Here is a 56551-nt window from a genome sequence, read left to right as displayed (position 1 = left end):
CTCGGGCAGGCCGGCCAGGCGTTCGGGGGTGTCGTCCGGCGCGCTGGGGTCGAACGGCTTGACCGAGATGAACGCGGTCAGCGCCAGGTCGACGGCGTCGGGGTCGATGATCGCGGTGTAGCCGCGGATCACCCCGCGCTGTTCGAGGCGGCGCACGCGCTGGTGCACCGCCGAGGTGGACAGGCCGGTGGCCTTGCCCAGGTCCGTGTAGCTCATCCGGCCGTCCTCGAGGAGCAGCTGGACGATGCGTTGGTCGAGATCCTCCACAGTCCGCAAACCTACCCGGTCGGGAGCACGGGGGGCGCACGAGGTGGCACGGAGAGGGATTGCAGGTGCCACGCGGGCACGTGCCGGGCGCATGTGGCAGCCGGTGTGGCCAAGGACACACCCGGTGCATCACGGTGCACACCACCGCAGGATTATGAGTCCGGATCACAGGGAAGTGCTGGTTGTGGCCCTGGATGACCACGCCGGGCCCGATCCTAGGGGGATCCTCATGCCTGCTACTGACCAGCGCGTGCTGGGCGCCGACGAGACCGACGATATGACCGGCCGCGACGACCTCGCGGTCGACCACGCGCCGGGCACCGACCCCGGCGAGGCCGAGACCTGGGAGATCTTCCGGGTCAACTGCCCCGAGTGCCGCCGCCCGATCGGCCTGGTGTCGGACGAGGAGCGGCTGCCGCAGCACGCCCTGCTGCCGACCGCCTGGAACCCCTTCGCCCCCGCGATCTGCCCCGGTTCGGGCGCGCCCACCGACGACCTGGCCGAGGTGGAGGCTCCCGAGGACACCGAACCGGCCGGGTTCGACGCGCTGTTCAAGCTCCCGAACGAACTGGACTGGCGCACCCAGCCGTTCTCGCACGCGGTGGCGCACCGTCCGGTGCGGATCGCGGCGGTCGACCCGGCGGTGCCCCCCATCCCCTCGACCCCGACCGTCGCCGCACTCTGCTCCATCCCGGAGCAGCGCCGCCGGCTCGTCCGACGCTGACCATCCGCCCCGAGCACGCGAGTTGACGATCCGTCAGGAACGCCTCCGGCCGTCACTCCGCACCCTGGAGTGACGGCCGGAGGCCGTTGGGGGGAAGGCTCGGGCCTTCGGCGGCGGTTTTCGGCGATCACCGGGCCTTCGGCGGCCACCAGGCCTTCGGCGGGCGTCAGCCCTTCGTGAGGTGGCGGCCGATCACCAGGCGCTGGATCTGGTTGGTGCCCTCGACGATCTGCAGCACCTTGGCCTCGCGCATGAAGCGCTCGGCCGGGAAGTCCTGGGTGTAGCCGTAGCCGCCGAGCACCTGGACGGCGTCGGTGGCCACCCGCATCGCCGCGTCGGTGCAGAACAGCTTGGCCATCGCCGCCTCCTTGGAGAACGACCGGCCCGCGTCCTTCAGGCGCGCGGCGGACAGGTAGAGCGAGCGGCCGGCCTCGATCTGGGTGGCCATGTCGGCGAGCATGAAGGACAGGCCCTGGAACTCGGCGATCGGGCGGCCGAACTGGCGCCGGGTGCGCGCGTAGTCGACCGCGAGGTCGAGCGCGGCCTGGGCGACGCCGATCGCGCAGGCGGCGATGCCGAGGCGGCCGGAGTCCAGCGCGGCGAGCGCGATCTGGAAGCCCTGGCCCTCCTCGCCGACCAGCCGCTCGCGGGGAACCCGGGCGCCGTCGAAGTGCAGCTGGGCGGTCGGCGAGGAGCGCATGCCCATCTTGTGCTCCGGCGGGGCCGCCGACAGGCCCTGCTGGGTGCCGGGGACCAGCAGGCAGCTGATGCCCTTGGCGCCCGCGCCGCCAGTGCGCACCATGGCGCTGTAGAAGTCCGCCTGCCCGCCGTGGGTGATCCACGCCTTGGTGCCGTTCACCACGTACGCCTCGCCGTCGAGGTCGGCGCGGGTGCGCAGCGCGGCCGCGTCCGAGCCGGACTGCGGCTCGGAGAGGCAGTAGGCGCCGAGCTGCTCACCGGAGAGCATGCCGGGCAGCCACGTGTCGCGCTGCTCGTCGGTGCCGAAGGTGGCCAGCGCGTGGCAGGACAGGGTGTGCACGCTGACACCGAGGCCGATGGCCAGCCAGCCGGCCGCCAGCTCCTCCAGCACCTGCAGGTACACCTCGTAGGGCTGCTCGCCGCCGCCGTACTTCTCGTCGTACGGGAGGGAGAGCAGGCCGGCCTCGCCGAGGGTGCGGAAGACCTCCCGCGGGAAGCGGCCGGCGGACTCGTCCTCCGCGGCACGCGGCTGCAGCTCGCGCTGCACCAGGTCCCGGGTGAGGCTCAGCAGCTCGCGGGCCTCCTCGCTGGGCAGCTGGCGCTCCACGGCTTTCACAGGGGAGGGGGTCATGGCGGCGGTCGCCTCCTCGATTGGGCGCCGGGCCGAGGTGTTGGCGGGTGCGGCGCAGATGGGGCACGACCGACCGACCGGCACCGGGTTGCGGTGAACGGCCGTTCACAGTCGTGGCGAAGCGAGTATGCCCGAAACCCGCGCTGCCGTCACGACCTGCACAGATGAACTGTCCGCAGTGGTGGGATACGGCACCGTAGGGTTGACGATGTGGCTGCTTCCGGTACCTCCTCCCCCGCTCGGCCCTCCTCCGCCGCACGGCACACTCCCGGCGACGGGCTGAGCGCCCTCGCGGCCGAGCTGCGCGCGCTGCCGCCGTCCTGCGGTCCGGTGCGGCTGGTCGCGGTGGACGGGCACGCCGGCTCCGGCAAGACGACCTTCGCCGGCCGGCTGGCGGCGGCGCTCGGCGGGGCGCCGGTGGTCCACCTGGACGACCTGGCCACGCACGAGGAGCTCTTCGAGTGGACCGGGCGGCTGCGCGAGCAGGTGCTGGAGCCGCTGTCGGCCGGGCGGGACGCCGCGTACCGGGTGTACGACTGGTCGCTGCGCCGCTTCGCGGGCACGGCCGAGGTGCCGGTCGCCCCGGTGGTGCTGGTGGAGGGGGTCGGCGCCGGGCGGCGGGCGGTGCGGCCGTGGCTGGCCCGGGTGGTCTGGATGGAGCTGGACGCCGACGCGGCCCGTCGGCGCGGCGAGGAGCGGGACGGTCCGGATCTGGCCGAGTTCTGGGCGGGCTGGGCCCGGGCCGAATCGGCGCATTTCGCCGCCGACCCGAGTCGTCCGTACGCCGCGACGCACGTCGACGGGGTGACCGGCCGGATCGTGCCGGGCACCGTCGGTGAACCTTCAACAGTGCCTTGACCTGCGACATCACCAGGACTTAGGTTCTCCTCAGCCGCCGGAACGAAAGCTTCCGGCCGCATCGGACCCGGCGTCCCCGGCTTGTTCCCCCGTGAGCCGGGGGCGCCGTTCGGTCCCCTTCCGAATCTCGCTCCCCCGCCGCTCGTTCCGGTGCCCGGCTGCTCAACAGCCGCTCGCGCGATCGCATTTGACCCTGTGCGGCACCCTTCCGGATCAGCCCCGCGCCGGTACGATTCCTGGCAGGCGCACATGCGCCGCAGGGGGCTCGACGACCACCGGCCAGGCTGGACACAGACGACTCGCCGGCCGAGCCCCGGGCCACACCGCGGGGGGCGTGAGTGACGACGGTGGACAGTTCCGACAACACGGCGGGCAGCCCGGACCGACTCGCCGACCGGGCCTGGATGCGCGCCATGGACGCCTACACGGCCGGCGCCTACGCCCGGGCCGAGGAGGAGTTCCGGGCCGCCGTCCGACTGGACCCTGGCATGGCCGACGCCTGGCTCGGCCTGCACGCGCTGCGCAGCGACACCTCGGCGGCGCTGCTGGCGATGTACCGCAACCAGAAGCGGTTCGGCGAGCAACGGCGGCTGCACCGACGGCCGCTCAGCTCCTGGTACTGGCTGGGCTGGTGGGTGCAGCCCGTCCTCGAGGACGCCCGCGACCTCGCCCTGGCACACGCCTCGCACTGGCTGGACGGCCGCCATCTGGCCGAGCTGGACCGGGCGTTGGAGCAGTGCCCGGCACCCAGCGAGGACCCGGCCGCCCGGTTCCTGTACGCCTGCCGCTCCTATCTGCTCAAGGACTGGGAGCAGCTGATCCGGGACACCGACCGGCTGCTGGACGACCCGCTGCTCGGCATCGAGGCCGGGCTGTTCGCCGGCATGGCACGGGTGCGCCTCGACATGTGCGCGCAGGCCCAGGTGCCGCTGGCCGCCTCACTGGCCCGCTGCCGCTCCGAGCAACCGCAGCGCAAGGAACTGCGGTACTGGCTGGCGCGGGCGTACGAGGGCGCCGGGCGCAGCGCGGCGGCCCTGCCGCTCTACCGGGCGGTGCACCGGGCGGACCCGGCGTTCATGGACACCGCGACGCGGCTGGCCGCCATCTCGGCCGAGGACGCGCTCACGGACGGACTGCTGGCGGACGGACAACCGGCGGACGGGCCGGCGCCAGGCGGGCTGTCGGCGGGCGGGCGTTCGGACGCGGGCGGGGTCGAGAACGACGCACCGGGCGGGCCGGGCGTCGAGGCGGGCTTCCTGGACGACATCGGGTACGTCGCCGGTCCGGGCTACGACGAGGACTTCGGGGACGGGGCCCGGCTGGACGGCGCGACCGTCTCCGGCGACGGCGTGCTGAGCGGCGGGCCCTCGACGGACGCCGGCCTGGTCGGCGGGGGCCCGGCGGCGGAGGTCCTGCCCGACGGGGCGTTGATCGACGGCGTCCTGACCGACGGGGCTCTGCCGGACGGCGCCCTGCCCGGCGGGGCTCTGCCGGACGGCGCCCCACTGGCCACCGGGGAGCGCTCCGGTTCGGGCGCCCCCGTCGGCCCGCTCGGCCCCGCCGCGCCGCCGCCGCTGCCCGTGCGCGGCCAGGCCCAGCCCCGTTCGGCCGCCGCGCCCGCGCCGCGGCCGAACGGTGACGAGCGCGAGTTGGACGCCGCTCTGGCCGAGCTCTCGCTGATGGTCGGCATGGAGCCGGTCAAGCGCCAAGTGCGCGCACTGTCGGCCCAGTTGAGGATGTCGCGACTGCGGGCCGAACAGGGCCTGCCGGTCCAGCCGCCCAAGCGCCACTTCGTCTTCTCCGGCCCCTCCGGCACCGGCAAGACCACCGTGGCCCGCATCCTCGGCCGGGTCTTCCACGCCCTCGGCCTGCTCTCCGGCGACCACCTGGTGGAGGCCCAACGTGCCGATCTGGTGGGCGAGTTCCTCGGACAGACCGCGGTCAAGGCGAACGAGCTGATCGACTCCGCACTGGACGGCGTGCTGTTCATCGACGAGGCGTACAGCCTCTCCAACTCCGGCTACACCAAGGGCGACGCGTACGGCGACGAGGCACTCCAGGTGCTGCTCAAGCGCGCCGAGGACAACCGGGACCGGCTGGTGGTGATCCTGGCCGGCTACCCGGAGGGCATGAACCGGCTGCTCGCCACCAACCCCGGCCTCAACTCCCGCTTCACCACGAGGGTCGACTTCCCGAGCTACCGCCCCGGCGAGCTGACCGCGATCGGAGCCGCGCTGGCCGGCCGGGACGGCGACGGCTGGGACGAGGACGCCGCCGAGGAACTGGCCAGCATCTGCACCCACGTCGTCCGCGAGGGCTGGATCGACGAGCTGGGCAACGGCCGGTTCATCCGCACCCTGTACGAGAAGTCCTGCGCCTACCGGGACCTGCGGCTGTCGCTGCTGCGCGAGCCGCCGGGCCGCGAGGACCTGGCCACGCTGCGGCTGCCGGACCTCGTCCAGGCGTACGGGGAGCTGATCGACGGCCGGGGCTGAGCCCCGCCCCCGGACCGGCCCTGGGTCCCCGGCCGCCCGGCTCAGGCCTTGAGCAACGCGCGCTCAGCCCTTGAGCAGCGCGGCCTCCCGCTCGGGGTCGAGCCCGACCGCGACCCGGTCGGCGCGCTGCGGGGCGGTGCCGCCGATCCCCTGCAGCCAGGCCCAGGTGTCCTCGACCGTCTCCGCCACCGGGCGGCAGCGCAGCCCGGCGCCGACCGCGCGCTCGACCGAGCCGGTGTGCAGGAACTCGTACAGCTCGCCCGGCGCCAGCCAGATCGGCAGCTCGGTCCACGGCTCGACGCCCGCCGCCAGGATCCGCTCGGCGTCGGTCCAGCGCAGTTCGGCGTCCGAGCCGGTGACCCGTACGCCGGCCTCCAGCAGCTCCGCCATGGTGGCGTGCCCGGACGGGCTGACCACGTTGTACGGGCCGCCGAGGCGGGCAGCCGTCGCGTCCAGGGTCCAGGCCGCGAGGTCGCGGGCGTCGATGTACTGCAGGGCCAGCTCGCGCGGCCCGGGGGCGAGCACCGGCCCGCCCTTGGCGATCCGGTTCAGCCACCAGGGCAGCCGGCCGATGTTCTCGTGCGGGCCGAGGATCAGTCCGGCGCGGGCCAGCAGCGCCTGTCCGCCGTACTCCGCCTCCAGAGCCAGCTCGGCGCCGCGCTTGGCCTCGGCGTAGGGCACCTCGCCGGTGAGGTCCGGCGAGGAGGCCACCACCGGCGCCGATTCGGCGGCGTCGGCCACCAGCGGGTAGTCGTACACCGAGCGGCTGGAGACGTACGCGTAGTGGCCGACCCGGCCCTTCAGGGCCCGGGCGCTGTCGCGCACCGCGGCCGGGGCCCAGGACCAGGTGTCCACCACGGCGTCCCACTCCCCCGTCCCGAGCGCCACGAGCCCGTCCTCGGCCGTGCGGTCGCCCTTCAGCACCCGGACGCCCTCGGGGGCGGGCTGCGTGCCGCGGTTGAGCGCCGTCACGTCCCATCCCCGGGCCAGCGCCTCCTCGGCGACGACCCGCCCGACGAACTTGGTTCCACCCAGCAGGAGAAGTCTCATGCCGGCCACTCTCCTCCGAGGACGGCCGGCAGGGAACGGCTGCATGCTCTGGGCAGAATCGCCGGGAGCGGACACGCCGTCAGCGAAACCGGGAACGCCGGGGCGCGACGACCGGCCCTCAGGCGGTGGCGCGGTGGTCCGGGTCGTGCATCTCGCCGATCAGCTCCTCCAGGACGTCCTCCAGCATGACCACGCCGAGCGTGCGCCCGTCCTGGTCCAGCACGGCGGCCAGGTGGCAGGCCGCGCGGCGCATCGCGCCGAGGGCGTCGTCCAGCGGGAGGCCGCCGCGCAGCACCGTGATCGGCCGCCACAGGCGGGCCGGGATCGGCGCCGAGGGGTCCTCCACGTCGAGGATGTCCTTGAGGTGCAGGTAGCCGAGGTAGCCGTGCCCGGCCGGGTCGCCGTCGGTGACCGGGAAGCGCGAGAAGCCGGTGCGCAGGGCGAGCTCCTCGACCGCGGCGGCGGTCGCCTTGGTGTCCACGGTGACCAGTTGCTCGGGCTTGAGCAGCACCTCGGTGACCGGGCGGCGGCCGAGCTCCAGCGCGTCCTCCAGGCGCTCCTGGCGCTCCTCGTCGAGCAGGCCGGCGTCCCGGGAGTCGGCCAGCAGGTACATCAGCTGCTCGGTGGTGAAGACCGACTCGACCTCGTCCTTGGAGTCGACCCGGAACAGCTTCAGCACGCCGTTGGCGAAGGCGTTCAGCAGCCTGATCACCGGGGCGAGCCAGCGGGCCAGCCGGTCCAGCGGCGGGCCCAGCCAGAGCGCGGCCTTCTCCGGACCGGCCATCGCCATGTTCTTCGGCACCATCTCGCCCATCACCATGTGCAGGAACACCACGACGGCGAGCGAGATCCCGTACGAGAGCGGGTGCATCAGGCCGGGCGGGACGCCGATCGCGTGGAACGGCCCCTCCAGCAGGGAGGCGATGGTCGGCTCGGCGAGCGCACCGAGGCCCAGCGAGCAGACGGTGATGCCGAGCTGGGCGGCGGCCAGCATCGCGGAGACGTTGGACAGCGCGTGCAGCACGGTGCGGGCACGCTTGTGCCCGGCCTGCGCGAGCGGCTCGATCTGGCTGCGGCGCACCGACACGACGGCGAACTCGGCGCCGACGAAGAAGGCGTTGCCGAGTAGGAGCAGGAGCGCGACGGCCAGTTGGAGCGCGGTCATCGGGCGTCCTCCCCGTCCTCGCCGAACGACGCGGGCGCGGTGGTCCGGGCCACCCGGACCCGGCTGGTGCGGTGGCGGTCGACACCGGTCACGGTGAGCCGCCAGCCGGGCAGCTCGGCCTGCTCGCCCACCTCGGGGAGCTTGCCGAGCAGGTCGGCGACCAGGCCGGCCAGCGTCTCGTACGGGCCGTCCGGGGCGTTCAGGCCGATGCCCTCCAACTGGTCGATCCGGGCGCGGCCGTCGGCCTCCCAGACCGGCAGGCCGTTGACCGGCGGCAGCGGGAACAGTTCGGGGTGGTCGTCGGGGTCGTGCTCGTCCTGCACCTCGCCGACGATCTCCTCGACGATGTCCTCGACGGTCACGACGCCGGCGGTGCCGCCGTACTCGTCGACCACGATGGCCATCGGCTGGAGCCGGCGCAGCCGTTCGAGCAGCACCTCGGCGGGCAGGGTCTCGGGCACCAGCAGCGGCGGCGAGGACAGCTCGACGACCCGTACCAGGCCGCGTCGGGCGGCCGGGACGGCGAGGGCGTCCTTGAGCGTCACGATGCCGGTGACCTCGTCCAGGCTGTCGGTGTAGACCGGGAAGCGGGACAGGCCGGTGGCCCGGGTCAGGTTGAGGACGTCGGAGGCGGTGGCATCGCGCTGGAGCGCGGCCACGTCGACCCGCGGGGTCATCACGGACTCGGCGGTCAGCTCGCCCAGGCCCAGGGTGCGGACGAACAGGGTCGCCGACTCCTCGTCTATCGCGCCGGCCTTGGCCGAGTGCCGGGCCAGCGAGACCAGCTCGGCCGGGGTCCGGGCGTGGCCCAGCTCCTCCTGCGGCTCGATGCCGAAGGCCCGGACCGTACGGTCGGCGGCGCCGTTGAGGAAGCTGATCAGCGGGCGGCAGACGAAGGAGAAGGCCATGTGCGGGGCGACGACCGCGCGGGCCACCTGCAGCGGGCGGGAGATCGCCCAGTTCTTCGGGACCAGCTCGCCGATCACCATCTGGACGACGGTGGCCAGCACCATGCCGACGACCACGGCGACACCGCGGGCCGCCGAATCGGGCACGCCGAGGCCGGACATGACGGGCGCGAGCAGCGTCGACAGGGCCGGCTCGGCGAGCATGCCGACCACCAGCGAGGTGACGGTGATGCCGAGCTGGGCCCCGGAGAGCTCGAAGGAGAGGTGTCGCAGGGCCCTGGCGACGCGGCCGGACTGGGCGTCGCCCGACTTGGCGGAACGTTCCACCGCCCCGCGCTCGACCGTCACGAAGGCGAACTCGGCGGCCACGAACAGGCCGTTGGCGAGGATCAGGAGAACGGCTGCGAACAACAGCAGCCAGGCGGTGATCACAGTGCCGCCTGCCTTCCGCGGGGCGGAAGTGAGGCGGCGCAGGTACTACCGGACGGATCGTCCATCGAGGGGGAGTGTCACTCCTCAGGTCGGTGCGGTCGGTCGCTTCGGCGGGCGCTGTGGAGGGTCGCTCAGCGCACCCGCTTGGGCGCTCGCTTCAGGGCAGGGCGAACTTTGCCCTGCTTTTACCAGCGTAGACCATAGCCGGACGGACGCTGGAAGCGTGTTCGGGCCCCTCTGGCCCCCGGAACCGCAGGTCGGGGGCCTGCCCGTGCCGGGCTCAGGCCTCGGCGTGGTGCTCGACGAGGTCGCGCAGCGCGCGGGCGTCCGCGATCGCCTGCGCCTTGCCGACGCCGGACTGGATGCCGACCACGGCGAGCGAGGTGCCGTCGGCGAGGTCGAGGGTCGCCCACGGATCGCCCTGGCGGAAGTTGACCCGGACGATCTCGGCCCAGGCGAGCCGGCGGCTGCGCACGAAGTTGACCACCGTCACGCCGTCCGCGTCGGCGCTCACCCGGGGGCGGGCCAGCATCAGGCCGACGGCGGCGAACAGGACGCCGCTGGCCGTCATCATGATCCGGTCGTTGAGCTGCCAGTTCGCCGGGAGCAGCACGGCCAGCACGGCGAACAGCACCACCAGCACGACGCAGACCGGCAGCAGCACGACGCGGGTGCGGCGCGGCGCCCAGGTGACGGGGAACTCGACGGGCGGCGTGGACACGTGGGGTCTCCGGGGTGGTTCTGGTGGCGGCAGCACGATGGGGCGGGGACGCCGACCGGCTTCCCCGCCCCATTGAACCGTTCTTTACTCGCGGGCGTGCGAGCAGGTCAGAGGCGGCAGGCGTGGATGTTGGTGACCAGGATGGCCCGGGCGCCGATGCCCCACAGGTCGTCCATGATCCGCTGGGCCTCCTTGCGGAGCACCATCGCGCGCACCGCGACCCAGCCCTCGGTGTGCAGCGGCGAGACGGTCGGCGACTCCAGACCGGGGGTGAGCCCCACGGCCGCGCTGACGCTCTCGGCGCGGATGTCGTAGTCCATCAGCACGTAGCGGCGGGCCACCAGCACACCCTGGAGGCGGCGCAGGAACTGCTCCACCCGCGGGTCCTCGCCCGCGCCCTTGGGGCGGATCACCACGGAGTCCGAGACCAGGATCGGCTCGCCGAACACCTCCAGGCCCGCGTTGCGCAGGCTGGTGCCGGTCTCCACCACGTCGGCGATCACGTCGGCGACGCCGAGCTGCACCGCGGTCTCGACCGCGCCGTCCAGCTTGGTGACCGTCGCCTTCACCCCGTGGTCCGCCAGGTGCTGCTCGACCAGGCCGGTGTAGGAGGTCGCGATCCGCAGGCCCTCCAGGCCCTTGACGTCCTCGACCGCCACGCCCTCGGGGCGCGCGAAGCGGAAGGTCGACCCGGCGAAGCCGAGGGCGAGCACCTCCTCGGCGTTGGAGTGCGAGTCCAGCAGCAGGTCGCGGCCGGTGATGCCGACGTCCAGGCGGCCGGAGCCGACGTAGACGGCGATGTCGCGCGGGCGCAGGAAGAAGAACTCGACCTCGTTGTTCGGGTCGACGAGAACGAGCTCCTTCGGGTCCTTCCGCTGCCGGTAGCCGGCCTCATGGAGCATCTCCGCCGCGGGACCCGAGAGAGAACCCTTGTTGGGGACGGCGATGCGCAGCATGGGAGGTCGCTTCCTTACCTGGGGGGAGGGGTGTGCTCCACGGAGCGGGAGCTGTTCGGGATGCTCGGGGTACTCGAGGGTGTTCGGGGTACTCGACGGGTTCGGGTACTCGGGTACTCGGGTACTCGGGTACTCGGGTACTCGGGTACTCGGGTCAGAGGTACTTGTAGACGTCGTCGAGCGTCAGCCCACGGGCGATCATCATCACCTGAAGGTGGTAGAGGAGCTGCGAGATCTCCTCCGCCGTCTGCTCGTCCGACTGGAACTCGGCGGCCATCCAAACCTCGGCGGCCTCCTCGACGACCTTCTTGCCGATCGCATGGACGCCCTGCTGGACGAGCTGCGCGGTACGGGAGGACGAGGGGTCGCCGGTGGCGGCCTTCTGCTGGAGCTCGGCGAAGAGCTCCTCGAATGTCTTCGAAGCCATGATGGGCCCACCTTACGGCGTGCGGGCGGACGGACGGTAAACGGTCCCGGACCGTGGACAGTCCGGTGGACGTCCGCGGTCCGGGACCGTACGGGCTGCCGTCAGAGCGCGGCGCGCAGCACCGCGGCGGTGGCGACGGCGGCGGTGACGGCCTCGTGGCCCTTGTCCTCGGCGGAGCCCGGCAGTCCGGCCCGGTCGATCGCCTGCTCCTCGTTGTCGCAGGTCAGTACGCCGAAGCCGACCGGGACGCCGGTGTCGACGCTGACCTGGGTGAGGCCGACGGTGGCGGCCTGGCAGACGTAGTCGAAGTGCGGGGTACCACCGCGGATCACCACGCCGAGGGCCACCACGGCGTCGTAGCCGCCGTCGGCGAGGCGCTTGGCGGCGACCGGCAGTTCGAAGGTGCCGGGGACGCGCAGCACGGTCGGCTCGGCGATACCCAGCTCCTTGAGCGCGCGGTGGGCGCCGTCCAGCAGGCCGTTCATCACCTTGTCGTGCCACTGGGCGGCGATGACGGCGACCTTGAGGTCGGCCGCGCCTTCGATGGTCAGCTCGGGGGCTCCGTGGCCGCTCATGTTGTTACCTGTCCTTCGTACGGAATGGTCGGTGGACGCAGTGGTCGGTGGACGCAGTGGTCGGTGGTGGGTCAGGAGCCGAGGCCGGGCAGGTCGTGGCCCATCCGGTCGCGCTTGGTCCGCAGGTAGCGCAGGTTGTGCTCGCCGGGCGCGATCTCGACCGCCTCGCGCCCCTTGACCTTGAGCCCGTGCTCGGTGAGCGCGGTCTGCTTCCGCGGGTTGTTGGTCAGCAGGGTGAGCGAGCGGACGCCGAGGTCCACCAGCATCTGCGCCGCGATGCTGTAGTCGCGGGCGTCGGCGGGCAGGCCGAGGTCCAGGTTGGCGTCGACGGTGTCGCGCCCCTGCTCCTGCAGCTCGTACGCGCGCAGCTTGTGGGCCAGACCGATCCCCCGCCCCTCGTGCCCGCGCAGGTACAGCACCACGCCGCGGCCGGCCTCGGCGACCCGCCGCAGCGAGGCCTCCAGCTGCGGGCCGCAGTCGCAGCGCAGCGAGCCGAGGACGTCACCGGTCAGGCACTCGGAGTGGACCCGCACCAGGACGTCCTCGCCGTCCGGCAGCTGCCCCTCGGAGTCCAGGCCGCCGGCGACCAGGGCGATGTGCTCGACACCGTCGAGGGTGCCCTGGTAGCCGACGGCGGTGAACTCGCCGTGCACGGTGGGCAGGGCGGTGACGGCGGCCCGGTCGACGTGCAGCTCGGTACGGCGGCGGTAGGCGATCAGGTCCTCGATGGAGATGATCGCGAGGCCGTGCTCGCGGGCGAAGACGACCAGCTCGGGCAGCCGGGCCATGGTGCCGTCGTCGTTGACCACCTCGGCGATCGCGCCGGCCGGCGGCAGCCCGGCGAGCCGGGCCAGGTCGACGGCGGCCTCGGTGTGGCCGGGGCGGACCAGCACGCCGCCCTCGACCGCGCGCAGCGGGAAGACGTGCCCGGGGCGGGTCAGGTCGCCGGCCTCGGTGCCGGGCGAGGACAGCAGCCGGACGGTGCGGGCGCGGTCGGCGGCGGAGATCCCGGTGTCGACCCCCTCGCGGGCGTCCACCGAGACGGTGTAGGCGGTGCCCTTGCGGTCCTCGTTGACCTGGGTCATCGGCGGGAGCTTGAGGCGGTCCAGCTCCTCGCCGGTCATCGGCGCGCAGATCACACCGGAGCTGTAGCGGATGGTGAAGGCCATCAGCTCGGGGGTGGCGGCGGAGGCGGCGAAGACGATGTCGCCCTCGTTCTCGCGGTCCTCGTCGTCGACCACGACCACCGCGCGGCCGAGGGCGATGTCGGCGATCGCCCGCTCGACCGGGTCGAGGACGAGCTCGACCTCGGCGGCGCTCTGCTCGGACTGGTTCTCGGTCATGCCGTGGCTCCCTGCGGGACGGTGGCGGAGTTGGTACGCGGCTCACGGGTGCTCAGCCACCACGAGCGCAGGCCGAGCAGCACCAGGACGAAGTAGACGGAGTAGGTGAGGCCGGAGAAGGTGTAGCCGCTGTTGAAGGCGAGCGGGACGCCGACGATGTCCACGGCGATCCAGGCGAACCAGAACTCCAGCCAGCCGCGGGCCTGGGCCACCATCGCGGCCAGCGTGCCGACGAAGATGTAGGCGTCCGACCAGGGGCTCCAGGACAGGCTGGGGAAGGAGGTGAAGAGCAGCGCGAGCGCGACCGTGCCGGCCGCAGTGCCGGCCGCCAGCGCCAGCCGCTCGGGCCAACTGGCGAACCGTACGGCGATGGTGCCGGAGTCCCGGCGGCCCCGCCGCCACTGCGCCCAGCCCCAGGCGGCGGTGGCGATCACGATCAGCTGCTTGCCGATCAGGCCGGGCACGTGGCCCCCGAGGTAGGCGGTGATCAGCACCGCGCCGGACAGCAGCTGGACCGGCCAGCTCCAGACCGAGCGGCGCCAGCCGAGCGCGAGGCCGGCGAATCCGAGCAGGTTGCCGAACATGTCGGCCCACTTCACGTGTTCACCGAAGACGGTGAACGCCTCTCCACTGAGCCAGCTCACTTGGACTCCCCCGGGGTTTCGTCGATCGACGGGTTCTGCGGGCCCTGCGGGTTCTGCGCGCCCGGCAGGTCAGGCAGGTTGGGCAGGCCCGGCAGGTTGGGCAGGGTGCGGGACTCCAGGAGGCGTTCGACGTACTTGGCGAGCACGTCCACCTCCAGGTTGACGCTCTCGCCGACGGCCTTGGCGCCGAGCGTGGTCAGCGCGAGGGTGGCCGGAATGAGGCTGACGGTGAAGCTGTCCCGGGCGGCCTCCACCACGGTGAGGCTGACGCCGTCGACCGTGATCGAGCCCTTCTCCACCAGGTAGCGGGAGATGGTGTCGGGCAGCGAGAACCGCAGCACCTCCCAGCGCAGTTCGCCGTTCGCGTCGCGCTCGCCGGGCTCACGGCTCAACAGCCGCCCGGCGGCGTCGACATGGCCCTGCACGAGGTGGCCGCCGAGCCGGGCGCCCAGCGCCATCGCGCGCTCCAGGTTGACCCGGGAACCGGGCTTCAGCTCGCCGAGGCTGGAACGGTGCAGCGTCTCGGCCATCACGTCGGCGCTGAACTCACCGGTGCCCGCGGCCAGTTCCGCCGGGGAGTCGACGACGGTCAGGCAGACGCCGTTGACCGCGATGGAGTCGCCGTGACCCGCGTCCGCACAGACCACCGGGCCGCGCAGGCGGATTCGCGAGGAGTCGCCGATCTCCTCGATCGACACGACCTCGCCGAGCTCTTCGATGATGCCGGTGAACACCCGGGTTCTCCTCGCGTTTGGGGCGCGGACTCCGGGGCGGCAGAGGGAGATGACACGGACGGGCAACGGTGCGCGAGCCGACGGCACGACCCGTCGCCGGGATGCCGAGGCCGCCGGGAGATCGCTCACCCGGCCCGGGAGACACTGCTCTCCCGTCGTTCACCTGACCGCGGTCCGGTCCGGTAACGATGGACCACGGGTACTGCTCTTCGTCCGCCCGCGCACGCCTCCCATCCGGACTTTAACCGTCGGTCCAGGAATTTCACCTGGTCAACCGGCCGCTGGCTGCGGACGGGTCGCGGACTGTAACCGCCGGTTCGGATTTTCACCGACCCCGGAGTGCGCTGAACGTCACTGCTGATGCGGTCATTCTGCCACGGTCGGCGCAAGGGCAGGGAGGGGCTTTCGCTGTGGTCTGTTTCACGAACCTGCGGGGAATGCCCGGCGGGGGGCTACGCGCTCCTTCCGGGATCCGGTCTGGTGGCGGAGGCGGTCGGCGGGGGTGAGGCTGGTAGGTGGGGCCCTGCCGGTGACGCACCGAAGCTACGGAGGCGAGGGCGATGGCGAAGTTCATGGACGTCCACCACGGGATGACCGGGATCACGGCCGAGCAGCTCAGGCAGGCCCACGCGGCCGACCTGGCGGTCGAGGGCGAGGAAGGCGTCCACTTCGAGCAGGCGTGGGCGGACCCGGAGTCGGGCACGGTGTACTGCCTCTCCGACGCGCCCACCAAGGAAGCCGTGCAGCGGGTCCACAGCCGTAGCGGGCACCCGGCCGACGAGATCCACCCGGTGCCGTTGATGGTGTGAGGCCGGCCGCCCGGAGTGGTTCGGAGCGGCCGGAGCGGTTCAGCGTGTGGCGAGCGGTTCCGGGTGTTCGGAGCGGTTCAGCGTGTCGCGCAGCGGGTTCGGAGCGGCTCAGCGTGTGGCGCAGCGGGTTCGGAGCGGTTCAGCGTGTGGCGGGTGTGGTGATCTGCAGGAAGTGGGTGACCTCCGGCGGGTGCGCGAGGTAGCGCAGCTCGCCCTCCGACCAGACCGGCCGGATCCGCCACATCGGCCCGGCGTACCCGCGCAGGGCCTCCTCGTCGCGCCAGCGGCTCACCACCAGCACCCGGTGCCCGTTCTCCTCCGACACCGAGCGCAGCAGCTCACCGCCGAGGCAGCCGTCCGTCCGCCCCAGCTGCGGGATCACCTGGGCGGCCAGGTGATCGCAGAACTCCTCGATACGACCGGCCAGCACCTGCCCGGCCCAGATTCTTACGATCACGACCACCACCTCCGGCTGGCTGGAGTCCCTGGCCCCATTATCAGCGGAAAACCGCTGGTGAGGGGTCGGCCGGGGTTCGACCGGAGGCCCCGGCACGGTCGGCCGCAGCTCGGCCGGCGGCGCCCCGGGGGCCCTCGGCTAAATTCGCGGTATGACCACCACACCGGAAGCTGTCGTTCCGTCAAGCACCCGTCCGGACCGGCCGGGCGACCTGTTCGAGGCCCTCCGCGCGGGCGCCCTCAGCGATCCCGGCCAGCTGCGCGAGATCTACGAGCAGCCCGGCGACCACGCGCGCCGCAAGCAGGTCGGCCACCTGCACGAGGTCGCGCAGCGTCTGATCGCCTGCTCCTCGCTGGTCTTCGTCGCCAGCTCCGACGCCGCCGGGCACTGCGACGTCTCCCCGCGCGGCGGACCGACCGGGCTGGTCTCGGTGCTCGACGAGTACACCCTGGCCATACCGGACGCCACCGGCAACAAGCGGTTGGACACCCTGCACAACATCCTGGAGACCGGCCGGGTCGGGCTGCTCTTCGTCGTCCCCGGCCGGGACACCACGCTGCGGGTGAACGGCCGGGCCTGTGTCTCCACCGACCCGGAGCTGCTGCGCCAGCTGACCGCCGTCGGCAAACCGCCGCGCAGCGCGATCGTGGTCGCGGTGGAGGAGGTGTACGCGCACTGCCCGAAGTCGCTCCTGCGCGCCTCGGCGTGGAAGCCGGAGAACTGGCTCGCCAAGGACGCGCAGCCGAGCTCGGCGGAGGTCACGCTCTCGCACCTGCGGGACGAGGCGCTGACCATCGAGATGATCGAGCAGAACGAGCGGGACGCGCTGCTGTACCGGTACGAGTGAGGCCACCGTGCCGGCGGGGGCGGGTGAGGCGGGGTGCACGGCGGGCCGGGTTTCGCGGTGGGCCGGGGTGCACGGCGGGCCGGGTGCCCGGCCGGCCCCCTGCAGCACGGTGCGCCCGCCGGTCGGGCGGCCGCACCCGGTCGGCGGCCGGTCGGGTGACGGCGGGCCCCCGGGGGTTTGCCGGGGTGCCGGGGCGGCCGCCGGTGGCTTGAATGGACGGATGGACTGCGTCTTCTGTGCGGTGGTGGCGGGTGCGGAACCCGCGCACCGGGTGCTGGACGACGAAGCGGCGGTGGCCTTCCTGGACCGCCGGCCGCTGTTCCCCGGCCACGTTCTGGTGGTCCCGCGCGCCCACCACCGGACGCTCGCGGACCTGCCCGCGGACGAGGTGGGGCCGTTCTTCCTGCGGGTGCAGCGGGTGGCGGCGGCCGTCGAGCAAGGGCTGGGCGCGGCGGGCAGCTTCGTGGCGGCGAACAACCGGATCAGCCAGTCGGTGCCCCACCTGCACGTCCACGTGGTGCCGCGCAATCCGAAGGACGGGCTGCGCGGGTTCTTCTGGCCCCGGGGGAAGTACCCGGACGAGGCGGGGGCGGCGGAGGTCGCGGCCCGGCTGCGGGCGGCGCTGACGCGGTGAGCTGCGCGCTGCGCCTCGAGGGGCCGGCACCGTCCGGGCCGGCACCGTCCGGGCCGGCACCGTCCGGGGCTGTGCCGTCCTGGGTCGCACCGCGGGGCCGCGCCGCGCGGGGCTGCGCCGTCCGGGGCCGTACCGTGCCGGGAGCAGCCGGGTGTACGCCTGGAGAAGCATCGGGGACGGCCGAAATCGTTTTTGGGGCTGACGATCCGGCAGGTCGGCCCGCCTAGGCTCATGCCATGAACGAACTCGCGCGCGTCGTGCAACAGACGGTCGACCGGCTCGCGGGCCAGCACGTCGGCGCGGTCGTCGCCGGGCTGGCCGGCGGTGACACGGAGATCCGCGCTGCCGGGCGGTCGGGTCCGGGCGGCGGCGTGCCCGGGCCGTCCACCATCTTCGAAATCGGCTCCGTCACCAAGGTGTTCACCTCGCTCGTGCTCGCGCGGCTGGCACTCGACGGCACGGTACGGCTCGACGAGCCGCTCGCCGAGGTGCTCACCGGCGCGCGGGGCGGCCGGGTCGTCGTCCCCGGCAGGGGCGGGCAGCAGATCACCCTGCGGCACCTGGCCACCCACACGGCGGGCCTCCCCCGCCTGCCCCGGGGCCTGCTGGCGAAGGCCCTACTCAAGCCCAACGCCCCTGATCCGTACGCCCGTTGCAGCACCGAGTACGTGCTGGACGGGCTCGCCCGGACACGGCTGCGGGCCGCGCCCGGGCGCAGCTTCCGCTACTCCAACCTCGGCGCGGGGCTGCTCGGCCTGGCCCTCGCGCACCGGGCCGGTACGGGGTACGAGGAGTTGGTGACGCGTGAGGTCTGCGAGCCGCTGGGGCTGGTGGACACGCACGTGCGGGGGAACGCGGAGCGGCCCGGGCGGCTCGCGCACGGGCACACGCAGGGTGGGCGGCCGGTGCAGTACTGGGACTTGGCGGCCGTGCCGGGCATGGGCGGGCTCCGGTCGACCGCCGCCGACCTCGCGATACTCCTGCGAGCCCAGCTGGCCGCCGACCGCGCGTCGGACGCGCCGCTGTCGCCCGCGATCATGCTCACCCGGGAGACCAGGCACCGGGTCAACCTGTTCGCCTGGATGCACCTGGGCTGGCTCGGCCACCGGCTGCACAGCCAGCAGGGCGGCCACCTGCAGATCTGGCACAACGGCGCTACGGGCGGGTTCCGTTCGTTCGTGGCCTTCGACCCCGAGAAGCAGGTGGGGGTGGTGGTGCTGTCCAACACCCGCCGGTCGGTCGATCCGGCGGGCACGGCGCTGCTGCGCAGGCTGCAGACGGACTTCGCCACGGCGGGGTGACGGCGAGGCAGGACGCGGCAGGGCCGGCGCGGACGGTCGGCTCGGGAGGCGCCCGACCCTGCCCATCGGCACCCCCGGTAGCGGCGGGCTCCGGGCCGGGGGCGATGATGGTGGCGAGGTCGTTTCGGGCCAAAAGGTGCCGATTGGCACTGTTGCCAGGTGCCGCGGACGGTCGATGCTGGGGATGGATCCGGCAGCTGCGGTTCCGATGGGTCCGCCGAGCGAAAGGGGGCCGACGTGGCGGTGGTGTGGTCGCCGACGCGGGTGCGGACGGTCCGTCCGTCCGGGCCGGTCGGTCAGGGCGGCCGGGTCGGGCCGGCTGATCGGATCGGGCCGGTGGTGCGCGTGTACCGGCGGTTCCGGCCGGTGCCCCGGCGGGCGCGGGCGTGGGTGAACGCCTGCGCGGCCGTGGTCGCGGTGGCCGCCTGTCTGGCGCTCGGCGGGTGGTGGCCCGCGCCCGTGGTGGGGGCCGTCGCGGTGGTGGCGGCGAGCGGGTTCGGGTGGCTGCGGCCGGTGCCCGGTCTTCGGTCGGTACGGATCCACGAGGGCGGGCTGGTGCTGGTCGCGGCGGACGGCGGCGAGCGCCCGCTGCCGTGGGGCGCGCTGGAGGCCACCGAGTACTCCTCCGGATACTCCCCTGACGGTCGGCGCGGGGCCTGTGAGCAGGGACGAATATGGCTGGCCGGCGTGGACGAGCCGGTGGTGCTGGAGCATCTGCACGGGCTGGCCCGACTGTTCCGGGAGCTGGAGGAACGCCTCTCCCCCGGGCTCCGAGCCGCCCTGCACGAGACGCTGCGCACCGAGGGCAGCGTCCGGTTCGCACGGGGGCGGCTGACGGTGACGGCCGGCGGGCTGGTCCACCGGCCGCCGCACCCGCTCACGGCGACGGAGGCCTACCGGTGGGCGGAGGTGGAGTCGGCCCGGGCGTCGGCGCTTGGGGAGTTGGAGATCCGGACGCGCTCGGCCGGCCTGCCGCTCGCCCTCGCGGTGCCCAACGCCCGTGCGGCGGCCGGCTTCCTGGAGGAGCTCCGGGCCACCGCCCCCTAGGGGTCGCGACAGGCTCATCCCGGAAGGGACCAGTACATCTCTGAGTGGACGTCAGTTTCACTGCCTGCGGCCTACCGTCGCTGACATGAGCCGACTTCGCACCACCGCCGTCGCCGCCGCCCTGCTGCTCGCGCTGCCGTTGTCCGTCGCCGCCGCCTCGCCGGCCCTCGCCGCGCCCTCGCCCACCGGGGCCGCCGCACCCGCCGCCCAGACCGCCGTCCGCATCGAACTCCCGCGCCCGACGGGCCGGTACGCGGTCGGGCAGGAAGTCCTGCAGCTGGTGGACCAGAACCGTCCGGACCCGTGGGTGCCGTCCGCCGGACCGCGCCGGCTGATGGTCTCGATGTACTACCCCGCGCACGCCGGGACGGGCAGCCCGGCGCCGTACATGACCGAGGGGGCGGCCCGTGCACTGCTGGACGCGAAGCTGCCGGGCACCACCATCCCGACCGAGGCGTTGACCGGCACCCGGACCTGGGCGGAGTCCGGCGCGCGCCCGCAGGGCGGCCACTACCCGCTCGTGGTGCTGTCGCCCGGCTTCACCATGCAGCGGACCTCACTGACCAGCCTCGCCGTGGACCTGACCAGCCGGGGGTACGTGGTCGCCCTGGTCGATCACACCTACGAGAACTTCGGGACCACCTTCCCGGACGGGCAGACACTGCCCTGCGTGATGTGCGGGCGGCTCCGGACCCCCGAGGCCTGGGCGGGCCTGGACGAGAACCGGGCGAAGGACGTGTCCTTCGTCATCGACCAGCTGACCGACCGCCCCCACCCTGCCTGGCGCTACGCCCGCATGATCGACCGCGACCGGATCGGCATGGCCGGGCACTCGGCCGGGGGCGCGGCCACCGTCCCGGCACTGCTCGCCGACGACCGGATCCAGGCCGGGGTGGACCTCGACGGCACCATGGACGTCCCGGTCCCGGCCTCGGGGATCGGCGGCAAGCCGTTCCTGATGATGGGCCACCCGCTGGGCAACGGCGACGAGGACGGCAGCTGGGTCACGAGCTGGTCCAACCTGGACGGCTGGAAGCGGTGGCTGACCGTCGACGGCACCATCCACCCCAGCTTCACCGACTTCCCGGTGCTCATCGACGGGCTCAGCCTCCCGCAGGGGCCCGGGGCCACCATCGCGCCCCGCCGCGCCGTCGAGCTCACCCGCCAGTACGTCGGCGCCTTCTTCGACCTGCAGCTGAAGGGCATCGAGCAGCCGCTGCTCGACGGGCCGACCGCCGCCAACCCGGAGGTGCGGTTCCACTCCTGACCATCGGCCCGTGGGCGAGGCCGCCGGCACCCCGCCGACGGCCTCGTCGGCGTACGCGGGCGGACGCGCGGACAGGTCAGGCGGGCACGGCCGCCGAGGCAATCGGTTCGAGCAGCGGGTGCGGGCCGACCAAAGCGCGGGAGACCGGGTCCTCGCGGCGACTGCCCGAGCGGGCGGGGTTGGGGCGCATGGTGATCTCGGCCGGCGGGACGGGTGAACCGCCGCAGGTCGGGCAGGCGCCGACGAGGTCGAGGTCGGTGCCGCAGGCGGCGTGCGCGAAGAGGTGGTGCGGGCCGCCCTCGGTGGCGTGCCGGCCGCCCCAGCGGCTCAACTGGTAGAGCGGCCCCCAGAGTTCGAGGCCGGTTTCGGTGAGCAGATAGCCGTGGCGCAGCGGCGCCTGCTGGTACGGCTCCTTGCTCAGCACCCCGGCCGCGACCAGGGCGTTGAGGCGCGCGGTGAGGACGGCGCGCGGGATGCCGAGGTGGGTGAGGAAGTCGTTGAACCGCTGCACCCCGTAGAACGCGTCGCGCACGATCAGCAGGCTCCAGCGCTCGCCGACCACCTCCAGGGCGCGGGCCAGTGCGCAGTCCTGCAGTTCGTAGTCGGTTCCCAGGGCCATGGGCGCCAGCCTAGTCCACGGCCCTAGTGGGTTCAATGAACAGACCAACAGTGGTAGCGTGCCACCCGAAACGAAGGTTCATTCACCAGACCTTCGGGGCGGAACGGCCGGTCCCGGGGTCCAGTCCGGAGGGAACACCCATGCCCCCCGCAGCACCCGGCTCCTCCCCGGCACCACCCACCTCCTCCCCCGCCACCCCGCCCCCGCGCGTCCGGCCCGGCGCCACGCTCGCGACCACCTCGGCGGCGACCGCGCTGACCACCGCGGCCTACACCGCCCCCACCGCCTCGCTCGCCGCCACCGCCCAAGCCGCCCACCTGGGCGCCTCCGGCCGCACCTGGATCCTCACCGGCACCCTGGTCGGCATCTCGGCGCTGCTGCTCACCGCCGGAAGCGCCGCCGACGACCACGGGCGCAAACGGGTCTTCACCTTCGGCGTGCTGCTGTTCGCGGCTGCCGAGACGCTGTCCGCCCTGGCCCCCGGCGGCGCCGTCTACCTGGCCGCCCGGGTACTCCTCGGCCTCGCCTCGGCGGCCGTCCTGGCACCGGCACTCGCCCTGATCAGCCACGCCCACCCGACCGGGCCCGAACGGATCCGGGCACTGGGCGTCTGGGGTGCGGCCGTCGGCCTCGGGATCGCGATCGGCCCGGTGTACGGCGCACTGGTCCAGCAGTGGGCCGGGTGGCGCGCGGTCAGCGGCGGCATCGCGGTGGCCTCGGCCGTCGTGGCCGCCTGCGCCGTCGCCGTCCTCACCGAGTCACGGGCCGAGCGGCCGCGCGCACTCGACCCGTACGGGGTGCTCACGCTCGCCACCGGAACGTCCTGCCTGATCGCGGGGCTGGCCGAGGGGCGCAGCGGGTGGGGGCGGCCCTCGGTGGTGGCGCTGCTGGTGGGCGGGGTGCTGCTGCTGGCGGCGTTCGCCGTGGTCGAGGCGAGGGTGCGGGAGCCGATGCTGGACCTCGCGCTGTTCCGCAGCCCCGGCTTCATCGCGGCCACCGGCGGGGCGCTGTTCACCGGGCTGTCGCTGGTCGGGTTCATGAGCTACCTGCCCACCCTGCTCCAGGGCGTACTCGGCCTGTCCGGGCCGGCGGCGGGCGGCGTGCTGGCGCTGTGGTCGGGCCTGTCGGTGGTGTCCGCGCTGCAGGCCCGACGGCTGGCGGCGCACCTGTCGGCCACCGCGCAGGTCGCCCTCGGGCTGCTGGTCTGCGGGGCGGGCGAGCTGGGCCTGTACGGGCTCACGCCCGGCTCGTCCTGGCTGCGACTGGCCCCGGGGCTCGCCGTCGCGGGCATCGGCAGCGGGGTGCTCAACGCGGCCCTCGCCCGGCTGGCGGTCGGCAGCGTCCCGGCACACCGGGCGGCGATGGGCTCCGGCGCCAACAACACCTCCCGCTACCTGGGTTCGGCCCTCGGCGTGGCGGTCACGGTCGCCGTCGCCGGCTCCGCCCGCCCGGGCGCGCCCGGCCCCGAGGCGGCGGCCCACGCCCTCGCGGCGGGCTGCGATCGGGCCGTCCTGGTCGCCGCCGCCCTCTGCCTGCTCGGCGCCCTGCCCGCCCTCGCCGCCCGCACCGCCGAAGCCCGCACGGACGCGGAGACGGACACAGCGCAGCCAGCCCGAGAACCCGCCGCCACCCGGTGACGCACAAGAAGTCGACCCGGCCGACGTCCCACGCAGCCGCCCACACGGATACGCAGACGGATGCCACGCAGCCGGCCCGAAAGCCCTCGGCCGTACGGTGACGCACAAGAACGCACAAGAAGTCGACCCCGCCGACTTCCCGCGCACCGCACCGCACCGCGCGGCGCGGCGCGGCTGGGACGGGACCGGCTCGGGGCTGTTCGTGCTGTGCCCGGAGGCGGCCGTCGGGGGGTGGACGGCCGGGGAGGCGCTGCCTGCACCCGCCGAGGAGTATGCGGCCGCGTTCCCGGTGCCCGGGCACGGTGACGCGCCGGTACTGGGCGGGGAGCCGCTGCTCGTCGGGTGGCCGGCCCAGGAGCGCCTGCTGCCACGGTGAGCGGCCGCCCGGGGCCGCGTGCGAAGATGGCAGGGCTGGTGGGAACGATCTCCGGACGCTTCTGGGACGGTTCTCTGGCCATGGTGGACCACAACACGCAGCGCGAGGAGGAGCCGCAGCAGGACGCCCTGCTGATGGTGCCGATCGCGACGGCGCTGATCGCGGCGGACGGGCGGATCCTGCACTGGAGCAGCGACGCGGAGGCACTGCTCGGTCACCGTGCGGAGGACGCGGTCGGGGCGAAGGCGGCGAAGCTGCTGACCTCCGACGTGGAGCGGCCCGAGGTGCTCCAGTTGTTCCAGCGGATCCTCGAGGGCCGGCCCTGGACCGGCGTGTTCCCGGTGCGCCACCGTGACGGGCACCTGGTGAACCTGGAGTTCCGCACCCATCCGATCCGCGGGCCCGGCGGTGAACCGCTGGTGCTGGCGGTGGCCTCCGAGGTGACGACGCTGCGCCGGATCCAGGCGGACCTGGCGGTCCTGGACGGGTTCTTCACCCAGTCCCCGGTCGGCATGGGAGTCTTCGACACCGAGCTGCGTTTCGTCCGGTTGAACGAGGCGCTGGCCCGGGCCAACGGTCTGGCCCCCGGACAGCACCTGGGCCACCGGCTCACCGAGGTACTGCCCGGGATCAACGGCGCCGAGGCCGAAGCGGTGATGCGCCAGGTGCTGGAGAGCGGCGAGCCGGTGGTGGACACCCGCTCGCACGGCCGGACCCCGGGTGACCCGCAGCACGACCACGCCTGGTCGGCCTCCTACTTCCGGCTGGAGGACCGCAGCGGTCGGGTGCTCGGGGTGAGTTCGACCGTCATCGACATCACCGAGCGGTTCCGGGCCGATGCCCGGGCGGCCCGCGCGCAGGAGCGGCTGGCCCTGCTGGTCGATGCGACCGCCTCCATCGGCACCACGCTCGACCTGCGGCAGACCGCCCGGGAGCTGGCCGACGCGATGGTGCCCCGGGTCGCGGACATCAGCGGGGTGTTCGCGCTGGAGGCACTGGTGGCCGGCCGGAACGTCGAGCCGCCCGCCCCGGACACGCCCCAGTTGGTGCGTCGCCTGGCGCTGGCGACTGCCGACCCGCTCTACCCGTCCGAGGCGCTGCCGGTGGACGCCGTGTACGAGCTGCCGCCGGACTCCCCGTACGCCCGCGCGATGAGCACCGGGCGCACGGTGGTCACCCCGTCCTGGGAGCTGCCGGTGCTGAGCGAGGGCATCAACGAGAGCCGCCGGCAGGCCTACCTCGGCGACCGGCCGCGCTCGGTGCGGATCACCCCGCTGGTGGCGCGCGGCACCACGCTCGGCATGGTGGTGTACTCGCGGCGCGGTGAGCGCGAGTCCTTCGCGGAGGCCGACATCACGCTCGGTGACGAGCTGGCCTCGCGGGCCGCCGTCGCGATCGACAACGCCCGGCTGTACCTGCGCCAGCACCAGACCGTGCTGGCCCGCCAGCAGGCGCTGCGCGAGGCCAAGGCCGCGCAGGAGCGCCTGGCGCTGGTCAACGTGGCCTCGACCCGGATCGGCACCACGCTCGATCTCGCCCAGACCGCACAGGAGTTGGCCGAGGTGGCGACGCCCAGGCTGGCCGACACGGTGGTGGTGGAGGTGCTGGAGGAGCTGGTCCGCGGCGAGCGTGAGGCCCGCGCGCCGGCGGACGGCTCGGCGCTGCTGCGGCGGATGGCCTTCCATTCGGTGCACGGCTCGACCCTGAAGCCGATCGCCCGCACCGGCAACGTGCACCGTTTCCAACCCGGTTCGCCGTACGCGTGGAGCTTGGCGCACCGCAAGCCGGTGCTGGTGCCGCGGATGGACGAACAGGGCATGGCCTGGTTCGCCGACGACCCGGTGCGCACCGCCGCCATACGGGAGCAGAACGTGCGCTCGTTCATGGTGGTCCCGCTGATCGCGCGCGGCACCCCGGTCGGCGTGGCGGGCTTCTACCGGACCCTGGTCGAGCGCCCGTACGAGGACGACGACGTGGCGCTGGCCGGGGAGTTGGCGGTGCGGGCGGCCGTCTCCATCGACAACGCGCTGCTGTTCACCCGCGAACGCGACGCGGCGGCCGCCCGGCAGCGGGCGTTGGACGAGGCCTGGGCCGCCCAGCAGCGGCTGTCGCTGTTGAACGAGGCCAGCAACCGGATCGGCACCACGCTCGATCTGCACCGCACCGCCCAGGAGTTGGTGGAGGTGGTGCTCCCGCGCTTCGCCGACTTCGTCACCGTGGACCTGCGGGAGGCGGTGCTCAGCGGCGAGGAGCCGGGGACCGTCCCGGCGGAGGGTCGGGTGCTGATGCGGGCGGTGGCGGTCGGCGAAGTGACCTCGGACGGCACCATGACGGGGGCCGCCGACCAGGTGGGCGAGACCTCGCAGTCCGCCCAGCTGTACGCGCAGAGCCTGCGCACCCGGCGCTCGATCCTGGTGTCCGAGGTGACCGAGGAGGAGCTGCGCCGGATCGTCGCCTCCCCCGACCGGGTGCAGCCGGGGCTGGACGCCGGGGTGCACTCGTACCTGATGGTGCCGCTGATGGCGCGCGGACACGTGCTGGGCGGCGCGGAGTTCGTCCGCACCCGCAACCCGGTGCCGTTCGGCCCGGCTGACCGCTCGCTGGCCGAGGAGCTGGCCGCCCGCACCGCACTCGCGATCGACAACGGCCGGCTCTACCGCCGGGAGCGGGACACCGCGCTCATGCTGCAGCGCAGTCTGCTGCCGCAGGAGGTGCACCGCACCCTCGGCCTGGAGATCGCCTACCGCTACCTGCCCAGCAGCGTGGTCAGCGAGGTCGGCGGCGACTGGTTCGACGTGGTGCCGCTCTCCTCCGGGCGGGTCGCGCTGATCGTCGGCGACGTCATGGGCCACGGCATCCGGGCCGCCGCCACGATGGGCCAACTCCGTACGGCGGCACGAACGTTGATCACCCTTGACCTGGACCCGGCGCGGGTCCTGTACCGGCTGGACGAGGCCACCACGGCCGTCGGCGAGGGCCAGTTCGCCACCTGCGTCTGCGTGGTGTACGACCCGGTGGACCGCCGCTGCACCGCGGCCAGCGCCGGGCACCTGCCGCCCGTGGTCTGCGACGCCGAGGGACGGGCCCACCTGGTCGAGCTGCCGACCGGCACACCCCTCGGCGTCGGCGGAGTCCCGTTCGAGAGCGCCGAGTTCACCCTCCCCGAGGAGGGCATCCTGACGCTCTACACGGACGGCCTGGTCGAGCGCCGGGGCCGCGACCTGGACGAGGGCCTGCAGTTGCTCTGCCGCACCGTCGCCGACCGGCGCCGCTCGCTGGAGCAGACCTGCGACGCCGTCCTGACCCGGCTCACCGGCCGCACCAGCGAGGACGACATCGCCGTCATCATGGCGCAGGTCCGCCCGCACGGCGCGGACCGGATCGCCACCCTGCCGCTCACCGGCGACCGCGCGATGGTCGCGCACTCGCGCCGCTTCACCCGCGAGACGCTGGCGGGCTGGGGTCTCGGCGCCCTGGCCGACTGGGCCGAACTGCTCACCAGCGAACTGATCACCAACGCCCTGGTGCACGCCGGATCCCCCACCCAGCTGAGGCTGTTCTGCAACCGGGTGCTCACCGTCGAGGTCGCCGACCAGGAGGCCGAGGCGCCCCGGATCCGCCGCGCCCGCACCGAGGACGAGGGCGGCCGGGGCATCCACCTGGTCAACGAGCTCGCGCACCGCTGGGGCAGCCGCCGCACCGCCGACGGCAAGGTGGTCTGGTTCGAGCTGGAGCTTCCCCCGGGGGTCTCGTCCACCACCTGAACAACGGACGCTGTCGGGCCGCCGCCACGGCTGTCGGCCCGGGCGGCCACCTCACCGACACCCGACCGGCCCGCCCGGCCGGGACCGGGCCGCGCTCAGTCCGGCAGGAGGAGGTTGACGTCGCCGAACTCGTGCCAGAGGTAGCGGTGTTGGACGGCAGCGCGGTAGCAGGTGGCGAGGAGGGGGCGGCCGGCGACAGCGGCGAGCATCAGGAGGTGGGAGGCGCGGGGTTCGTGCCAGCCGGTGAGGAGGCCGTCGACGGCGCGGACGCCGCGTTCGGGGGTGATGACCAACTCGGTCCAGCCGTCGGCTTCCTGGAGGGTGCCGTCCGGTGTGGCCGCGGACTCCAGGGCGCGGACCACGGTGGTGCCGACGGCGATCACCCGGCCGCCGTCGGCCCGGACGTGACCGGCCAGTCGGGCGGTGGCGGCCGGGACGCGGAAGCGCTCGGCGTACGGGGCCTCGTGCGCCTCGGGCGAAGCCACCCCGGTGTGCAGGGTGACCGGCGCGACGAGCACGCCCCGGCCGGCCAGCCGGGCCACCACCTCGGCGCTGAACGGGCGGGCCGCGCTGGGCATTTCGCTGCTACCGGGGACGGTCGCGAAGACCGTCTGGTAGGCCTCGATCGGCCACTCGCGGTCCACGTAGCCGTACCGGATCGCCCGGCCGTGCACCGCCAGGTACGGCAACAGCTCGCAGGGCAGGGCGAGTTCGGCGTACCAGAGGCGGGCGGTGAAAGCCCGGGTCAGCACCGCCGTACCGCCTGCGGGCAGGGCGACCCGCAGGCCCGCGCGGGCCGGGGACTCCGCCGGCGAGTAGTACGCCGCCGCTTGCCCGGGCACGACACGACGCAACTCGACCAGGTGGGCGCCGTACCGGTCCGGCTGGGCGGAGGAGACGTGCAGCGCGACGGGCGTGCCGTCGGGCAGCCGGCCGGGCAGCGCGGCCGGGAGGGTGGCCGAGTTGTTGACCACCACGAGGTCTCTCGGGCGCAGCACCTCGGGCAGGTCGGCGAACCGGCGGTGCTCGACGGCGCCGGTGTCGCGGCGGCCGACCAGCATCCGGACGCCGTCCCGGGCCGTGCCACGCGCCTCCGCCGGTGCACGGGCGGAGAGTTCGGGCGGGACGGCGAGGCCGAGGTCGAGGTCGAGGCCGAGGTCGAGGTCGAGGCCGAGGTCGAGGCCGAAGCCAAGGCCAAGGCCGGTGAATGCGGTCATCGCCCGCCCCGGTCCCCGGCCGGGACGGCCAGGTCGTCGGCCGGGGCGGCGAGGTCCTCGGCACGGTAGCGGCCGGACGGGGTGCGGTCGCGGAGCAGGCCGAGCAGGACCGGCGCCACCTGCTCGGGCAGCGGCTCGCCGGAGATGTCCTCGCCGGGGCTGGCCTCCTGGAGCATTCGGGTGCGCATGCTGCCCGGGTCGACCGCCCAGACCCTCAGCTCCGGTTCCTCCCGGGCGAGGACGGCGGTGGCCAGGTCGAGCGCGGCCTTGCTGGCGCCGTAGCCGCCCCAGCCGAGGTAGGGCACCACGGCGGCGTCGGAGCTGATGTTGAGGACGGCGCCGGCGTGACCGCGCAGTTGGGGCAGGACGAGCTGGGTGAGGGCGATCGGGGCGAGCGCGTTGACCTCGAAGGTCTCCAGCAGGTCCGGCAGCGGGTAGTCGGCCAGCCGGGGCAGCGGCTCGGATCCGGGGGCGGGGGCGCCGTTGAGCGTGCCGGCGTTGTTGACCAGCAGGCTCGCGCCGCCGAGGCGCTCGGCGGCCTCGGCGAGGTGGGCGCGGTGGTCGTCGTCGACGACGCTGCCGGGCAGCGCGACGACCTTGGTGACGGCGGACAGGTCCGCCTCGGCGGCGGCGAGTCCGGCCGCGCCCCGGGCGGTGATCACCAGCTGCCAGCCGTCGGCGGCGAGGGCGTGCGCGAGGGCCAGCCCGAGGCCCCGGGAGGCGCCGGTGACCAGGGCGACGGGGGCGGTGTGCGGTGCGGCGGTGCGCTGTGCTGCGTTCATGCCGTAACGATCCGCCGCCGGGGCGGGCGGCGGATCGGCCCTCGGAACCGGGACCGGGTCGGACCTTGGGACTAGACCGGCGGACGGACCCGGGACTCCGAGCCCGCGCCCGAGCCCTCCGAGCCCGAGCCTTCCGCCCCGCCCTCCGACCAGCCCTCGGACCAGCCCTGCGGGTCGGTCCAGGCGGCCAGGGTGCGGCGGCTCTCGAAGCGGCGTTCCCGGCCGGTCAGCGGGTCGGTGAACTCGATCGCCGAGGCGAGCAGCTGCAGCGGACGGCGGAAGTCGTCCGGGGCCGGTTCGGGCAGCACCACCGGGTACACCGGGTCGCCGAGGATCGGCAGTCCGAGGCCGCTCATGTGCAGCCGCAGCTGGTGGGTGCGTCCGCTGAGCGGGCGCAGCCGGTAGCGGGCGAGGCCGTCGCGGCGCTCCAGCAGGTCGATCCGGCTCTCGCTGTTCGGCGGCGCGTCGACCTCCTGCGCGGCGATCACCCCGCGCTCCTTGACGATGTGGCTGCGCACGGTGCGCGGCAGGCTCAGCTCCGGGTCGTACGGAGCGATCGCCCGGTACTCCTTGCGCACCAGGCGGTCGCGGAACAGCGTCTGGTAGGCACCGCGCTCCTCGGGGCGCACGACGAACATGGCGAGGCCGGCGGTGAGCCGGTCCAGGCGGTGCGCGGGGCTGAGCACGGGCAGGTCGAGGGTGTGCCGCAGCCGGGAGAGCGCGGTCTCGGTGACGTGCCTGCCGCGCGGGGTGGTGGCCAGGAAGTGCGGCTTGTCGACGACCACCAGGTGCTCGTCGCGGTACAGCACGACCAGCTCGAACGGGACCCGCGCCTCCTCCGGGAGGTCCCGGTGGAACCAGACGTGCGCGCCGGGGCGGAACGGTTCGTCCGGGGCGACCGGACCGAGCGCGCCGACGATCTCGCCGTCGCGCAGCGCCGCCTCGATCCGCTCGGCCGGGACGGTGGGCAGCCGGTCGACCAGGTGGTCCCGCAGGGTGGGCCAGGGGCCTTCGAGCGGCAGCCGGAGGTGCACCGGGTCCACGCCGTGGCGTTGCGGGAGGGGGGAGGTCGGGCGGCGGCTCTTGCGTCTCATCTCCCGGCCCAGCGTAGTGCGCGCCCCGCCCGTGCCCGCGGCCGAGGTGCTGCCGCGGCCCGCGGCCGAGGTGCCGGGCCGGGGTGGGGCGGGGAGAGTGGACCGGTGGCCCTCGCTCGGCCGGCGGCCACCGACGCTCGGTCGATCAGCTACCGGACCCCTGTCGGGCCTTCCGACGGACCACTGGACGGACCCCTGGAGGACGCGTGACCGCCGACGGCCCGGACGGGGTGCCGCCGCTGCACCTGCCCCGACGGACCCGGATGCTGCTGTACGGCTCGCTCCTGCTGCTGGTCGCCGCCGTGGTGGCCGCCCTGGCCCTCGGCCCGGGGACCACCCTGGCGCCGCTGCTCGCGGTGGCCCCCGTCCTCGCCGGGGCGACCACCCGACGGGCCCGGGTGCCGCTGCTGGTCGGCGCGGCGGCGCTGCTCGCGGTCGGGCTGCTGGAGTCGGCCAACACGCAGCTGCCGCTCTCCGTCCGGATCAGCGTGCCGGTCACGGTACTGGCCTCGACGCTGGCCAGCGCCGCCAGCGTCGTCCTGGTGGCGGCCCGCGAACGGGAGCTGTTCCAGGTCCGGACGGTGGCCGAGGCGGCGCAGCGGGCCCTGCTGCGGCCGCCGGCCGAGCGGATCGGGCCGCTGCGGGTGGCGGTGCGCTATGTCGCGGCGGCGGCCGAGGCGCGGATCGGCGGGGACCTGTACGCCGTGGTGGAGACCCGGTTCGGGGTGCGGATCCTGCTGGGCGACGTCCAGGGGCACGGGCTCCCGGCGGTGGAGACGGCGGCGGACGTCCTCGGGGTGTTCCGGGAGGCGGCGCGGACCGAGCCCGACCCCGGGCGGCTCGCGGAACGGCTGGACGCGGCGCTCACGGCCCGCCCGGACGAGGACCGGTTCGCCACCGCGCTGCTGCTCGACGTGGCGCCGGACCGGGGGCCGGTGCAGGTCGTGAACTGCGGCCACCCGGCCCCGCTGCTGCGCCGGGCGGGCCGGGTGTGCGAGCTGGAGCCCCCGTTCCCGGCGCCGCCGCTGGGGCTGCTCGGGCTGACCGGCGACGAGTACCCGGCGCGGCGGTTCGACCCGGAGCCGGGCGACCTGCTGGTCCTGCACACCGACGGCGTGTCGGAGGCCCGGGACGCCGACGGGCATTTCTACCCGCTGGCGCAGCGACTGCCCGGCCTGCACGGCGGCAGCCCGGCGGACCTGCTGGACGCGCTGCTGGCGGACGTCGGCGGCTGGGTCGGGGACTCGGGGCTGGCCGACGACGCGGCGGTGCTGGCAGTGCGCTGGGAGCCGTGACAGGCCGGCGGGGCGGGGACGGCGGGGACGGCGGGGCTCAGGGGAGCAGGCAACGATTGTCAGTGGTGGGTGCAAGGCTCGGTGCGCGGTCGGCGGGGAGCCTGCTCGGTGCCCTGCCGCCGGACCACGACCGACGATCGACGAGGGGACGCTGCCGTGGGGTTCAAGGCTGAGGGGTTCAGGGCCGAGGGATCGTTCGAGCTGACGGCGTTCGAGCCGGTGGAGACGGAGGAGCGGGAGGGCGCGTCCTTCGGGCGGATCCGGATCGCCAAGACCTTCGCGGGCGCGCTGAGCGGGACGAGCGAGGTGCGGATGCTCTCCGTCGGGGGCCCGTCCGGCGGCCCGGCGTCGTACGTCGCGGTGGAGCACGTGACGGGTGAACTGGACGGGCGCAAGGGCTCGTTCGTGCTCCAGCACACGGCCTGGGACGCCACCGGGACGACGATCCGCGTGGTGCCGGGCACGGGGGCGGGCGAGCTGGCCGGGATCACCGGGGAGTTCCACCTGGCCGTCGACGAGTCCGGCGCCCACACCTTCGTCCTGGAGTACGAGCTGGGCTGAGCATATGAGCCGGGCTGACGTCCCGGGCTGACGAGCCGTACTGACGTCCCGCACCGCCGCGCCGCCGCCGCGCGCCGCACCCGCCGAAGGCTCGGCGGCACTGTCACGATGATGCGATCAGTGCACGATCGACATCGGAGGGTGGCACATGCCCGGCACGGCGGTGGATCGTACGACGGCAGCGGTCACGACAGCGGTCACGGCAGCAGCCGCAGCAGCGGTCGTGGAGGCAGCAACGGCCACGGAGGCGGCCACGGTCGAGGAGGTGGTCGGCCGGCTGCGGGAGATCGGGGCGGGGCTGCCCCAAGCCGACGGGGTGGCGGTCTTCAACCGGCTCTACCTCGACGTCACGGAGGCGGTCCGCGAGCGGCTCGCCGACGGGTACTTCGCCGACCCTGTGGCGATGGCCGAGCTGGACGTGGTGTTCGCCGGGCGATACCTGCGGGCCGTGGCCGCCGACGCGGCCGGGCAGGAGCCGCCCGCCTGCTGGCGGGCCCTGTTCGCGCTGCGCGCCCACCCGGGCGTGCACCCGCTGCAGTTCGCGCTGGCCGGGATGAACGCCCACATCCAGCACGACCTGCCGCTGGCCGTCGTGGACACCTGCCGCCGCCGGGGCTGCGAACCGGCCGCCGTCGAGAAGGACTACCACCGGATCAACGGGGTGCTGGCCGAGGTGGAGGCGGCCGTCCGGGAGCGGCTGATGCCCGGGCCCGACCTGCTGGAGCACGCCGAGCCGCTCACCCACCGGCTCGGCGCGTGGTCGGTCGCCTCGGCCCGCGAGGGGGCGTGGACCGCCGTCGCGGCGCTCTGGGAGCTGCGGCACCTGCCGGGCGCGGCCCGGGCTTTCGCCGCCGCGCTGGACGGCTCGGTCGGGCTGCTCGGCCACGCCCTGCTGCTCCCGCTCGGGCGGGGAGACGGACACACCCCGACCGACACGGCACCGACCGACATCGCCCCGACCGACATCGCCCCGACCGACACGGCGCCGCTCGGCCGGCTCCCCGAGGCGAGGAACCGGCCGGCCGGCGCCGGGGATGCGGGCGATCAGGCCCAGCTGGAGTGCAGCGGCTTGCCCTCGGCGTAGCCGGCCGCGCTCTGGATGCCCACGATCGCCTTCTCCTGGAACTCCTCCAGGCTGTTGGCGCCCGCGTAGGTGCAGGAGCTGCGCACGCCGGCGATGATCGAGTCGATCAGGTCCTCGACTCCCGGGCGGGTCGGGTCGAGGAACATCCGGGAGTGCGAGATGCCCTCCTCGAACAGGGCCTTGCGGGCCCGGTCGTACGAGGAGTCCTGGGCGGTGCGGTTGCTCACCGCGCGGGCCGAGGCCATGCCGAAGCTCTCCTTGTACTGGCGGCCGTCGGCGGCGGTCTGCAGGTCGCCCGGGGACTCGTAGGTACCGGCGAACCAGGAGCCGATCATCACGTTGGAGGCGCCGGCGGCCAGCGCCATCGCGACGTCGCGCGGGTGCCGCACGCCGCCGTCGGCCCACACGTGCTTGCCGAGTCGGCGCGCCTCGGCGGCGCACTCCAGGACGGCGGAGAACTGCGGGCGGCCGACGCCGGTCATCATCCGGGTGGTGCACATGGCGCCCGGGCCGACACCGACCTTGAGGATGTCGGCGCCCGCCTCGACGAGGTCGCGGACACCGGCGGCGGAGACCACGTTGCCGGCCACGATCGGGATCTGCGGGTCCAGGCCGCGCACCGCGCGCAGCGCGCTGATCATGGATTCCTGGTGGCCGTGCGCGGTGTCCACCACCAGCACGTCGGCGCCGGCCTCGATGAGGGCCTTGGCCTTGCCCGCGACGTCGCCGTTGATGCCGACCGTGGCGGCGATCCGCAGCTTGCCGGCCGCGTCCACGGCCGGGGTGTAGAGGGTGGCGCGCAGCGCACCCTTGCGGGTGAGGATGCCGACCAGACGGCCCTCGCCGTCGACCACCGGGGCGAGCTTGCGGTGCCCCTCGGTGAGCTTCTCGAAGGCGGCGCGCGGCTCGATGTGCTCGTCCAGCAGCAGCAGGTCGCGGGACATGATGTCGGCGAGGCTGGTGAAGCGGTCGACGCCCTGGCAGTCGGAGTCGGCGACCACGCCGACCGGCTTGCCGTCCTCGACGACCACGAGGGCGCCGTGCGCGCGCTTGTGCAGCAGCGAGAGCGCCTCGGCGACGGTGGCGCCCGGGGCGAGGGTGATCGGGGTGTCGAACACCAGGTGGCGCTGCTTGACCCAGGAGATGACGTCGGCGATGACCTCGGTGGGGATGTCCTGCGGGATGGCGACCAGGCCGCCGCGGCGGGCGACGGTCTCGGCCATCCGGCGGCCGGCGATCGCGGTCATGTTGGCCACGACCAGCGGGATGGTGGTGCCGGTGCCGTCGTTCGAGGAGAGGTCCACACCCTGCCGGGAGCCCACGGCGGAACGGCTGGGGACCATGAAGACGTCGTCGTACGTGAGGTCGTACGAGGGCTTGAGGTCGTTCAGGAAGCGCATGAAGGGGGCTCTCTGGCTGGGAGAAATTACACCTCGGGTGCGGTTGCGGCGATGCCGTCGGGGCGCACTCGGGCGCCCTGCACCCAGCATTCGATTCTCCGTGAGGGCGGAGGCAAAAGCCAGTTCGAGGAGCATTGCTGGGGCTGTGCACAAACAGTGATCAATGCTCCGCGCGTAGACATGGACGATCATACAAAGACCCCCTCCCACGTCCGCTTTTCGCCTCGGCGTGGACCGCTCCCGTAGCATTCACGCGGTAAACGGCGAGGCGAACGGGAAACGGCAGCAGGCGTGGGCATCGGGCAGACGGACATCCGGCAGGGTCAGGACGAGGACACCGAGGAGGAGATCGACTACGGTCCCGGCCTCGACCCGGAGCGGCTGAAGCTCTGTCTGGAGGTGATCGCCGAGCTCGACGAACTGCACGTCGACCACCCGGACGCGATCACCGTCCGCCAGGCCGTCGGCGGCATATTCCGGACCCTCAAGCAGCGTCGCCGCCAGGAGACCCGGGCCCGCAAGACCGCCAACGACCGCGAGGTCACCGCCCGCACCGCCACCGGCGCGCCCACCCGGATCGACGACGAGACGGCCGGCGCCTTCGGCCTGACCACCGTCACCACCACCGAGATCGCCGGCATCCTGGAGCGCCCGCGCTCCTGCTACACGTGCAAGCAGCGCTACGTCGAGGTCGACGCGTTCTACCACAACCTCTGCCAGGACTGCGCCGTCAAGAACCGCGCCCACCGGGACGCCCGCGCCGACCTCACCGGCAAGCGCGCGCTGCTCACCGGCGGCCGGGCCAAGATCGGGATGTACATCGCGCTGATGCTGCTGCGCGACGGCGCCCACACCACCATCACCACCCGCTTCCCCAACGACGCGATCCGCCGCTTCAAGGCGATGCCGGACAGCGCCCAGTGGATCCACCGCCTCAAGGTCATCGGCATCGACCTGCGCGACCCGGCCCAGGTCATGGCACTCGCCGACGAAGTCGCCGCCGACGGCCCGCTGGACATCCTGATCAACAACGCCGCGCAGACCGTGCGCCGCCCGCCGGAGTCCTACCGCGAGCTGCTCAACGCCGAGTCCGCCCCGCTGCCCGCCGGCGAGCTGCCGCAGGCCACCACCATCGGCCGCTTCGGCAGCGGCAGCGTCGACCTGCCCGCGCTCCCCCACCAGGCGGGCGGCGACAAGCAGCGGCTGGCCGCCGAGGACGTCACCTCGCTCGCCCTGGTCACCGGCTCCGCCACCCCCGCCCGGATCGCGGCCGGCACCGCGATCGACGCCGGCGGCCTGGTGCCCGACCTCGCGGACACCAACAGCTGGGTGCAGACGGTCAGCGAGGTGGGCCCGATCGAGCTGCTGGAGGTGCAGCTCTGCAACTCCACCGCGCCGTTCATCCTGATCAGCCGGCTGCGCCCGGCGATGGCCGCCTCCCCGTCCCGCCGCAAGTACGTGGTCAACGTCTCCGCCATGGAGGGCGTGTTCCAGCGCGGCTACAAGGGCGCCGGCCACCCGCACACCAACATGGCCAAGGCCGCGCTCAACATGCTCACCCGCACCAGCGCGCAGGAGATGTTCGAGTCCGACGGCATCCTGATGACCGCCGTCGACACCGGCTGGATCACCGACGAGCGGCCGCACCCGGACAAGATGCGCCTCGCCGACGAGGGCTTCCACGCCCCGCTCGACCTGGTCGACGGCGCCGCCCGGGTGTACGACCCGATCGTGCGCGGCGAGCAGGGCGAGGACCTGTACGGCTGCTTCATGAAGGACTACGAGCGCGGCAACTGGTAACCATTCCCGGTAACCACCCGAAGGAGACCTCGACGTGACCACCGCACCGCTGCTCGGCGCCGGGATCATCGTGCCCACCGGGGACGGCCGGGTGCTGATCGGCCGGCGCACCACCGCCGGTGAGCCGCCCACCTGGAGCCTGCCGGGCGGCAAGGTCGACCCGGGCGAGTCCTTCGAGCGGACCGCGGCCCGCGAACTCGCCGAGGAGACCGGCATCGTGCTGCCCGCCGAGGGGATGCGGGTGCTCGCCGTGCACCTCGACCACGAGCTCGGCCGGCCGCGGCTGACCGCCGCCGTCCTCGCGCCGCCCAGCCTGGCGGAGGCGGTGGTCACCGAGCCGCACGCCTGCGCCGGCTGGGAGCGCTTCGCGGTCGACGAGCTGCCGGAGCCGATGTTCTACCCGTCCGCGCTGGTCCTGGGCAGTTGGCTGCCGGGGCTGGACGACGTACGGCGGGCCGGGACGCACGGCTACCCCGTCGCCCGCTGAGGGCAGGCGACGGGGCGGCGGGCCGTCGCGGGCCGGTCGGCCGACGGAAATCAGGGCCGGTCGGCCGACGGAAAGCAGGGGGTGGCCCCCACGGCCACCCCCTGCCACCACTGCCTGCCTTCCCCGCAGCTCGGCCCGGCACCCCCACGGTCGACCGGGCCACGGCCGCGCCCAGGCACGGGGGCGCCGCCGGCACCCAGCCTGCCCGGTCGGGACCTCCGCTGCCGAGGGCCGAACGTCCCCGGCCCCAGGGCCGAACGTCCCGGCGACAGGGCCTCACGAGGCCGAACGACACGGGCGGGACACCCACCCGCGATGGCACTCCTACGAGCGCGCACGACTCTTGTGCCCGAGGGCCCGTCGGGTGGAAATTGGTGGCGAACCGCCGTACGCCCCTACTCCCCTGAGGAGCCATCAACGTGTCCAGCACACCCCGCCCGGCCAGGCCCGCGTCGCTCCCGCGGCGAACCGGCCGTCAGCTGCGGCGGGCTCTCGGTGCCCGGCACGAACCGCTCGCCCGCCCCCTCGACCGCTCCCGCGCCCGGGCCTGGCTGCTCGCCGCGCTCGGCACGGTGCTCGCCGTCGCCCTCTCCGCGGGCGGCGCACTGCTCCTCTACCGGGACACCGCACCCCAGGCCGCCGCCGAGCACGCACGGCTGCACCGGATCGACGCCCTGGTCCGCACCGCCCCGGAGCGCGCCGCCGTCACCGGCAGCCGCTTCGCCGGGGGCTACAGCAATCAGATCGACGTCGAGGCGACCTGGACCGCCCCCGACGGCACGCCGCGCTCCGGCACCGTCCAGGCCCCGCGCTCGACCGTCACCGGCAGCAGCATCCCGATCTGGGTCGACCGGGCCGGCCGCGCCTCCACTCCCCCGGTCGACCGCACCGCCCTCGCCCTCTCCGCCGCCTGCACCGGCAGTGGCGCCCTCCTCACCCTGCTCGCCCTCGTCGTCCTCGCGCTGCGCCTGCGCCTCCACGCCCTGGACCGCCGCGCCGAAACCGCCTGGACCGACGGCTGGGCCCGCCTCGAACCCCGCTGGAGCGGGCGTGCGGGACACCGCCACGAGGACTGAGCCGGGTGGTGGCTCAGCGGGGCTCGGTCCAGGCCGGGGCGGGGACGCGCCTGGCGGCGTGGTGCGTGCGGGCGGCGACGGCGAGGAGGAGGGCGAGGGCCAGGGCGAGGGCGGTGGGGACGTTGGCGTGGAGGACGAGGACGGCGCCGAGGAGGGCGCCGGCGAACATCCAGACGGCGGAGGCGAGGCGGCGGAGGCCGGTGCGGTCGGCGGCGAGGGCGGTGATGGTCATGGTGAGCACGGTGGTCGTGAGGTCGGGCACCTTCAGCGCGCGGACCACCGCGTTCTGACCGCCCATGGCGAAGCCGAGCAGCCCGATCAGGGTGTAGCGGACCGGTTCGGTGGTGTGGCCGACGACGGCCGCCAGGACGGTGCTCGCCGCGACGAACGCCGACTGGACGCCGACGGCGGCGGTCAGCAGGTGGCCCCGGTGGCCGGGCAGGCGGCGGGCGAGGTGACCACCGGCCAGGGCGCCGAGCAGGAAGGCGGCGAGCGCGGCGAGCGAAGCGGTGGCGGAGAGGTTGGCCGCGCCGGCCAGGGCGAAGCCGAGGAACACCACGTTGCCGGTCATGTTGGCGACGAAGACGTGGCCGAGTTCGAGGTAGCTGACCGCGTCCACCACGCCGGTGACCACGGTCAGCATCAGCAGCATCGGCACCAGCGGCCCGTGCTCGGGGTCGGGGGTCGGCATCGGTCTCCCAGGCGGTTCGTGTGACGGTCCTTCCGTTCTACTCCCTCTCACCCCTCCGTTCCCTCCGTTCCCTCTGCCCTGTCAGGCGAGCGCGGGGCTGTCGGGGTCCTCGGGTTCGTCGTCCAGGTGCCAGTGCAGGTCGCGGACGCCCGGTTCCAACGACAGCCGGGTGACGACCTGTTCGAGCGCCGGGGCGACCTGCCCGGTGATCGAGACGGTGGCCCGTAGGCTGGTGGCGTCGCCCTGCTCGGTGCGGCGGGCGCGCAGGCCGGTCGGGGCGAGGCCGGAGGCGGCGAGGGCCTGGAGCAGCAGGGCCCGGATGTGGCTCTCGGACTTGCGGTCGCACTCCAGGTGGACGGTGGCGCGGCTGGTGGAGTCCGGGTCGCTGCCGGACTGCGGGGCCCGGTCGAGCAACCGGCCGGCCGGGCGCAGCACCAGGTGGACGACGAGCACGGCGAGTGTGCCGAGGACGGCGAGTTCCAGTTTGCCGGAGGCCGCGAGCACCCCGACGGCGGCCGAACACCACAGCGTGGCGGCGGTGTTGAGGCCGCGGACGCCGGCGCCGTCCCGGAGGATGACGCCACCGCCGAGGAAGCCGATGCCGGAGACGACGTAGGAGGCGACCCGGGTGGGGCTGCCGGTGTCGCCGACGGCCTCGCTGTAGAGGACGAACAGGGTGGCGCCGGCGGCGACCAGGGCGTTGGTGCGCAGGCCGGCCATCCGGGCCCGCCACTGGCGCTCGACGCCGATCAGCGCGCCGCAGGCGACACCGGTGGCGAGCCGGACCAGGAAGTCGGCGGTGGTCAGGGTGTGCACGACGGCACCTCCTTCACGGGGGTGAGGTCACGGGGGTGGTCAGTGACCCAGCGCGGTCTGGGCGACCTTGATGATGACCATCACCATCGCCACGAGCAGGTAGGCGCGCAGGGCTCCCATGCCGAGCTTGCGGGCGGTGGACATGGCCGGCTTGTCGAGGGTCTCCAGCGGGGGCATCCGCCAGTTCGCGCGGCCGGTGCGGTCGACGGGGTCCTCCTTGGTGGCGGTGCGGCCGGAGGTGAAGGAGTACCCGGCGACGAGGACGCCCGCGACGCCGCAGCCGGCCATGATCCACAGGATCGCCTCGGAGCTGATGTCCGGCCAGACCACGGCCGCGGTCAGGATCATCGAGAGCGTCACCAGGACGCCGACCACCGCCGAGGTGAAGGCGTTGGTCCTGGGTCCGTTGACCCAGGGGCCGAGCACCGCGCGGTCGTTGCAGAGGAGCAGCAGGAAGACGGTCGCGGAGGGCAGCAGTACGCCGGCCAGCACCTGCACGAACTGCGTCATCAGGCCCTGCATGGCGTCCGTCGACAGCAGGGTGATCGCGGCGGCCAGCGTCACCAGGCCGGCGTAGACGGCGTAGAAGCCCTTGGCGCCCTTCACTCCCCGGTGCAGCGAGTGCTTGATGCCGAACACGTCGCCGATCGCGTACGCCGTGGACAGCGAGACGGCGAACGCGCCGATGATCGAGGCGTCCAGCAGCGCGATCGCGAACAGCACACCGGCGACCCGCCCGGCCTTGGCCTCGATGCCCCGGGCCACCGCTCCCGCGTCGGAGAACTGCCCGAAGCCGTCGGTGCCGGCGAAGGCCGCCGCCGTGAGGCCGATCAGCGCGGCCGCGCCGACGATGACCACGACGATCCCGATCCACAGGTCGACCTTCTCGTACGTCATGAAGCGCGGGGTGATCCGCTTGTCGATGACGTACGACTGCTGGAAGAACAGCTGCCAGGGGGCGACGGTGGTGCCGACGATCGAGATGATCACCAGCATCACGGCGGCGAGCTGCCCCGACCCGCCGGGCATGGTGGGCGTCACGAAGTCGTGCGCCATCTGCGAGGTCTTCGGGTGGACCAGGAAGTAGATCGGCACCAGCAGCAGCGAGCCGACGCACAGGGTCACCGCGACCCGCTCGAAGCGCCGGAACGACCCGGTGAACGCCGAGGCGATGATGACCGCCGCCGCCAGGACCACGGCGGCCGCCTTGGGCAGACCCAGGTAGCCGGCGGCGAGCGTCACGCCGATGAACTCCGTCACCAGCGTCAGCGCGTTCAGCAGGAACAGGTCGATCACGCTGAACGCGCCCCAGAACCTGCCGAACCGCTCCAGGATCAGCCGGGCGTGCCCGACCCCGGTGACGGCGCCGAGCCGCAGCACCATCTCCTGGTTCACGTACAGCACCGGGACCAGCATCAGCAGCGTCCACAGCAGTTGGGTGCCGTAGTTCTGCCCCGCCTGGCCGTAGGTGGAGAAGGCGCCGGCATCGTTGTCGCCGACCATCACGATCAGGCCGGGGCCGACGATCGCGAGCAGTGTCTTCAGCCGGGCCGACAGGCCGTGGCGGGGGGTGGTGTCGTCGAGGCGGATGGTGCCGAACGCGCCCTTGATGTCGCCGACGTGGGCGTCGTCCAGAACGGCGTTGCGGGCGCTCGGAGTTGTGGGGACCTTCGGGTCCAGCATCAGGTTGGTCATGGCAGGGCCTCCCTGCCCCCTTCTTGAGGGGGCGTCAGGGGGCACGCGGCGGCGACCCCTGCGGGCGCACGGCGCCGGACCGCACAGCACCGGACCGCACGGCGGCGGGTTGCACGACGGCGGATTGCACGACGGCGGACCGCATGTCAGCGGACCACATGCGCCGGACCGCACGGCGACGCCGGGCGGCGGCGGCCGTACGGACATGACGATGCGCCAGATCGCTTGTGTCCGAGCATGGTTGAGCCAGGCGGAGCGCCGGGTGGACGCGCAGGGGAGGTTGTTATCGCGTGCCGGAGGTGATCGAGAGCATGCGGGGGCAGGGGCGACTGTGGCCCGGACTACTGCAGTCCATGTCTCTCGCCTCCTCCCGGCCGGGGCGCACCGAACGGGCGCCTTTCGCGCAGCCCAAGGCTGCGAACCGCCCTCAGCATAGACCGGCCCCGGGCGCCCGGGGACCGCTTTCCGACTCATCTTCGACACCTTTGTAGAAGTTTGACCGAACCCCGATTCGCCTTGAGCATCTTCTTCCGGCATATATAGTTCATCGACATATGCAGTTGAGAAGCCCACGAGGGGGAAGTGTGTCCCACACCGATCCGGCCCGACCCGCGCCCGTCCTGCGCCTGGCCAACGTCACCCGGGTACACGGGCGCGGCGCCGCCGAGGTGCACGCCCTGCGCGGCATCGACCTGGCCGTCCACCCGGGCGAGTTCGTCGCCGTCATGGGGCCGTCCGGCTCCGGGAAGTCCACCCTGCTGACCCTGGCCGGCGGGCTGGACCGGCCCAGCGACGGCGAGGTCCTGGTGGAAGGGGTCTCGCTCGGCGGCCTCGGCCGGGGCAAGCTCGCCGACCTGCGGCGGCGCTCCATCGGGTACGTCTTCCAGGACTACAACCTGATCCCGGCGCTCACCGCCGCCGAGAACATCGCCCTGCCGCGCGAGCTCGACGGCGTCCCCGGCCGCCGGGCCCGCCGGGAGGCCCTGGCCGCGCTGGAGGAGCTGGGCATCGGCGAACTCGCCGACCGCTTCCCCGACGACATGTCCGGCGGCCAGCAGCAGCGCGTGGCGATCGCCCGCGCGCTGATCGGCGAACGGCGGCTGGTGCTCGCCGACGAGCCGACCGGGGCGCTCGACTCCGCCACCGGCGACGCCGTGCTCGCCGTGCTGCGCGCCCGCTGCGACGCCGGGGCGGCCGCGATGATGGTCACCCACGAGGCCTCGCATGCCGGCTGGGCGGACCGGGTGGTCCACCTGCGGGACGGCGCGGTCGACGCGGAGAGCCGCGGCTACCGCTCCGCCACCCGCCCTGCGGCGCACCACCGGCCCAACGCCTTGGGCGAGGTGACGCAGTGAGGCTCGGAGCCTGGCGGGTCGCCCTGCGCATCGCCCGCCGTGACGCCCTGCGCGCCAAGGGGCGCAGCGCCCTGATCGTCGCCATGGTCGCCCTGCCCGTCCTCGGCGTCACCGGCGCCGACGTGGTCCACCGCAGCGGACAACTCTCCCCGGCCGAACGGGTCGAGCGGGTGGTCGGCGGAGCCGACGCCCTGGTCACCGCGCTCAAGCCGGGCCTGACCGTCGAGCAGGCCCCGGTCGCCGAGGACGGCGCCTTCGCCGTCGACTCCCGCCCGGGCCAGCAGCCGACGGCCGAACAGCAGAAGGGCGCGAGCACCGACCCGACGACGCTGGCCGGTTCGCTGCTGCCGCCCGGCAGCGCGCTCACCCCGGCCCGGCCCGGGCCGGAGACCGGCGCGAACTCGCCCGAGGGACTGGTCCGCACCCTCACCACCGAGGCCAACCTCGGCGACCCGATCTGGCGCGGGCGCATCTCCCTGGTCGAGGGCCGCGCCCCGAACGCCCCGCACGAGATCGCCGCCACCCGGGCCTTCCTGGACCACTCCGGACTCAAGGTCGGCGGCACCACCACCGTCCAGGGCCTGGAGCAGACCACCTTCACCGTCACCGGCGTGGTGGAGCACCCGGACGAGCTCGGCCGAGTCGAACTCGTCGCCCGGCCAGGCGAGTTGCTCGACCCGCTGGCCGCCGCCGCGGCGCCCGGCCAGTCCGCCGCCGAGCGGGCCTCGGGCCAGCGCGCCGCCTGGCTGGTCCGCCTCCCGGCGGGCGCCGCGCTCGACTGGGCCAAGGTCCAGGAGTTCAACGCCCACGGCTTCACGCTCACCGCGCGCTCCGTCGCACTCGCCCCGCCGCCCCGCGCGGCCGTCCCGTACTACCGCGACGCGTACCGCTACCGCGACCCGGCGGCCGACAACACCACCAAGCTGGTCATTGCCACCGTCACCGGCATGGCCCTGCTGGAAGTCGCCCTGCTCGCCGGGCCCGCCTTCGCGGTCGGCGCCCGCCGCTCCCGGCGCCAGCTCGCCCTGCTCGGCGCGGCCGGCGGCAGCCGCACCCACGTCGGCGCGGTCGTGCTCGGCGGCGGCCTGGTCCTCGGCACGGCCGGGGCGCTGGCCGGCGTCGCACTCGGCACCGCCGTGGTCGCCATGCTCCGACCGCAGATCGAACAGGTCGGTGGCACGCGCTTCGGCCACTTCGCGCTGCCCCCGCTGGACCTGCTCGCGATCGCCGGCATCGGCCTGGTCACCGCCCTGCTGGCGGCGGCGCTGCCCGCCCTGCAGGCCGCCCGCCGCAGCGTCACCGCCGGGCTGACCGGCCGGGACACCGTCCGCGGGCCCAACCGCTGGGTCACCGTGACCGGCCTGCTGCTGGTCGCCTTCGGCGCCGGGGTCACGATGTACGGCGCGAGCGCGGTCCAGCACGGCCAACCGGCCGTCAGCAGCTTCGACACCCGCACCCTCACCGTGCTCGGCGGCTCGATGACCGCCGAGATCGGACTGCTCCTGTGCACCCCGATGCTGGTCGCCGCAATCGGCCGGGCCGCCCGGAGACTACCGCTCGGCCCCCGGCTCGCCCTGCGCGACTCCGCCCGGCACCGCTCGCGCACCGCCCCGGCCGTCGCCGCGGTGATGGCCGCCGTCGCCGGCGCCGTCGCCATCGGCGTGTACAGCACCAGCACCGACGCCGAGAACCGGCGCGACTACCGGCCGCAGGCCCCGTACGGCGCCGTCCGGCTCGTCAGCTACAGCGACGGGCCCCGACTCGACCAGGTGCGCGGCGAGGTGGAGAAGCAGCTGACCGGACTCGGCCAGCGCGGCGACCTCGCCGAAGCGGTGTACCGGTTCTGCCCCAACTGCTCCAGCACCGTCCAGCTCAAGGGCCAGGTGAACTGGCGCACCCTCACCGACCGCCCGCACCTGGCCGCCGCGGACGCCACCGTGCTGCACAACCTCTTCGGCATCCACGACCCGGCCGTCGACCAGGCGCTGGCCGACGGAAAGCTCCTCGTCTTCGACCCTGCCTTCGTCGGCGCCGACGGGAAGACCGTACTCCAGCTGCGCGGCGGCAGCGGCGCGCCACTGCAGCCGGGCGAGATCCCCAAGCCCGACCTGCAGGAGATCCCCGTCGACGCGGTGGTGGTCGCCAACCCGACCGCCGCCCGCTTCGCCCAGGGCATGCTGCTGCCCTCCGCACTCCAGAAGCTCGGGCTCTCCGCGCAGCCCACCGGCTCGGTCTGGCTGCCCGCCACCCCGCCCGACCGCAAGGCGCAGCAGCGCGCCGAAGCGGCCGCGGTCCGGCTCGACCGCGTCGCCCAGCTGGACGTCGAACGCGGCTACCAGCCGAAGAGCGACGCGCTCACCCTGGCCCTCACCGGCTTCGCCGGACTGGTCGTCCTCGGCGCGGCCGGGATCGCCACCGGCCTCGCGGCCGCCGACTCCCGGCAGGACCAGGCCACCCTCGCCGCCGTCGGCGCGCCGCCGCGGATCCGGCGGACCATGGCGGGCCTGCAATGCGCGCTGATCGCCCTGCTCGGAGCGCTGCTCGGAGCGGCCAACGGATTCGTGCCGGCGGTGGGGCTGTTGAAGTCCCGGGCGAGCGGATTCGGGGCCCAGCCGGCGCTGATCACCGCCCCGTGGGGCGAGCTGCTGCTGGTCGTGCTGGCCCTGCCGGTGGTCGCGGGGCTGCTCGCGGCGCTGTTCACCAAGTCCCGGATCCCGCTCGGGCGGCGGCTGTCCTGAGGGCCGGGCGGTCGGGTTCGGACGCCATCCGAGCACCGGCCAGGCACCGCCCGAGCACTGGCCGACCGCTGGTCGGACACCGACCGAACACCGACCGAGCACCGGCTGAGCACGGATTGACACCACTCGGACACCACCCGGGCACCGCTCGGCACACGCCGGGCGCCCGCCCCCCGCCACCCGGGGGCGGGCGTCCGGCGCTCGCCGTACCATGGGCCGCGTTCCGGCGGGCGAAGGGCGCCGGCGATGGGCTCGGCGAGGGAGACAAGGCGGTGCTACGGGGTTTCGGAGACCTGGAGGCCGAGATCATGGACCGGCTCTGGACCTGGAACCGGCCGGCCACGGTGCGCGAGGTCGTGGACGACCTGCAGCGGCAACGGGCGGTCGCGTACACCACCGTCACCACGGTCGCCGACATCCTGCACACCAAGGGCTGGCTGCGCCGCGACAAGATCGGCCGCGCCTGGGTGTACGAACCGACCTGCACCCGCGAGGAGTACACCGCCCGGCTGATGCACCAGGCGCTGGAGACCACCCCCGACCGCACCGGCGCGCTGCTCCGCTTCGCCGACCGGATCAGCGGGGACGAGGCCTCCGCCCTGCTCGCGGCCCTCGGACGGGTGAAGTCCTGCGGCCCGGAGTGACCCTCGCCCGCTGATCCACCCGCCGGGGTCGTGGCGTGAGCCCGAAAAACGGCGGAGGCCCGGAACTCCGAACGCCCGGAACTCCGCAAGCCCGAGCTCGGGGGTCGGGGCCCCGAAAACGCCGGAGGCCCGCCACCGCCGAAGCGGGAGCGGGCCGTCGCGTACGCGGTCAGGCCGGGCGGACGGCGCCCATGTACTTCATCGCCGAGATCGGGAGCACCTCGATGTTCTTGCCGGTGCGCGGCGCGTGGATCATCTTGCCGTCGCCGATGTACAGGCCGACGTGGTGCAGGTCGTCGTAGAAGAAGACCAGGTCGCCGGGCTGGAGGTTGGCGCGGTCGACGTGCGGGCCGGAGTTCCACTGGTCCTGGGACATCCGGGGGATCGTGACGCTCGCCGCGCGGTAGGCCATGCTGGTGAGGCCGGAGCAGTCGAAGCTGTCCGGGCCGGTCCTGCTCCAGCCGTACGGCTTGCCGAGCTGGGCCTGGGCGAACGCGAGGACGGCGGCGGCCCGACCACTGGCGGCCGGCAGCGGGGCGCTCAGGTCGGGGCGGTCGGCGGAGCGGGAGGAACGGTCGGCCGCGGCGGCGCCGGCTGCGCCTGCGGCGGCGGCCTGCTTGGCCTCGGCCTTGGCCTTCTCCGCGGACTGCTGGGCGTTGATCCTGGCGCGGTCCTCGGCGCTGAGCTTGTTCAGCATCTCCTGCGCCTTGGCCAGCTTGGTCTGGATGTCGTTCTTCTGCCCCGCCAGCTGCTTGCCGACCGAGTCGAGCTGGGCGAGGGTCGCGGTGGCCTCGGCGCGGTCCTGGTCGAGCTTGCGCTGCTCGTCCTGGGCCTGCTTCAGCAGGTTCGCCTGGGAGTCGGCCACCTGGTTCTGCACCGCGGCGCGCTCCAGGTAGGCGGACGGGTCGGAGTCGAGCATCAGCTGGACCGACGCGTCGATGCCGTTGGTCCGGTACTGGTCGGCGGCGACCGCGCCGAGCCGGGTCCGCAGCTCGTTCATGGCGTCCTGGCCGCGGACGACCTTGTCCTGGATCTGGCTGGCCTCGCCCTGGAGCTTCTGCTGCTTGGCCTGGAAGCCGTTGTACTGCTCGACGGACTGCTCGGCCTCCTCGTTGAGCTTGTCCACCTGCTCCTTGACGGAGGCGAGCGTCGGCGCGGGCTCGGCGTGGGCGGTGCCCGAGGCGAGGACCGCGCTGCCGGCCGCCATGGCCGTGGTGAGGACCGCCATGCGGGCCCGGCTGGGGGGGCTGGTCTTGCGGCGCTTTCCCATGGGCGGTCGGCTCTCTTTCGGGGGAATCCGGCGACGGCACGAACAGGCCGGGGGACGGCGAAGGCGGGCAGGACGCGCAACGGGGGGATGCTGCCCCACCCACCTTCTTCGAAGTAACTTAATAGATGAGGGCCGGAGTTCCGCAATCCCCCTGATCATGACGTTTCGGTGCCATGACGGGACGTCGATCGCGGTGCGTGCCATCGCTGTTGACTACGGACGGCACCCGGGCGCGGGTTCAATCGCCGCCGCCTTCGCCGTCACGTCCCGCCTCCTTCGCCGCGGCACCCCCCGCCGGACCCGCGAGCCGCGGCCCATGGCACCACCCGCCCCACGGTGTGACAAGAACCGCCAAATCGAGGGAAAGGTCACACACGCCTCCCCTCCTGCAGCCCTGCGAACGGGCGCTAACCTGCGGACATGAAGGTCCCGCCCGAAGGGCTCCCCCTCGCCGCCGAGTTCCCGGCTGCGCACCGTGAGCAGTGGCAGCAGCTCGTGCAGGGCGTGCTGCGCAAGTCCGGTGCCCAGCCCGAGGACGGCGCCGCCGCCGAGCAGACACTCACCACCAAGCTCCAGGACGGGCTCAGCGCACGCCCGCTGTACACCTCCGACGACACCGCGGTCGACCCCGGGTACCCGGGCTTCCCGCCGTTCGTCCGCGGCGGCCGGCCGCAGGGCTCCGCCGTCGCCGGCTGGGACGTCCGGCAGCGGCACGCCGACCCGGACCGTCGGCGCGCCAACGAGGCCGTGCTGGCCGACCTGGAGAACGGCGTCGGCTCGCTCTGGCTGGAACTGGGCGGCGAGGCCCTCCCGCTGGACGCCCTGCCCGAGGCACTGAGCGGCGTGTACCTGGACCTGGCCGCCGTCGCACTCGACGCCGGACCCGAATTCACCGACGCCGCCGAGCAGTTGTTCAAGCTCTACGAGCAGCGCGAGGTCTCCCCCGGCGCCGCCTCCGGCAACCTCGGCGCCGACCCGCTGGGCCTGCAGGCCCGCACCGGCGACACCACCCGCACCGACGCGCTGCTCGCCGAGGCCACCGTGCTGGCCGCCCGCTGCGCCGCCGACTACCCGAACGTCCGGGCGCTGACCGTCGACGCCCTGCCGTACCACGAGGCCGGCGCCTCCCCAGCCCAGGAACTGGGCTGCTCGCTCGCCACCGGCGTCGCCTACCTGCGCGCCCTGACCGCGGCCGGGCTGCCGGTGGACGCCGCGCTCGGCCAGCTGGAGTTCCGCTACGCGGCGGACGCCGACCAGTTCCTGACGATCGCCAAGTTCCGTGCCGCGCGCCGCCTTTGGGCCCGCGTCGCCGAGGTGTCCGGGGCGTCCCCGGAGGCCTCGGCGCAGCGTCAGCACGCCGTCACCTCCCGAGTGATGATGACCGCCCGCGACCCGTGGGTGAACATGCTGCGCACCACCGTCGCCTGCCTGGCCGCCGGAGTCGGCGGCGCCGACGCCGTCACCGTCCTGCCCTTCGACAGCGCGCTCGGCCAGCCGGACGCCTTCGCCCGCCGGATCGCCCGCAACACCCAGTCGATCCTGCTGGAGGAGTCCCACCTGGCCCGGGTGATCGACCCGGCCGGCGGCTCCTGGTACGTCGAGCAGCTCGGCGAGGAGCTGGCCCGGGCCGCCTGGGCCTGGTTCCAGGAGATCGAGCGGGCCGGCGGCCAGCAGGCCGCACTCGGCTCCGGCCTGGTCGAGGAGCGGATCGCCGCCACCTGGGCGGAGCGGTCGGTCAAGCTCGCCAAGCGGCGCGAACCGGTCACCGGCGTCAGCGAGTTCCCGCACCTGGACGAGCAGCCGCTGGTCCGCGAGCCGGCCCCGGCCGCGCTCTCCGGCGGCCTGCCGCGGGTGCGCCGCGCCGAGGCGTACGAGGCGCTGCGCGACCGCTCGGACGCCCACGCCGCCGTACACGGTGCCCGCCCGGCCCTGTTCCTCGCCTCGATCGGCACCGCCGCCGCGCACACCGCGCGCACCACCTTCGCCGCCAACCTGTTCCAGGCGGGCGGCATCGCGACGACCTCCCTCGAGTCCGTCGACCCGGCCGCGTTCGCCGAGGCGTTCACCGCCTCCGGCGCCACCGTCGCCTGCCTCTGCTCCAGCGACGCCCTGTACGGCGAGCACGCCGCGGCCGTCGCCGGCGCGCTGAAGGCGGCCGGCGCCACGAAGGTCCTGCTCGCCGGACGGCCCGGTGAAGTACCCGACGGAGTGGACGAGTTCATCTACGCGGGCGGGGACGCGGTCGCCGTCCTGACCTCCCTGCTGGACCAGATCACCGGCGCGAGCGACGCCGACGAGAGCAAGGTGGCTCGATGATCCCCGACTTCACCGGAATCTGGCTGGACGGCGACGCCTCCGGCGTCACCGACACCCAGTGGCAGGCCGCCTGGCGCCGGTCCACCGGCAAGAACGTCGACGAGCTCGTCTGGGACACCCCCGAGGGCATCGGCGTCAAGCCGCTGTACACCGCCGAGGACCTCGCCGGGCTGGACTTCCTGGAGACCTACCCGGGCGTCGCCCCGTACCTGCGCGGGCCGTACCCGACCATGTACGTCAACCAGCCGTGGACCGTCCGCCAGTACGCGGGCTTCTCCACCGCCGAGGAGTCCAACGCCTTCTACCGCCGCAACCTCGCGGCCGGCCAGAAGGGCCTCTCGGTCGCCTTCGACCTGCCGACCCACCGCGGCTACGACAGCGACCACCCCCGCGTGACCGGCGACGTCGGCATGGCGGGCGTCGCCATCGACTCGATCTACGACATGCGCCAGCTGTTCGACGGCATCCCGCTCGACAAGATGTCGGTGTCGATGACCATGAACGGCGCCGTGCTGCCCGTCCTGGCGCTGTACATCGTCGCCGCCGAGGAGCAGGGCGTACCGCCCGAGAAGCTGGCCGGGACCATCCAGAACGACATCCTCAAGGAGTTCATGGTCCGCAACACCTACATCTACCCGCCGCAGCCGTCGATGCGGATCATCTCGGACATCTTCGCGTACACCTCGCAGAAGATGCCCCGGTACAACTCGATCTCCATCTCCGGCTACCACATCCAGGAAGCCGGCGCGACCGCCGACCTGGAACTGGCCTACACCCTCGCCGACGGCGTCGAGTACCTGCGCGCGGGCCTGGAGGTGGGACTGGACGTGGACGCCTTCGCGCCCCGCCTGTCGTTCTTCTGGGCGATCGGCATGAACTTCTTCATGGAGGTCGCCAAGCTGCGCGCGGCCCGGCTGCTCTGGGCCAAGCTGGTCAAGCAGTTCGACCCGAAGAACCCCAAGTCGCTGTCGCTGCGCACCCATTCGCAGACCTCCGGCTGGTCGCTCACCGCGCAGGACGTGTTCAACAACGTCACCCGCACCTGCGTCGAGGCGATGGCCGCCACCCAGGGCCACACCCAGTCGCTGCACACCAACGCCCTCGACGAGGCGCTCGCCCTGCCCACCGACTTCTCCGCGCGCATCGCCCGCAACACCCAGCTGCTGCTGCAGCAGGAATCCGGCACCTGCCGGGTCATCGACCCGTGGGGCGGCTCGGCGTACATCGAGAAGCTCACCAACGACCTCGCCACCCGGGCCTGGCAGCACATCCAGGAAGTCGAGGCGGCCGGCGGCATGGCCAAGGCCATCGACGCCGGCATCCCCAAGATGCGCGTCGAGGAAGCCGCCGCCCGGACCCAGGCGCGCATCGACTCCGGCCGCCAGCCGGTGATCGGCGTCAACAAGTACCGGGTGGAGAGCGACGAGCAGATCGACGTCCTCAAGGTCGACAACTCCTCGGTGCGGGCCCGGCAGATCGAGAAGCTGCGCCGGCTGCGCGAGGAGCGCGACGAGGCCGCTTGCCGCGACGCGCTGACCGCGCTCACCCGGGCCGCCGAGGCCGGACCGCAGCGCGACGGCTCGCTGGACGGCAACCTGCTGCACCTGGCCGTCAACGCGGCCCGGGCCAAGGCCACCGTCGGCGAGATCTCCGACGCCCTCGAGACGGTGTACGGCCGCCACTCCGGCCAGATCCGTACCATCTCCGGTGTGTACCGAGACGAAGCGGGCCCGTCGGCCTCCCTCCAGCGCACCCGCGACCTGGTCGAGCGGTTCGAGCAGGCCGAAGGCCGCCGCCCGCGCATCCTGGTCGCCAAGATGGGCCAGGACGGCCACGACCGCGGCCAGAAGGTCATCGCCACCGCCTTCGCCGACCTCGGCTTCACCGTCGACGTCGGCCCGCTGTTCCAGACCCCGGCCGAGGTCGCCCGCCAGGCCGTCGAAGCGGACGTCCACATCGTCGGCGTCTCCTCGCTGGCCGCCGGCCACCTCACCCTGGTGCCCGCCCTGCGCGCCGAACTCGCCGCGGCCGGCCGCGAGGACATCACCATCGTCGTCGGCGGGGTCATCCCCCCGCAGGACTTCGAGGCTCTCTACGAGGCGGGCGCGGCAGCGGTGTTCGGCCCCGGCACGGTCATCCCGGACGCCGCAAGCGACCTGCTGACGGCCCTGGCCGCCGAACTCGGCCACGAGCTGTGAGCCTTTGATCGTATGCCTCCGCGGACGATCGACCTCGACAGCTATGTGACCGGCGTCCTGGACGGCTCGCGCGCCTGGATCGCGCGAGCCGTCACCCTCGTCGAATCCTCCCGGCCCGACCACCGCGCGCTCGCGCAGCAACTGCTCCAACGGCTGCTGCCGCACGCGGGCGGCGCGGTCCGGGTCGGCATCACCGGGGTGCCCGGCGTCGGCAAGTCGACCTTCATCGACTCCTTCGGCACCATGCTGACGGCGCTCGGCCACCGGGTCGCGGTCCTCGCCGTCGACCCCACGTCCAGCCGGACCGGCGGCTCCATCCTGGGCGACAAGACCCGGATGGAGCGCCTGGCCGTCGACCCGCACGCCTTCGTCCGCCCGTCGCCGACCTCCGGGACCCTCGGCGGGGTCGCCAAGGCGACCCGCGAGTCGATGGTGGTGATGGAGGCGGCGGGGTACGACGTCGTCCTCATCGAGACGGTGGGCGTCGGCCAGTCCGAGACGGCCGTGGCCGGCATGGTCGACACCTTCCTGCTCCTCAGCCTGGCACGGACGGGAGACCAGCTGCAGGGCATCAAGAAGGGCGTCCTGGAGCTGGCGGACGTCATCGCCATCAACAAGGCCGACGGCCCACACGAACGCGACGCCGGCGCCGCGGCCCGCGAACTCGCAGGCGCCCTACGGCTGTTGCAGTCACCCGATGCCGCGTGGACCCCACCCGTCCTGACCTGCAGCGGCCGCGAGAACGTCGGCCTCGATGTCTTGTGGGAACGCCTCCAGCAGCACCGCAAGGTCCTCGACGCCACCGGCGCCCTGGCGGCCAAGCGCCGCGACCAGCAGGTGGAATGGACCTGGGCCATGGTCCACGACCAGCTCTACGCCCGGCTGCACGAACACCCCGAAGTGCGGCGACTGGCCCCCGAGTTGGAGGCCCAGGTGCGAGCCGGCACCCTCCCCGCCGGCCTCGCCGCCCAACAGCTCCTGGACGCCTTCTTCGGCTGACGGTCACATCGCGCTGCGAACGCGGCCGGCACTACACCACCTCGCACACCGAGCGGAGACCCTGCGCCGTGCCCCATCCATGCGTGGGGCACGGCGCTTCTGCGATCTCCAGACACTCGAACCAGACCACCTTGCCCGATCCGGCCGGGTACCAGCCCCACGCGTACGCCAGCGCCTCGATCAGCAACAGCCCACGCCCACCGGTCGATTCCTCGTCGCGCTCAGGTCGCGGAAGCTCCGGACACCGGTCCGCGACCTCCACCCGCACCCGGCCCGCAAGACGCCGGACGGTCACGGCACAGCGATCCTTGGCGTGGACCATGGCGTTGGCAATCACCTCACTCGCGCACAGCTCCAGCTCCTTGGACGCGGTGACCGTGAGCGGCACGCCCCACTCCCGCACGATCGCCATCACCAACCGTCGCGCCGCCGGCACGGCGTCAGCCCCCGGGGGCTGACCCCACTCCAACGGAACCGGGAATCGAGCGTTGCTCAATGGACTGACCACCACGTAAACCTCCAAGCCAGCCGGGCACGCAACTGCCCTGCGCTGCCCGTCGGCGTCTCGGCAAGTTGCCGAGACGCCGACGCACAAACCGATTTCTTACTGTCAGTCAACAAGTGGTCACGCTCATGAGACGATCAATCATGCGCCGCCTGCATACGAATATGCATCGGATGCATCGGACCGCGTGACTCGGCCGGGCAAGGCTCGTAGCGTTAGGTGAGCTGTTGAACTGGAACTCGGCAGTGCTCCGGGATGCGTCCCGGATGAGGAACTACGGCAAGGTCATCGAGCTGGCCCGGTCCTACCGGCGCATGACGCAGCTGCAATTGGGCGAGGCATGCGGGCTGTCACAGTCAGCCATCTCACGACTGGAGAAGCGAGGAACCAGCCCATATCCCATGGATGTTCTGCTGAGGGTGTCGCAGCACTTGGGTATCCCGCCCACTCTGCTCGGCCTCGCCGAACCTACGGGTCAGACGCGAATCGGAACTGAGAACGTGGAAAGACGCCAATTCCTGGGAGCGGCAACAGCACTCGCCGCGAGTCCCGTGCTCGCGGCCGTCGCAGGGCCCGCCGATGAGGCCGAGCAACAGGCTGGAGCACTCCGAGCCGCCACGACGTCCTACCGCCGACTCGACGGTTCAACGCCCTCACGAGAACTCGCGGATGTTGTCCACTCCCACCTGCGGCTGATTCAGGGGCTGGCTGGCACGGCACCCTCCGACGCCCATCGAGTCAGGCTCGCCGCCGTCGCAAGCGAGGCGGCGAGCCTGGCCGCGTGGCTGGCGTGGGACATGGGGGACCACGGGTCTGCTCGGTCGTTCTACGGAGCCGCGATCAGAGCCGCCCGTTCCGGAGCAAACCCGCTCCTTGCTGCGTACCAGGCCGGAAGCCTCGCGCAGTTCGAGGCGCACACCGGAAACGCGGCCCAGGCGCTCAGCCTGGCGCAACGGGCCCGGATTCTCCTGGAACCCGGGTGTCCACCGGTCGCCGACGCATGGCTGTCGTCGGTGGAAGCCCTCGGACATGCGGCCGCAGGCGACCGGCGGAGCACCGACCTCGCGTTGAAGCACAGCAGTGCGGCGGTCCGTGTCGGAAGGAACGAGGAACCGCCGCCCTGGCCCTGGGTGTTCACCTTCGATGAATCCAAGGTCTCTTCCTTCAGGGTTACTTGTGGCGTCAAACTCGGGCTTTCCGATTGGATCTCGGACAGTTCAGGCCCCGTTCTCGGCACCAGTCACACGAAACAGCGCGCGCTGCTGTTGCTGGATATCGCGACCGGCCATCTCGCCGCAGGGCGCATCGAAGCAGCGTTCGCGCTGGCCACGCAAGCACTGAAGATCGGCCTTCAGTACCGTTCAGGGCGAGTTGTCGAGCGGTGCCGCGCCCTTCGACGGTCGCTCAGCACCTCCTCACCACCCAAGGTCGTGCGGGAGTTCGATGAACGCCTGCACGGCGTCTACCTCTAGGAAAGGGTTGCGATGCGCATCGGAATCACGGGACACCGAGGGCTGTCGGCCGAGGTGGAGGGCCAGGTTCGGGGCCTGCTCGAAGACGCGCTCCCGGGCGAGGACGCGGCCGAGGTCACCGTCGTGTCCTGCATCGCGGACGGGCCGGATTCGTGGCTGGCGGACATCGCGCTTCAGCGGGGCGGACAACTGGAGGTCGTGGTCCCGGCGGACCAGTACCGGGACGGTCTGCCGGAGTGGCATCACCCCGTCTACGACCGGCTGTTCGGTAGAGCCATCACTGTTCACCGCACCGGGCACGTGAAGTCCGGCGAAGCCGCCCACCTCGCGGGGGGCGAGCTGCTCGTGGAGCACGTCGACAAGCTCCTCGCCGTCTGGGACGGCCTACCGGCCCGAGGCCACGGCGGCACGGCGGACGTGGTCGCCCATGCACGTCAGCGCGGTGTGCCGGTCTTGGTGCTGTGGCCGCAGGGGGCTCGCCGCTGACCGGCATCCCGTTCACCGCCGAGCAGGTGGGTCGCCTCACCACCACCGCGCCGATGACCCGCCGGAGCGGCGCTCCTGGCGGGGCGCCGGACAGCACCGGGGGCTGCTGCCGGCCCTCCGCGTGCCGGTGTTCGCCACACGGCCGCCTCTCGAGGAGACTGAACGGCGTGACTGATGTGCGAGAGATCCTGGACTACCAGACCTTCGGCCGAGCGGTACGCGAACTGGCGCAGACCATCGCCGACGACGGCTTCGAACCCGACCTCGTCCTGAGCATCGCCCGCGGCGGCGTGTTCGTGGCGGGCGGTCTGGCGTATGCGCTGGACTGCAAGAACATCCACCTGGTGAACGTCGAGTTCTACACGGGTGTGGGCACCACCCTCGACATGCCCGTCATGCTGGCGCCCGTCCCCGCGGCGATCGACTTCACCGACAAGAAGGTCCTGATCGCCGACGACGTCGCCGACACGGGCAAGACGCTGAAGCTGGTGCACGACTTCTGCCTCAGCCACGTCGCCGAGGTCCGGTCCGCCGTCATCTACGAGAAGTCGCACTCCCTGGTGAAGTGCGAGTACGTGTGGAAGCGGACCGACGACTGGATCGAGTTCCCGTGGTCGGCGCAGGATCCGGTCGTCAAACGCCCCGGCCAGGTGCTCGACGCCTGATCCGAGAAGGACAGCGCTGCCTTTCGTCGCCGCTGAGGCCGGACCGCGGCTCAGCGGCGACGGAGCGGTTCTGCGTCAGTGGGTTGCCCCCTCCGGGACGCGGAGGTCGGCGGTGCGGGTCGCAGCGGCGGTGAGGAGGGCGCGCAGGCCGTGGGCGACGGAGGCGGCCGGCAGCGAGGGCGTGGAGCCGTCGAGGACCTGTTCGGGCAGGGCGGGTATGTGGACGAACCCGCCGCGGGCGGTGGGGTGCTCGGTAGCGAGCAGGTGCATCAGGGCGTAGAAGACGTGGTTGCAGACGAACGTCCCGGCGGTGTGCGACAGGGAGGCGGGCACCCCGGCTTCCCGGACGGCGGCCACGCAGGCCTTGACGGGCAGGGTGGCGAAGTAGGCCGCGGGGCCGCCGGGGGCGACGGGCCGGTCGACCCCTCTCTGCCAGCCTTGGGTGAGACATCCCGCTTTGTCGGGTTAGCCTGAGAGGGCCCGAGTAGGAGTTCCACCCCTGATGACCAGCACCAATT

The 56551-nt window shown here is 73.4% G+C and carries 50 protein-coding genes, 1 pseudogene and 1 riboswitch (1 of these 52 cut by a window edge); of the genes and pseudogenes, 27 read left to right on the top strand and 24 right to left on the bottom strand.

Translation table 11 applies throughout. The features are described 5' to 3' along the window. Window positions 1-267 carry the 5' portion of an Lrp/AsnC family transcriptional regulator gene (locus ACZ52J_RS36205; protein WP_045694655.1) on the bottom strand. Its footprint begins 174 nt before the window's first position, so 267 of the gene's 441 nt are visible here — the first part of the coding sequence; it begins with the start codon at window positions 265-267; its stop codon lies beyond the left edge, outside the window. 229 nt (window positions 268-496) lie between these two features. Between ACZ52J_RS36205 and ACZ52J_RS36200 the strand changes: the two genes are divergently transcribed. After that, window positions 497-991, top strand: a complete 495-nt coding sequence (locus ACZ52J_RS36200; RefSeq protein WP_465624902.1) for a hypothetical protein — start codon at window positions 497-499, stop codon at window positions 989-991. A 166-nt stretch (window positions 992-1157) separates the two neighbouring features. Here ACZ52J_RS36200 and ACZ52J_RS36195 read toward each other — a convergent pair whose 3' ends face one another. After that, window positions 1158-2321, bottom strand: a complete 1164-nt coding sequence (locus tag ACZ52J_RS36195) for an acyl-CoA dehydrogenase family protein (protein WP_465624900.1) — start codon at window positions 2319-2321, stop codon at window positions 1158-1160. A gap of 210 nt (window positions 2322-2531) precedes the next feature. Between ACZ52J_RS36195 and ACZ52J_RS36190 the strand changes: the two genes are divergently transcribed. Together ACZ52J_RS36190 and ACZ52J_RS36185 are read left to right on the top strand one after the other, a co-directional pair. Next, window positions 2532-3179 carry a uridine kinase family protein gene (locus tag ACZ52J_RS36190; protein WP_465624898.1) on the top strand — a complete coding sequence of 216 codons (648 nt, stop codon included), beginning with the start codon at window positions 2532-2534 and terminating at the stop codon, window positions 3177-3179. A gap of 404 nt (window positions 3180-3583) precedes the next feature. After that, window positions 3584-5674 (top strand): AAA family ATPase, encoded by a 2091-nt coding sequence (locus ACZ52J_RS36185; RefSeq protein WP_465624933.1) that lies wholly within the window; start codon window positions 3584-3586, stop codon window positions 5672-5674. A gap of 63 nt (window positions 5675-5737) precedes the next feature. Here the strand turns inward: ACZ52J_RS36185 and ACZ52J_RS36180 are convergent, their stop codons facing one another. The 10 genes from ACZ52J_RS36180 to ACZ52J_RS36135 form a co-directional block, all read right to left on the bottom strand. Then, window positions 5738-6724 carry an NAD-dependent epimerase/dehydratase family protein gene (locus tag ACZ52J_RS36180; RefSeq protein ID WP_465624896.1) on the bottom strand — a complete coding sequence of 329 codons (987 nt, stop codon included), beginning with the start codon at window positions 6722-6724 and terminating at the stop codon, window positions 5738-5740. 118 nt (window positions 6725-6842) lie between these two features. Further along, on the bottom strand, window positions 6843-7889 hold the full coding sequence (locus ACZ52J_RS36175; RefSeq protein WP_360491741.1) for a hemolysin family protein: 1047 nt from the start codon (window positions 7887-7889) through the stop codon (window positions 6843-6845). Beyond that, window positions 7886-9229 carry a hemolysin family protein gene (locus ACZ52J_RS36170; protein WP_360491744.1) on the bottom strand — a complete coding sequence of 448 codons (1344 nt, stop codon included), beginning with the start codon at window positions 9227-9229 and terminating at the stop codon, window positions 7886-7888. Before ACZ52J_RS36170 ends, ACZ52J_RS36175 begins: the two co-directional genes overlap by 4 nt. Before the next feature lie 280 nt (window positions 9230-9509). Further along, window positions 9510-9950, bottom strand: coding sequence for a PH domain-containing protein (locus tag ACZ52J_RS36165; RefSeq protein ID WP_465624893.1), 441 nt, complete (start codon window positions 9948-9950; stop codon window positions 9510-9512). Window positions 9951-10057: 107 nt separating this feature from the next. Further along, a complete protein-coding gene (gene hisG, locus ACZ52J_RS36160) occupies window positions 10058-10906 on the bottom strand; it encodes an ATP phosphoribosyltransferase (protein ID WP_360491750.1) in 849 nt (282 codons plus the stop codon). A gap of 154 nt (window positions 10907-11060) precedes the next feature. After that, window positions 11061-11333 (bottom strand): phosphoribosyl-ATP diphosphatase, encoded by a 273-nt coding sequence (locus tag ACZ52J_RS36155; protein ID WP_097238956.1) that lies wholly within the window; start codon window positions 11331-11333, stop codon window positions 11061-11063. 101 nt (window positions 11334-11434) lie between these two features. Continuing rightward, entirely contained in the window at window positions 11435-11908 is a 474-nt protein-coding gene (gene ribH, locus ACZ52J_RS36150) for a 6,7-dimethyl-8-ribityllumazine synthase (RefSeq protein WP_360491753.1), read from the bottom strand. 71 nt (window positions 11909-11979) lie between these two features. After that, window positions 11980-13251, bottom strand: coding sequence for a bifunctional 3,4-dihydroxy-2-butanone-4-phosphate synthase/GTP cyclohydrolase II (locus ACZ52J_RS36145; protein ID WP_465624890.1), 1272 nt, complete (start codon window positions 13249-13251; stop codon window positions 11980-11982). After that, on the bottom strand, window positions 13248-13895 hold the full coding sequence (locus tag ACZ52J_RS36140; protein ID WP_396287693.1) for a nicotinamide riboside transporter PnuC: 648 nt from the start codon (window positions 13893-13895) through the stop codon (window positions 13248-13250). The genes ACZ52J_RS36145 and ACZ52J_RS36140 overlap by 4 nt, the downstream gene beginning before the upstream one ends. Continuing rightward, window positions 13892-14629 (bottom strand): riboflavin synthase, encoded by a 738-nt coding sequence (locus ACZ52J_RS36135; protein ID WP_465624888.1) that lies wholly within the window; start codon window positions 14627-14629, stop codon window positions 13892-13894. Before ACZ52J_RS36135 ends, ACZ52J_RS36140 begins: the two co-directional genes overlap by 4 nt. Window positions 14630-14847: 218 nt before the next feature. Then, window positions 14848-14975: riboswitch (FMN riboswitch) on the bottom strand. A gap of 214 nt (window positions 14976-15189) precedes the next feature. Between ACZ52J_RS36135 and ACZ52J_RS36130 the strand changes: the two genes are divergently transcribed. Next, window positions 15190-15438, top strand: a complete 249-nt coding sequence (locus ACZ52J_RS36130; protein ID WP_360491762.1) for an SCO4226 family nickel-binding protein — start codon at window positions 15190-15192, stop codon at window positions 15436-15438. Between the two features lie 139 nt (window positions 15439-15577). Here ACZ52J_RS36130 and ACZ52J_RS36125 read toward each other — a convergent pair whose 3' ends face one another. Further along, window positions 15578-15895, bottom strand: coding sequence for an antibiotic biosynthesis monooxygenase family protein (locus tag ACZ52J_RS36125; protein ID WP_360491765.1), 318 nt, complete (start codon window positions 15893-15895; stop codon window positions 15578-15580). A gap of 151 nt (window positions 15896-16046) precedes the next feature. Here ACZ52J_RS36125 and ACZ52J_RS36120 point away from each other — a divergent pair, with 151 nt between their 5' ends. The 5 genes from ACZ52J_RS36120 to ACZ52J_RS36100 all read left to right on the top strand — a co-directional run bounded on the left by ACZ52J_RS36120 (window position 16047) and on the right by ACZ52J_RS36100 (window position 20991). Beyond that, a complete protein-coding gene (locus ACZ52J_RS36120) occupies window positions 16047-16742 on the top strand; it encodes an MSMEG_1061 family FMN-dependent PPOX-type flavoprotein (RefSeq protein ID WP_360491768.1) in 696 nt (231 codons plus the stop codon). A 220-nt stretch (window positions 16743-16962) separates the two neighbouring features. Continuing rightward, window positions 16963-17376 (top strand): HIT family protein, encoded by a 414-nt coding sequence (locus tag ACZ52J_RS36115; RefSeq protein WP_360491771.1) that lies wholly within the window; start codon window positions 16963-16965, stop codon window positions 17374-17376. A 236-nt stretch (window positions 17377-17612) separates the two neighbouring features. Further along, window positions 17613-18677: a serine hydrolase domain-containing protein gene (locus ACZ52J_RS36110; RefSeq protein WP_465624884.1), complete on the top strand. Its 1065-nt coding sequence runs from the start codon at window positions 17613-17615 to the stop codon at window positions 18675-18677. Between the two features lie 336 nt (window positions 18678-19013). Further along, entirely contained in the window at window positions 19014-19724 is a 711-nt protein-coding gene (locus tag ACZ52J_RS36105) for a hypothetical protein (RefSeq protein WP_465624882.1), read from the top strand. 85 nt (window positions 19725-19809) lie between these two features. After that, on the top strand, window positions 19810-20991 hold the full coding sequence (locus ACZ52J_RS36100; protein WP_465624880.1) for an alpha/beta hydrolase family protein: 1182 nt from the start codon (window positions 19810-19812) through the stop codon (window positions 20989-20991). A 76-nt stretch (window positions 20992-21067) separates the two neighbouring features. Here ACZ52J_RS36100 and ACZ52J_RS36095 read toward each other — a convergent pair whose 3' ends face one another. Beyond that, window positions 21068-21610, bottom strand: a complete 543-nt coding sequence (locus ACZ52J_RS36095) for a winged helix-turn-helix transcriptional regulator (protein ID WP_360491783.1) — start codon at window positions 21608-21610, stop codon at window positions 21068-21070. Between the two features lie 140 nt (window positions 21611-21750). Here ACZ52J_RS36095 and ACZ52J_RS36090 point away from each other — a divergent pair, with 140 nt between their 5' ends. From ACZ52J_RS36090 to ACZ52J_RS36080, 3 genes are all read left to right on the top strand, one after another. Beyond that, window positions 21751-23247 (top strand): MFS transporter, encoded by a 1497-nt coding sequence (locus ACZ52J_RS36090; protein WP_465624878.1) that lies wholly within the window; start codon window positions 21751-21753, stop codon window positions 23245-23247. Between the two features lie 97 nt (window positions 23248-23344). Continuing rightward, on the top strand, window positions 23345-23623 hold the full coding sequence (locus ACZ52J_RS36085) for a hypothetical protein (protein WP_465624876.1): 279 nt from the start codon (window positions 23345-23347) through the stop codon (window positions 23621-23623). Between the two features lie 38 nt (window positions 23624-23661). Then, on the top strand, window positions 23662-27387 hold the full coding sequence (locus tag ACZ52J_RS36080; protein ID WP_465624874.1) for a SpoIIE family protein phosphatase: 3726 nt from the start codon (window positions 23662-23664) through the stop codon (window positions 27385-27387). 95 nt (window positions 27388-27482) lie between these two features. Here ACZ52J_RS36080 and ACZ52J_RS36075 read toward each other — a convergent pair whose 3' ends face one another. The 3 genes from ACZ52J_RS36075 to ACZ52J_RS36065 all read right to left on the bottom strand — a co-directional run bounded on the left by ACZ52J_RS36075 (window position 27483) and on the right by ACZ52J_RS36065 (window position 30480). Next, the gene (locus tag ACZ52J_RS36075) at window positions 27483-28604 is read right to left on the bottom strand and encodes an S-adenosylmethionine:tRNA ribosyltransferase-isomerase (RefSeq protein WP_465624872.1); all 1122 of its coding nucleotides are present in this window, start codon (window positions 28602-28604) and stop codon (window positions 27483-27485) included. Further along, window positions 28601-29386 carry an SDR family NAD(P)-dependent oxidoreductase gene (locus tag ACZ52J_RS36070; RefSeq protein WP_465624870.1) on the bottom strand — a complete coding sequence of 262 codons (786 nt, stop codon included), beginning with the start codon at window positions 29384-29386 and terminating at the stop codon, window positions 28601-28603. The genes ACZ52J_RS36075 and ACZ52J_RS36070 overlap by 4 nt, the downstream gene beginning before the upstream one ends. Before the next feature lie 71 nt (window positions 29387-29457). Further along, complete coding sequence (locus ACZ52J_RS36065) at window positions 29458-30480, bottom strand: pseudouridine synthase (RefSeq protein ID WP_465624868.1); 1023 nt, start codon at window positions 30478-30480, stop codon at window positions 29458-29460. 206 nt (window positions 30481-30686) lie between these two features. On the opposite strand from ACZ52J_RS36065, the gene ACZ52J_RS36060 reads away from it, so the two are divergent. The 3 genes from ACZ52J_RS36060 (at window position 30687) to ACZ52J_RS36050 (ending at window position 33420) form a co-directional block, all read left to right on the top strand. Next, window positions 30687-31775, top strand: coding sequence for a PP2C family protein-serine/threonine phosphatase (locus ACZ52J_RS36060; RefSeq protein ID WP_465624867.1), 1089 nt, complete (start codon window positions 30687-30689; stop codon window positions 31773-31775). 156 nt (window positions 31776-31931) lie between these two features. Next, on the top strand, window positions 31932-32336 hold the full coding sequence (locus tag ACZ52J_RS36055) for a DUF3224 domain-containing protein (protein ID WP_465624865.1): 405 nt from the start codon (window positions 31932-31934) through the stop codon (window positions 32334-32336). Window positions 32337-32559: 223 nt separating this feature from the next. Next, window positions 32560-33420 (top strand): DUF5995 family protein, encoded by an 861-nt coding sequence (locus tag ACZ52J_RS36050; RefSeq protein WP_465624863.1) that lies wholly within the window; start codon window positions 32560-32562, stop codon window positions 33418-33420. Here ACZ52J_RS36050 and ACZ52J_RS36045 read toward each other — a convergent pair. Beyond that, a complete protein-coding gene (locus tag ACZ52J_RS36045; RefSeq protein WP_465624861.1) occupies window positions 33381-34820 on the bottom strand; it encodes a GuaB1 family IMP dehydrogenase-related protein in 1440 nt (479 codons plus the stop codon). The two genes, ACZ52J_RS36050 and ACZ52J_RS36045, sit on opposite strands and share 40 nt — an antisense overlap. A gap of 297 nt (window positions 34821-35117) precedes the next feature. Between ACZ52J_RS36045 and ACZ52J_RS36040 the strand changes: the two genes are divergently transcribed. The 3 genes from ACZ52J_RS36040 to ACZ52J_RS36030 all read left to right on the top strand — a co-directional run bounded on the left by ACZ52J_RS36040 (window position 35118) and on the right by ACZ52J_RS36030 (window position 38183). Then, the gene (locus ACZ52J_RS36040; protein ID WP_360492317.1) at window positions 35118-36620 is read left to right on the top strand and encodes an SDR family NAD(P)-dependent oxidoreductase; all 1503 of its coding nucleotides are present in this window, start codon (window positions 35118-35120) and stop codon (window positions 36618-36620) included. Window positions 36621-36654: 34 nt separating this feature from the next. Next, window positions 36655-37107 (top strand): nucleotide triphosphate diphosphatase NUDT15, encoded by a 453-nt coding sequence (locus ACZ52J_RS36035; protein ID WP_360491813.1) that lies wholly within the window; start codon window positions 36655-36657, stop codon window positions 37105-37107. 419 nt (window positions 37108-37526) lie between these two features. Further along, a complete protein-coding gene (locus tag ACZ52J_RS36030) occupies window positions 37527-38183 on the top strand; it encodes an Rv1733c family protein (protein ID WP_360491816.1) in 657 nt (218 codons plus the stop codon). Between the two features lie 13 nt (window positions 38184-38196). Here ACZ52J_RS36030 and ACZ52J_RS36025 read toward each other — a convergent pair whose 3' ends face one another. The 3 genes from ACZ52J_RS36025 to ACZ52J_RS36015 all read right to left on the bottom strand — a co-directional run bounded on the left by ACZ52J_RS36025 (window position 38197) and on the right by ACZ52J_RS36015 (window position 41385). Further along, window positions 38197-38874, bottom strand: coding sequence for a YoaK family protein (locus ACZ52J_RS36025; protein WP_360491819.1), 678 nt, complete (start codon window positions 38872-38874; stop codon window positions 38197-38199). Window positions 38875-38955: 81 nt separating this feature from the next. Beyond that, entirely contained in the window at window positions 38956-39690 is a 735-nt protein-coding gene (locus ACZ52J_RS36020; protein WP_465624858.1) for an MgtC/SapB family protein, read from the bottom strand. Window positions 39691-39729: 39 nt separating this feature from the next. Beyond that, window positions 39730-41385, bottom strand: a complete 1656-nt coding sequence (locus ACZ52J_RS36015) for an NRAMP family divalent metal transporter (protein WP_465624856.1) — start codon at window positions 41383-41385, stop codon at window positions 39730-39732. A 554-nt stretch (window positions 41386-41939) separates the two neighbouring features. Here ACZ52J_RS36015 and ACZ52J_RS36010 point away from each other — a divergent pair. The 3 genes from ACZ52J_RS36010 (at window position 41940) to ACZ52J_RS36000 (ending at window position 46122) form a co-directional block, all read left to right on the top strand. Beyond that, window positions 41940-42740 carry an ABC transporter ATP-binding protein gene (locus ACZ52J_RS36010; protein WP_465624854.1) on the top strand — a complete coding sequence of 267 codons (801 nt, stop codon included), beginning with the start codon at window positions 41940-41942 and terminating at the stop codon, window positions 42738-42740. Next, window positions 42737-45478, top strand: coding sequence for an FtsX-like permease family protein (locus tag ACZ52J_RS36005; protein WP_465624852.1), 2742 nt, complete (start codon window positions 42737-42739; stop codon window positions 45476-45478). Before ACZ52J_RS36010 ends, ACZ52J_RS36005 begins: the two co-directional genes overlap by 4 nt. 272 nt (window positions 45479-45750) lie before the next feature. Beyond that, window positions 45751-46122: a BlaI/MecI/CopY family transcriptional regulator gene (locus ACZ52J_RS36000; protein WP_360491830.1), complete on the top strand. Its 372-nt coding sequence runs from the start codon at window positions 45751-45753 to the stop codon at window positions 46120-46122. A gap of 169 nt (window positions 46123-46291) precedes the next feature. Here ACZ52J_RS36000 and ACZ52J_RS35995 read toward each other — a convergent pair whose 3' ends face one another. Continuing rightward, window positions 46292-47392, bottom strand: coding sequence for a C40 family peptidase (locus ACZ52J_RS35995; RefSeq protein WP_465624850.1), 1101 nt, complete (start codon window positions 47390-47392; stop codon window positions 46292-46294). A 420-nt stretch (window positions 47393-47812) separates the two neighbouring features. On the opposite strand from ACZ52J_RS35995, the gene ACZ52J_RS35990 reads away from it, so the two are divergent. From ACZ52J_RS35990 to meaB, 3 genes are read left to right on the top strand one after another with little or no spacing between them, the layout of a single operon-like run. Then, window positions 47813-49708, top strand: coding sequence for a methylmalonyl-CoA mutase subunit beta (locus ACZ52J_RS35990; RefSeq protein ID WP_465624848.1), 1896 nt, complete (start codon window positions 47813-47815; stop codon window positions 49706-49708). Then, window positions 49705-51906 (top strand): methylmalonyl-CoA mutase, encoded by a 2202-nt coding sequence (gene scpA / locus ACZ52J_RS35985; protein WP_465624846.1) that lies wholly within the window; start codon window positions 49705-49707, stop codon window positions 51904-51906. Before ACZ52J_RS35990 ends, scpA begins: the two co-directional genes overlap by 4 nt. A gap of 12 nt (window positions 51907-51918) precedes the next feature. Next, on the top strand, window positions 51919-52905 hold the full coding sequence (meaB, locus tag ACZ52J_RS35980) for a methylmalonyl Co-A mutase-associated GTPase MeaB (RefSeq protein ID WP_465624844.1): 987 nt from the start codon (window positions 51919-51921) through the stop codon (window positions 52903-52905). A gap of 31 nt (window positions 52906-52936) precedes the next feature. Here the strand turns inward: meaB and ACZ52J_RS35975 are convergent, their stop codons facing one another. Then, on the bottom strand, window positions 52937-53341 hold the full coding sequence (locus ACZ52J_RS35975) for an ATP-binding protein (protein WP_465624842.1): 405 nt from the start codon (window positions 53339-53341) through the stop codon (window positions 52937-52939). 335 nt (window positions 53342-53676) lie between these two features. Here ACZ52J_RS35975 and ACZ52J_RS35970 point away from each other — a divergent pair, with 335 nt between their 5' ends. The 3 genes from ACZ52J_RS35970 (at window position 53677) to ACZ52J_RS35960 (ending at window position 56033) form a co-directional block, all read left to right on the top strand. Then, window positions 53677-54882 carry a helix-turn-helix domain-containing protein gene (locus ACZ52J_RS35970; protein WP_465624840.1) on the top strand — a complete coding sequence of 402 codons (1206 nt, stop codon included), beginning with the start codon at window positions 53677-53679 and terminating at the stop codon, window positions 54880-54882. Between the two features lie 12 nt (window positions 54883-54894). Further along, window positions 54895-55368 carry a hypothetical protein gene (locus ACZ52J_RS35965; protein ID WP_465624838.1) on the top strand — a complete coding sequence of 158 codons (474 nt, stop codon included), beginning with the start codon at window positions 54895-54897 and terminating at the stop codon, window positions 55366-55368. 167 nt (window positions 55369-55535) lie between these two features. Further along, window positions 55536-56033 carry a phosphoribosyltransferase gene (locus tag ACZ52J_RS35960; RefSeq protein WP_188305542.1) on the top strand — a complete coding sequence of 166 codons (498 nt, stop codon included), beginning with the start codon at window positions 55536-55538 and terminating at the stop codon, window positions 56031-56033. Window positions 56034-56108: 75 nt separating this feature from the next. Here the strand turns inward: ACZ52J_RS35960 and ACZ52J_RS35955 are convergent. Then, window positions 56109-56498: pseudogene (locus tag ACZ52J_RS35955) on the bottom strand (pyroglutamyl-peptidase I family protein); the annotation flags it as partial. Window positions 56499-56551: the final 53 nt, after the last annotated feature.

It is taken from the genome of Kitasatospora sp. NPDC034035, from assembly GCF_055575755.1.
Note: the sequence above shows the minus strand (reverse complement) of the source record. Positions and strands in the feature narration are given on the sequence as shown.

What these genes read in the sequence shown, in the direction of transcription:
- ACZ52J_RS36185 (WP_465624933.1), top strand. Translation starts at nt 3,584, where the DNA reads ATGCGCGCCATGGACGCCTACACGGCCGGCGCCTACGCCCGGGCCGAG.
- ACZ52J_RS35970 (WP_465624840.1), top strand. Translation starts at nt 53,677, where the DNA reads ATGAGGAACTACGGCAAGGTCATCGAGCTGGCCCGGTCCTACCGGCGC.
- ACZ52J_RS36110 (WP_465624884.1), top strand. Translation starts at nt 17,613, where the DNA reads ATGAACGAACTCGCGCGCGTCGTGCAACAGACGGTCGACCGGCTCGCG.
- ACZ52J_RS36010 (WP_465624854.1), top strand. Translation starts at nt 41,940, where the DNA reads ATGCAGTTGAGAAGCCCACGAGGGGGAAGTGTGTCCCACACCGATCCG.
- ACZ52J_RS36045 (WP_465624861.1), bottom strand. Translation starts at nt 34,820, where the DNA reads ATGCGCTTCCTGAACGACCTCAAGCCCTCGTACGACCTCACGTACGAC.
- ACZ52J_RS36155 (WP_097238956.1), bottom strand. Translation starts at nt 11,333, where the DNA reads ATGGCTTCGAAGACATTCGAGGAGCTCTTCGCCGAGCTCCAGCAGAAG.
- ACZ52J_RS36130 (WP_360491762.1), top strand. Translation starts at nt 15,190, where the DNA reads ATGGCGAAGTTCATGGACGTCCACCACGGGATGACCGGGATCACGGCC.
- meaB (WP_465624844.1), top strand. Translation starts at nt 51,919, where the DNA reads ATGCCTCCGCGGACGATCGACCTCGACAGCTATGTGACCGGCGTCCTG.
- ACZ52J_RS35990 (WP_465624848.1), top strand. Translation starts at nt 47,813, where the DNA reads ATGAAGGTCCCGCCCGAAGGGCTCCCCCTCGCCGCCGAGTTCCCGGCT.
- ACZ52J_RS36065 (WP_465624868.1), bottom strand. Translation starts at nt 30,480, where the DNA reads ATGAGACGCAAGAGCCGCCGCCCGACCTCCCCCCTCCCGCAACGCCAC.
- ACZ52J_RS36090 (WP_465624878.1), top strand. Translation starts at nt 21,751, where the DNA reads ATGCCCCCCGCAGCACCCGGCTCCTCCCCGGCACCACCCACCTCCTCC.
- ACZ52J_RS36180 (WP_465624896.1), bottom strand. Translation starts at nt 6,724, where the DNA reads ATGAGACTTCTCCTGCTGGGTGGAACCAAGTTCGTCGGGCGGGTCGTC.
- ACZ52J_RS36115 (WP_360491771.1), top strand. Translation starts at nt 16,963, where the DNA reads ATGGACTGCGTCTTCTGTGCGGTGGTGGCGGGTGCGGAACCCGCGCAC.
- ribH (WP_360491753.1), bottom strand. Translation starts at nt 11,908, where the DNA reads ATGAGCGGCCACGGAGCCCCCGAGCTGACCATCGAAGGCGCGGCCGAC.
- ACZ52J_RS35965 (WP_465624838.1), top strand. Translation starts at nt 54,895, where the DNA reads ATGCGCATCGGAATCACGGGACACCGAGGGCTGTCGGCCGAGGTGGAG.
- ACZ52J_RS36175 (WP_360491741.1), bottom strand. Translation starts at nt 7,889, where the DNA reads ATGACCGCGCTCCAACTGGCCGTCGCGCTCCTGCTCCTACTCGGCAAC.
- ACZ52J_RS36120 (WP_360491768.1), top strand. Translation starts at nt 16,047, where the DNA reads ATGACCACCACACCGGAAGCTGTCGTTCCGTCAAGCACCCGTCCGGAC.
- ACZ52J_RS35995 (WP_465624850.1), bottom strand. Translation starts at nt 47,392, where the DNA reads ATGGGAAAGCGCCGCAAGACCAGCCCCCCCAGCCGGGCCCGCATGGCG.
- ACZ52J_RS36015 (WP_465624856.1), bottom strand. Translation starts at nt 41,385, where the DNA reads ATGACCAACCTGATGCTGGACCCGAAGGTCCCCACAACTCCGAGCGCC.
- ACZ52J_RS36100 (WP_465624880.1), top strand. Translation starts at nt 19,810, where the DNA reads ATGAGCCGACTTCGCACCACCGCCGTCGCCGCCGCCCTGCTGCTCGCG.
- ACZ52J_RS36095 (WP_360491783.1), bottom strand. Translation starts at nt 21,610, where the DNA reads ATGGCCCTGGGAACCGACTACGAACTGCAGGACTGCGCACTGGCCCGC.
- ACZ52J_RS36075 (WP_465624872.1), bottom strand. Translation starts at nt 28,604, where the DNA reads ATGACCGCATTCACCGGCCTTGGCCTTGGCTTCGGCCTCGACCTCGGC.
- scpA (WP_465624846.1), top strand. Translation starts at nt 49,705, where the DNA reads ATGATCCCCGACTTCACCGGAATCTGGCTGGACGGCGACGCCTCCGGC.
- ACZ52J_RS36145 (WP_465624890.1), bottom strand. Translation starts at nt 13,251, where the DNA reads ATGACCGAGAACCAGTCCGAGCAGAGCGCCGCCGAGGTCGAGCTCGTC.
- ACZ52J_RS36195 (WP_465624900.1), bottom strand. Translation starts at nt 2,321, where the DNA reads ATGACCCCCTCCCCTGTGAAAGCCGTGGAGCGCCAGCTGCCCAGCGAG.
- ACZ52J_RS36025 (WP_360491819.1), bottom strand. Translation starts at nt 38,874, where the DNA reads ATGCCGACCCCCGACCCCGAGCACGGGCCGCTGGTGCCGATGCTGCTG.
- ACZ52J_RS36200 (WP_465624902.1), top strand. Translation starts at nt 497, where the DNA reads ATGCCTGCTACTGACCAGCGCGTGCTGGGCGCCGACGAGACCGACGAT.
- ACZ52J_RS36070 (WP_465624870.1), bottom strand. Translation starts at nt 29,386, where the DNA reads ATGAACGCAGCACAGCGCACCGCCGCACCGCACACCGCCCCCGTCGCC.
- hisG (WP_360491750.1), bottom strand. Translation starts at nt 10,906, where the DNA reads ATGCTGCGCATCGCCGTCCCCAACAAGGGTTCTCTCTCGGGTCCCGCG.